Origin of the sequence: Escherichia sp. WS1368, from assembly GCF_046487485.1 — a bacterium.
GTDB lineage: Bacteria > Pseudomonadota > Gammaproteobacteria > Enterobacterales > Enterobacteriaceae > Escherichia > Escherichia coli.
Genome location: NZ_JBJQJI010000011.1, coordinates 57,672 through 115,342, shown reverse-complemented (window position 1 = coordinate 115,342; position 57,671 = coordinate 57,672). Strand labels below are relative to the sequence as shown.

The following is a 57,671-nucleotide window of genomic DNA, read 5'->3' as shown; positions in this document are numbered from 1 at the left end:
TCGCCGTCGGTAACATCTTTACGGTCGCGTTCACGCTGCCAGTAATAGATACCGCCGGTTAAGGTTGAATCGTCGATGAATCCTTCGGCGCGAGCCTCCGGCATTGCCATAAAGCCCGACATTGCTGTAACACCGGCGATAGCCAGCGCCAGCGTACTACGTTTGCCACTAAACGTACGCATGGGTTAATCCTCTTTGACGTATAAATTGCTGCACCAAAGGTGAACAGCGAAAAAAATAAAAATTAAAAAAGTAGCGTTGAGAAAAGTCTCGCTGACTACAGGAACAGACTATTTTTCGCGACGCGAATTATCAATCTCTTTCTGTAACCAGAATGTAAGAACATGAGCAACCGCACATATTTTGATGATTTTTGTTACAAGGCTTAAGTTTGCAGTTGAAAGGCTTGCAGAAGAATAAAAACGTGAAATTCCAGCAAGATGAAAGCGGTTACATTTTATTTAATTATGTTTTGTGATTTTAAATTTGTTTTATGGATAAATTGCGAAGCGGAATTAATTCGCGAAGAAAAGCAGATAAAAACGCCGCAGAGCGCGGCGTTTTGGATTGTTTGCATGTTTCATGCCGGATGCGGCGTAAAAGCCTCACCCGGCCTGGTAGAACTTAAAATTACTCGCCTACTTTCGCCCAGGTATCACGCAGCCCAACGGTGCGGTTAAATACCGGTTTTTCCGCCGTAGAATGGCGGCTGTCGAGGCAGAAATAACCTTCACGCTCAAACTGGAATGCTTTACCCGCTACCGCGTCTTTCAGAGACGGTTCAGCAAAGCCCTGTTTGATCACCAGCGATTCCGGGTTAATCACCGACAGGAAATCATCCGCAGCACCTGGGTTCGGCACGCTGAACAGACGATCATACAGGCGGATTTCAACCGGCAGCGCATGTGCCGCGCTCACCCAGTGAATAACGCCTTTCACTTTACGACCATCTGCCGGATCTTTGCTTAAGGTGTCGGCGTCATAAGTACAGAAAATGGTGGTGATATTGCCTTCGGCATCTTTCTCCACGCGTTCAGCCTTAATGACGTAAGCATTACGCAGACGCACTTCTTTACCCAGCACCAGACGTTTGTACTGCTTGTTAGCTTCTTCGCGGAAATCGGCGCGGTCGATCCAAATCTCACCGCTAAACGGCACCTGACGGCTACCCATTTCCGGTTTGTTCGGATGGTTCGGCATGGTAACCATTTCGCCTTCGCCCTGGTAGTTTTCGATAACCAGTTTCACCGGATCGATAACCGCCATTGCGCGCGGGGCGTTTTCGTTGAGATCTTCACGGATGCAGGATTCCAGCGACGCCATCTCAATGGTGTTGTCCTGCTTGGTCACGCCGATGCGTTTGCAGAACTCACGAATAGAAGCCGCAGTGTAACCACGACGACGCAGACCGGAAATGGTCGGCATACGCGGGTCATCCCAGCCTTCAACGTGCTTGTCGGTCACCAGCAGGTTCAGCTTACGCTTGGACATCACGGTGTATTCCAGATTCAGGCGCGAGAATTCGTACTGGCGCGGGTGAACAGGAATGGTGATGTTGTCCAGTACCCAGTCGTACAGACGACGGTTGTCCTGGAACTCAAGCGTACACAGAGAGTGCGTAATACCTTCCAGCGCATCGCTGATGCAATGTGTGAAGTCGTACATCGGGTAGATGCACCACTTGTTGCCAGTCTGGTGGTGTTCAGCAAATTTAATGCGGTACAGCACCGGATCGCGCATTACGATAAATGGCGACGCCATGTCGATTTTCGCACGCAGGCAGGCTTTACCTTCTTCAAAACCACCGGTACGCATTTTTTCGAACAGCGCCAGGTTCTCTTCAACGCTGCGGTCGCGGTACGGGCTGTTTTTACCCGGCTGCGTCAGGGTGCCGCGGTATTCGCGGATCTGTTCCGGTGTCAGTTCATCAACGTACGCCAGGCCTTTATTGATCAGTTCGATCGCATAGGCGTGGAGCTGATCAAAGTAATCGGAGGAGTAACGGACGTTACCAGACCAGTGAAAACCTAACCACTCTACGTCGTTTTTGATCGAATCGACATACTCGATATCTTCTTTTACCGGGTTAGTGTCGTCGAAACGCAGGTTGCACTGGCCTTTATAGTCCTGGGCGATCCCGAAGTTCAGGCAGATAGATTTCGCATGGCCAATATGCAGATAGCCATTCGGCTCCGGCGGGAAACGGGTGTGTACTGTGGTGTGCTTACCACTGGCCAGATCTTCATCGATGATCTGACGAATAAAGTTAGTCGGGCGGGCTTCTGCCTCACTCATCGTGGATTCCTCAAAGCGTAAACAACGTATAACGGCGTATGATCTTATAAGCGGGACAGGCTGACAACTGTTAGTTAGTGAAAATCGAAAATCTCACTGAGATTATGGGGATGACTGATGAAAAAAAAAGCGGCAGAGAAGATCTCCACCGCTTGTCATTGTTGGATGCGACGCTGCCGTGTCGCATCAGGTATAAAGCAGATTACTTTTTGATTTCATACAGCGGTGTTTGACCCGCCACAACATGGCCCTGAGCTTTAATGATAAGGCCGCTGAAATCGTCGATATTGCTGCAAACCACCGGGCTAATCATCGAGCGGGCGTTAGCGTTCAGGTAATCCAGATCCATTTCCAGAATCGGTTGTCCTGCGCTTACCTGCGCGCCCTCTTCCACCAGACGTTTAAAGCCTTTACCTTCCAGCGCTACGGTGTCGATACCCATATGGACGACGATCTCCGCGCCTTTTTCGGTTTCCAGGCAGAACGCGTGGTTGGTATTGAAGATTTTCACGATTGTCCCTGCGGCTGGTGATACGACGATTTTATCTGTCGGTTTCACCGCCACACCGTCACCCACCGCTTTGCTGGCGAATGCTTCGTCAGGAACCTGATCCAGTGCCACAACATCACCGGTAATCGGCGATACCAGCTCCGCGATAGATACCGCGTTTGGTACAGCCTGCGGTTTTGCTACAGGAGCGGCAGTTGCCGGAGTTGCTTCAGCTGACGCAGCGGCTACCGGACCACGGGCAACAACTTTCTTCATTGCATCGCCAATGGATTCCGCTTTCGCGCCAACAATCACCTGAATAGTCTGTTTGTTCAGTTTCACTACCCCAGAAGCACCCAGACGTTTACACATCGCATCGTTGACGCGAGCTGAGTCAACCACGGTCAGGCGCAGACGAGTAATACAGGCGTCAATTGCTTTCAGGTTGTCAGTACCGCCCACCGCAGCAATATAGTTGGTCGCCAGTTGAGTCAGACCTTCTTCTGTGTTGCTGTTGGCTTCTTCAGTAACGATCTCGTCTTCTTTATCTTCACGGCCCGGCGTTTTCAGGTTGAACATACGGATAACCAAACTGAACACCACGAAGTAGATAGCGAAGAAGACAACACCCATAACCAGCAGCATCCAGACGTTCTGGCTGGCGGCCGGCAGGTTATACATCAACGCGTAGTCGATAGCCCCCGCAGAGAAGGAGAAGCCCGCGTGGATACCCAGCAGCGTTGCCACAAACAGGCTGATACCGGTCAGCAGTGCGTGCAGGAGGTACAGCAGCGGCGCAAGGAACATGAACAGGAATTCCAGCGGCTCAGTCACACCGGTCAGGAACGCAGTAACAGCAACAGAAAGCAGCATCCCGCCAACCATCGGACGACGCTCTTTCGGTGCTGCGAAGTACATCGCCAGCGCCGCACCCGGCAGACCGAACATCATGATCGGGAAGAAGCCGGACATGAACATCCCCGCGGTGCCGTCACCAGCGTAGAAACGGTTGATGTCGCCGTGGAAAACCGTACCCGCCGCGTTGGTGAATTCACCAATCTGGAACCAGGCGATGGTGTTCAGCACCTGATGCAGACCGGTTGGGATCAGCAGACGGTTGATGAAACCAAAGATACCGGAACCCAGCGCGCCCGCAGAAACGATCCACTCGCCGCCTGCATGGATAGCGTGCTGTACCGGCGGCCAGACGTAACCAAAAATGGCCGCCAGCACCAGGCAGAAGAAGCCGGTGGCAATCGGCACAAAGCGTTTGCCGCCGAAGAAACTCAGGAAGTCCGGCAGTTTAATATCGGACCAACGGTTATAAGCTGCGCCACCAACCAGACCGGTAATGATACCCGCCAGTACACCCATGTTAATTTCTGGGTTGATGGTCACCATCGCTTTGGTTAACACAAAGTAACCTACCGCACCCGCCAGCGCCGCCGCACCTGCGCTGTCTTTCGACCAGCTGGATGCCACGCCGATGGCGAAGATTAATGCGAGGTTATCAAAAATCGCACCGCCCGCCTGGGCAATAAACGCAACGTTAAGTAAATCTGGCTGACCGAATCGCAGCAACAGCGCCGCCACCGGCAGCACCGCGATAGGGAGCTGTAACGCCCTACCGAGTCGCTGGAAAAAACCTAAAATATTCATCTTATTCCCCCTACGAGAACCCTATTTGGCTCGTTTAAAGCCGTATTTTTATTTTGCTGCAAATTGTACTGCCGATGTTCTGTAATCAGATTGTTAGATCATCTGCTACAGAGTGTGTGAAAATTTAATTCGTATCGCAAATTAAACGCGTGTCTTTTGTGAGTTTTGTCACCAAATATCGTTATCATCACTCCCTTTTACTGGCTAAACCAGAAAACTTATTTTATCATTCAAAAAATCAGGTCGGATTGACGCCTGTCTGCGCAAATCCAGGTTACGCTTAAAGATGCCTAATCCGCCAACGGCTTACATTTTACTTATTGAGGTGAATAATGAGACTGATCCCCCTGACTACCGCTGAACAGGTCGGCAAATGGGCTGCTCGCCATATCGTCAATCGTATCAATGCGTTCAAACCGACTGCTGATCGTCCGTTTGTTCTGGGCCTGCCGACTGGCGGCACGCCGATGACCACCTATAAAGCGTTAGTCGAAATGCATAAAGCAGGCCAGGTCAGCTTTAAGCACGTTGTCACCTTCAACATGGACGAATATGTCGGTCTGCCGAAAGAGCATCCGGAAAGCTACTACAGCTTTATGCACCGTAATTTCTTCGATCACGTTGATATTCCAGCAGAAAACATCAACCTTCTCAACGGCAACGCCCCGGATATCGACGCCGAGTGCCGCCAGTATGAAGAAAAAATCCGTTCTTACGGAAAAATCCATCTGTTTATGGGCGGTGTAGGTAACGACGGCCATATTGCATTTAACGAACCGGCGTCTTCTCTGGCTTCTCGTACTCGTATCAAAACACTGACTCATGACACTCGCGTCGCGAACTCTCGTTTCTTTGATAACGATGTCAATCAGGTGCCAAAATATGCCCTGACTGTCGGTGTTGGTACATTGCTGGATGCCGAAGAAGTGATGATTCTGGTGCTGGGTAGCCAGAAAGCACTGGCACTGCAGGCCGCCGTTGAAGGTTGCGTAAACCACATGTGGACCATCAGCTGTCTGCAACTGCATCCAAAAGCGATCATGGTGTGCGATGAACCTTCCACCATGGAGCTGAAAGTTAAGACTTTAAGATATTTCAATGAATTAGAAGCAGAAAATATCAAAGGTCTGTAATAGTTATCCCTGCCCTGACACCTTGCTCAGGGCAATATTTTTTAAAATCGGGGGTCAGAATGTATGCATTAACCCAGGGCCGGATCTTTACCGGCCACGAATTTCTTGATGACCACGCGGTTGTTATCGCTGATGGCCTGATTAAAAGCGTCTGTCCGGTAGCGGAACTGCCGCCAGAGATCGAACAACGTTCACTGAACGGGGCCATTCTCTCCCCCGGTTTTATCGATGTGCAGTTAAACGGCTGCGGCGGCGTGCAGTTTAACGATACTGCTGAAGCGGTCAGCGTGGAAACGCTGGAAATCATGCAGAAAGCCAATGAGAAATCAGGCTGTACTAACTATTTGCCGACGCTTATCACTACCAGCGACGAGCTGATGAAACAGGGCGTGCGCGTTATGCGCGAGTACCTGGCAAAACATCCGAATCAGGCGTTAGGTCTGCATCTGGAAGGTCCGTGGCTGAATCTGGTAAAAAAAGGCACCCATAATCCGAATTTTGTGCGTAAGCCTGATGCCGCGCTGGTCGATTTCCTGTGCGAAAATGCCGATGTCATTACCAAAGTGACCCTGGCACCGGAAATGGTTCCTGCAGAAGTCATCAGCAAACTGGCAAATGCCGGGATTGTGGTTTCTGCCGGTCACTCCAACGCGACGTTGAAAGAAGCAAAAGCCGGTTTCCGCGCGGGGATTACCTTTGCCACTCATCTGTACAACGCGATGCCGTATATTACCGGTCGTGAACCGGGCCTGGCGGGCGCGATCCTCGACGAAGCTGACATTTATTGCGGTATTATTGCTGACGGCCTGCATGTTGATTACGCCAACATTCGTAACGCTAAACGTCTGAAAGGCGACAAACTGTGTCTGGTTACCGACGCCACCGCGCCAGCAGGTGCCAACATTGAACAGTTCATTTTTGCGGGTAAAACAATATACTACCGTAACGGACTTTGTGTGGATGAGAACGGTACGTTAAGCGGTTCATCCTTAACCATGATTGAAGGCGTGCGTAATCTGGTCGAACATTGCGGTATCGCACTGGATGAAGTGCTACGTATGGCGACGCTCTATCCGGCGCGTGCGATTGGCGTTGAGAAACGTCTCGGCACACTCGCCGCAGGTAAAGTAGCCAACCTGACTGCATTCACACCTGATTTTAAAATCACCAGGACCATCGTTAACGGTAACGAGGTCGTAACTCAATAAGAGAAAGTATGACACCAGGCGGACAAGCTCAGATAGGTAATGTTGATCTCGTAAAACAGCTTAACAGCGCGGCGGTTTATCGCCTGATTGACCAGTACGGGCCAATCTCGCGGATTCAGATTGCCGAGCAAAGCCAGCTTGCCCCCGCCAGCGTAACCAAAATTACGCGTCAGCTTATCGAACGCGGGCTGATTAAAGAAGTTGATCAGCAGGCCTCCACCGGGGGCCGCCGCGCTATCTCCATCGTCACCGAAACCCGCAATTTCCACGCAATCGGCGTACGGCTTGGTCGTCACGACGCCACCATCACTCTGTTTGATCTCAGTAGCAAAGTGCTGGCAGAAGAACATTACCCGCTGCCGGAACGTACCCAGCAGACGCTGGAACATGCCCTGCTGAATGCCATTGCTCAGTTTATTGATAGCTACCAGCGCAAGCTGCGCGAGCTGATCGCCATTTCCGTGATCCTGCCAGGGCTTGTTGACCCGGACAGCGGCAAAATTCATTACATGCCGCATATTCAGGTAGAAAACTGGGGGCTGGTAGAAGCACTGGAAGAACGTTTTAAAGTGACCTGTTTCGTCGGTCACGATATCCGTAGTCTGGCGCTGGCGGAGCACTACTTCGGTGCAAGTCAGGATTGCGAAGACTCCATTCTGGTGCGTGTACATCGCGGAACCGGGGCCGGGATTATCTCTAACGGGCGCATTTTTATTGGCCGCAACGGTAACGTCGGTGAAATTGGCCATATTCAGGTCGAACCGCTGGGTGAACGCTGCCACTGCGGCAACTTTGGCTGCCTGGAAACTATCGCTGCCAACGCCGCTATTGAACAACGGGTGTTGAATCTGTTAAAGCAGGGCTACCAGAGCCGCGTGCCGCTGGACGACTGCACCATAAAAACTATCTGCAAAGCTGCGAACAAAGGCGATAGCCTGGCGTCGGAAGTGATTGAGTATGTCGGTCGTCATCTGGGCAAAACCATCGCCATTGCCATCAACCTGTTTAACCCGCAAAAAATTGTTATTGCCGGAGAAATCACCGAAGCCGATAAAGTGCTGCTCCCTGCTATTGAAAGCTGCATTAATACCCAGGCGCTGAAGGCGTTTCGCACTAATCTGCCGGTGGTACGTTCTGAGCTGGATCACCGCTCGGCAATCGGCGCTTTTGCGCTGGTAAAACGCGCCATGCTCAACGGTATTTTGCTCCAGCATTTGCTGGAAAATTAATGTGCTTTTATAGTGGCGCTTATTGTTGTCAATATTCTGGGTAGTCCATGACCATTAAAAATGTAATTTGCGATATCGACGGCGTGCTGATGCACGATAACGTCGCCGTACCGGGTGCAGCGGAATTTTTGCACGGGATTATGGATAAAGGCCTGCCGCTGGTGTTGCTGACCAACTATCCTTCGCAGACCGGACAAGATCTGGCGAACCGCTTTGCCACAGCCGGTGTCGATGTGCCGGACAGCGTGTTTTATACCTCCGCGATGGCAACCGCCGATTTCCTGCGTCGCCAGGAAGGCAAGAAAGCGTATGTGGTGGGCGAAGGCGCACTGATTCATGAACTGTACAAAGCAGGTTTCACTATTACCGATGTGAACCCTGATTTTGTGATTGTTGGCGAAACGCGTTCCTACAACTGGGACATGATGCATAAAGCAGCCTATTTCGTCGCTAACGGTGCACGCTTTATCGCCACCAACCCGGACACCCACGGACGCGGTTTTTATCCGGCCTGTGGCGCGCTATGCGCGGGGATCGAAAAAATCTCCGGACGTAAACCGTTCTATGTTGGTAAGCCGAGTCCGTGGATCATCCGCGCAGCATTAAACAAAATGCAGGCGCATTCGGAAGAAACGGTGATTGTCGGCGATAACCTGCGTACCGATATTCTGGCGGGCTTCCAGGCCGGTCTGGAGACGATTCTGGTACTCTCCGGCGTTTCGTCGCTCGACGATATCGACAGTATGCCATTCCGCCCCAGCTGGATTTACCCATCGGTCGCTGAAATCGACGTTATCTGAATAGCAACCACGCCTCAGGGCGTGGTTTCTTATTTTTACCCATCATTAAAATCATTCCATTCAATAAAACCCGTCAAAAATTATCGATCCATCAATAAATACGCCACCACACCCTATCCTTTTTCACAAATCAGCAATCGCCATTACGTTTTTTATTTTTCCACTGCCAAATAGCTTGCGCACAGTGCTGCTTTGCGGCATTTTTTTAAACAAGCAAACACAACAAGCAACAAATACCAGGTTAACGGAGAAGGTTATGTGTTCAATTTTTGGCGTATTCGATATCAAAACAGACGCAGTTGAGCTGCGTAAGAAAGCACTCGAGCTGTCACGCCTGATGCGTCATCGTGGCCCGGACTGGTCCGGTATTTATGCCAGCGATAACGCCATTCTCGCCCACGAACGTCTTTCCATTGTTGACGTTAACGCGGGGGCGCAACCTCTCTATAACCAACAAAAAACTCATGTGCTGGCGGTAAACGGTGAAATCTACAACCACCAGGCATTGCGCGCCGAATATGGCGATCGTTACCAGTTCCAGACCGGGTCTGACTGTGAAGTGATCCTCGCGCTGTATCAGGAAAAAGGGCCGGAATTTCTCGACGACTTGCAGGGCATGTTTGCCTTTGCCCTGTACGACAGCGAAAAAGATGCCTACCTGATTGGTCGCGACCATCTGGGGATCATCCCACTGTATATGGGCTATGACGAACACGGTCAGCTGTATGTGGCCTCAGAAATGAAAGCCCTGGTGCCAGTTTGCCGCACGATTAAAGAGTTCCCGGCGGGGAGCTATTTGTGGAGTCAGGACGGCGAAATCCGTTCTTATTATCACCGCGACTGGTTCGACTACGATGCAGTGAAAGATAACGTGACCGACAAAAACGAGCTGCGTCAGGCACTGGAAGATTCCGTTAAAAGCCATCTGATGTCTGATGTGCCTTACGGTGTGCTGCTTTCTGGTGGTCTGGATTCCTCAATTATTTCCGCGATCACCAAGAAATACGCCGCCCGTCGCGTGGAAGATCAGGAACGTTCTGAAGCCTGGTGGCCGCAGTTACACTCCTTTGCTGTAGGTCTGCCGGGTTCACCGGATCTGAAAGCAGCCCAGGAAGTGGCAAACCATCTGGGCACGGTGCATCACGAAATTCACTTCACTGTACAGGAAGGTCTGGATGCCATCCGCGACGTGATTTACCACATCGAAACCTATGATGTGACCACTATTCGCGCTTCAACACCGATGTATTTAATGTCGCGTAAGATCAAGGCGATGGGCATTAAAATGGTGCTGTCCGGTGAAGGTTCTGATGAAGTGTTTGGCGGTTATCTTTACTTCCACAAAGCGCCGAACGCTAAAGAACTGCATGAAGAGACGGTGCGTAAACTGCTGGCCCTGCATATGTATGACTGCGCGCGTGCCAACAAAGCGATGTCAGCCTGGGGCGTGGAAGCACGCGTTCCGTTCCTCGACAAAAAATTCCTTGATGTGGCGATGCGCATTAACCCGCAGGATAAAATGTGCGGTAACGGCAAAATGGAAAAACACATCCTGCGTGAATGTTTTGAGTCGTACTTGCCCGCAAGTGTGGCCTGGCGGCAGAAAGAGCAGTTCTCCGATGGCGTCGGTTACAGTTGGATCGACACCCTGAAAGAAGTGGCGGCACAGCAGGTTACCGATCAACAACTGGAAACCGCCCGCTTCCGCTTCCCATACAACACGCCAACCTCTAAAGAAGCGTACTTGTATCGGGAGATCTTTGAAGAACTGTTCCCGCTTCCGAGCGCCGCTGAGTGCGTGCCGGGCGGTCCTTCCGTCGCGTGTTCTTCCGCTAAAGCGATCGAATGGGATGAAGCGTTCAAAAAAATGGACGATCCATCTGGTCGTGCGGTTGGTGTTCACCAGTCGGCGTATAAGTAAGAAATGCGAAACAGCCCCGGTAAAATCCGGGGCTGTTTCAGTTATTGAGGTGCTTGTTGATTCTGATATGCAGTAAGGAAATGTTCCGGGTTTGCCACATCACTGTTTGACAATTCATCACTGTAGGCCAGTACTTCATAGATTAATTTCCCACCACTATTGTTGAATTCCGAATTTCATCCTGTATGACAAAAGAATGGCTGTAGGGTGGGGAAAAAACACAAAGTAAACAATAATTGACGAATATAGCGCCACGCTGTTCGCAACCTAACCAAACAGTCACTTTCGAGCAATTTTCCTTGAAAAAGAGGTTGACGCTGCAAGGCTCTATACGCATAATGCGCCCCGCAACGCCGATAAGGTATCGCGAAAAAAAGATGGCTACGTAGCTCAGTTGGTTAGAGCACATCACTCATAATGATGGGGTCACAGGTTCGAATCCCGTCGTAGCCACCATCTTTTTTGCGGGAGTGGCGAAATTGGTAGACGCACCAGATTTAGGTTCTGGCGCCGCAAGGTGTGCGAGTTCAAGTCTCGCCTCCCGCACCATTCACCAGAAAGCGTTGTACGGATGGGGTATCGCCAAGCGGTAAGGCACCGGTTTTTGATACCGGCATTCCCTGGTTCGAATCCAGGTACCCCAGCCATCTTCTTCGAGTAAGCGGTTCACCGCCCGGTTATTGGGGTATCGCCAAGCGGTAAGGCACCGGTTTTTGATACCGGCATTCCCTGGTTCGAATCCAGGTACCCCAGCCATCGAAGAAACAATCTGGCTACGTAGCTCAGTTGGTTAGAGCACATCACTCATAATGATGGGGTCACAGGTTCGAATCCCGTCGTAGCCACCAAATTCTGAATGTGTCGAATATGTTCGGCAAATTCAAAAACCAATTTGTTGGGGTATCGCCAAGCGGTAAGGCACCGGATTCTGATTCCGGCATTCCGAGGTTCGAATCCTCGTACCCCAGCCAATTTATTCAAGACGCTTACCTTGTAAGTGCACCCAGTTGGGGTATCGCCAAGCGGTAAGGCACCGGATTCTGATTCCGGCATTCCGAGGTTCGAATCCTCGTACCCCAGCCACATTAAAAAAGCTCGCTTCGGCGAGCTTTTTGCTTTTCTGCGTATATTCAATGTCGAATGCGATGTTGACACGTCTTATCCTTCAAAGTCGGATGCGACGCTGCCGCGTCTTATCCGACCTACGGTTGGCACGCATCCGGCAATGTTGTAAGGCTACAACCCTAACGCATATTTCAGCGCCTGACGTTTCAACATGCCAGCACGCTCCGCCGCCATCAAACCAAGATTACGCACAAAACGCAGTGGTGGCAGATTATTGCTGAATCCGGCATAGAACAGATCCATACCGCTCTGCATAATGAAGTTATCCGCCATGCGCCGCATCTGGTAACGCTTGAGGATCGGATAACTGGCCCACGCTTCGCCATAGCTGCGAGCGTTGACCAGAACGTCAATCAGGGCATCGACATCACGATAACCAAGATTCACCCCCTGCCCCGCCAGCGGATGGATGGTATGCGCGGCATCGCCCACCAGCGCAAGCCCCGGCTGCACATACTGCAACGCATGGCGGCGCGTCAGCGGAAAAGCGCCAGCGGCAAGCGGTGTTACATACCCAAGACGCGACGGGAAATGCTTCGCGATTTCCGCCTGTAACTGCGCCATATTCATATTCTGCAACTGGCGAATGCGTGCCGGAGAGTCATACCACACCAGCGATGCCCAGTTATCAAACAACGGCAGAAACGCACGAGGTCCATCCGGGGTAAATTGCTGCCAGGTGCTGTCGCCGGGATCGTTCTCACACTGTACGCTAATTAACATACACGACTGTGCATACTGCCAGGCATGAACGCCAATTCCCGCCATCTGCCGCACCTGGGAATTTGCGCCGTCGGCACCAATCACCAGCTTCGCGCGGATCGTTTCACCGCCCTTCAGTTCCAGCTCCTGAAGATCATTATGGCGATGCAGCGCAATCAGCGAGCCTGGCACACGTAACGTTACTTTCGGATGCGCTTCCAGCGCCTGCCACAGCGCCTGTTGCAGAACAGTGTTTTCCACCATGTAGCCAAGCACAGGCAGCTTTAATTCGGCTGCATCAAACACCACATGCGCCGTTTCCCACTCCCAAGTTTCCAGTCTGCGGTAAGGATGGCAACGCATAGCCTGTACCGCGTCCCAGACGCCTAAACCTTTAAGCAATGATACCGAAGCCGCACTGATCGCCGAGATCCGCACGTCCGGCTGGCTATCAACAACAAACGTCGCAGATTGGGCATGTTCGATAACCGTTACCGAAAATCCGTGCTGAGCCAGTCCCAGCGCCAGTGCGCCGCCGACCATTCCTCCGCCGACAATGGCAATTTCCGTTGGTTGATTTGTCATGGTCAATCATCCTGTTAGCAATATGCTTTAAGTTTACAGGATTTTTACCCCTAAGGGCTGATAACGCTCATACTGGTCACAACGGCAGCAAAGCATTACACTATGCGCCCTGCATTCCTGGCTACTATTTCGCAAGAGCAAGTCGATGACCAAAAAACTCCATATTAAAACCTGGGGCTGTCAGATGAACGAGTACGATTCATCGAAGATGGCCGATCTGCTGGATGCCACCCACGGCTATCAACTGACCGACGTGGCGGAAGAAGCGGATGTGCTGCTGCTGAACACCTGCTCAATCCGCGAGAAGGCTCAGGAAAAAGTCTTCCATCAGTTGGGTCGCTGGAAACTGTTAAAAGAGAAGAATCCAGACCTGATTATCGGCGTCGGCGGCTGCGTGGCATCGCAAGAAGGCGAGCACATTCGCCAGCGCGCCCACTATGTCGATATTATTTTTGGGCCGCAAACGCTGCACCGTCTGCCGGAGATGATCAACTCCGTGCGCGGCGACCGCAGCCCGGTTGTAGATATCAGCTTCCCGGAAATCGAGAAGTTTGACCGTCTGCCGGAACCGCGTGCCGAAGGGCCGACCGCGTTTGTCTCCATCATGGAAGGCTGCAATAAATATTGCACCTACTGCGTAGTGCCTTACACCCGTGGTGAAGAGGTAAGCCGTCCGTCCGACGATATTCTGTTTGAGATCGCCCAGCTTGCGGCTCAGGGCGTGCGTGAAGTCAACCTGCTCGGTCAGAACGTGAACGCCTGGCGTGGTGAAAACTACGACGGCACCACCGGATCGTTTGCCGATCTGCTGCGTCTGGTTGCTGCGATCGACGGGATCGATCGTATTCGCTTTACCACCAGCCATCCGATCGAATTCACCGACGATATCATCGAAGTGTACCGCGACACGCCGGAGCTGGTGAGCTTCCTGCATCTGCCGGTACAGAGCGGTTCCGATCGCATTCTGAACCTGATGGGACGTACCCATACAGCGCTGGAGTACAAAGCGATCATCCGTAAACTGCGTGCGGCGCGTCCGGATATTCAGATCAGTTCTGACTTCATCGTTGGCTTCCCTGGCGAAACCACCGAAGACTTCGAGAAAACGATGAAGCTGATTGCCGACGTCAATTTCGACATGAGCTACAGCTTTATCTTCTCTGCACGTCCGGGTACGCCAGCCGCCGATATGGTTGATGATGTTCCGGAAGAAGAGAAGAAGCAGCGTCTGTATATTCTACAAGAACGTATTAATCAGCAAGCGATGGCATGGAGCCGCCGGATGCTCGGCACCACCCAGCGTATTCTGGTAGAAGGTACATCGCGTAAGAGCATCATGGAGCTTTCCGGTCGCACTGAAAATAACCGCGTGGTCAACTTCGAGGGCACACCGGATATGATCGGTAAATTCGTCGATGTAGAAATTACCGACGTCTACCCGAACTCTCTGCGCGGTAAAGTGGTGCGAACTGAAGATGAAATGGGTCTGCGCGTGGCAGAAACACCGGAATCGGTCATTGCCCGTACCCGCAAAGAAAACGACCTTGGCGTGGGTTATTATCAGCCATAATTCTCAGGCCCGCCGTTCCGGTGGGCCTTGTTTTTTCTCTCTTTATCCCCATCTTTATCGCAATGCTTGCGCCTTTTTCCTGTGGCGTGAATAATTTCCTTATAGGCCGGTGAATGTTCAGCTTCCGGCGGCATACAGATAAGAGGAACGGTTTGAACATAGACACTCGCGAAATCACCCTGGAGCCAGCAGACAATGCGCGTCTGTTGAGCCTGTGCGGCCCGTTTGATGACAACATCAAACAGCTCGAACGCCGTCTCGGCATCGAGATCAATCGCCGCGATAACCACTTTAAACTGACCGGCCGTCCGATTTGCGTCACCGCTGCGGCAGACATTCTGCGTAGCCTGTATGTCGATACAGCCCCGATGCGCGGTCAGATTCAGGATATCGAACCGGAACAGATCCACCTTGCGATTAAAGAAGCGCGGGTACTGGAGCAAAGCGCGGAGAGCGTGCCGGAGTACGGCAAAGCGGTCAATATCAAAACCAAACGCGGCGTAATCAAGCCGCGCACGCCAAACCAGGCGCAGTACATTGCCAATATTCTCGACCATGACATCACCTTCGGCGTTGGCCCGGCGGGTACGGGTAAAACCTACCTGGCAGTGGCTGCGGCAGTTGATGCCCTGGAGCGTCAGGAAATTCGCCGTATTCTGCTGACTCGTCCGGCGGTCGAAGCCGGTGAGAAACTGGGCTTCCTGCCTGGCGATTTAAGCCAGAAAGTAGACCCGTATCTGCGCCCACTGTACGACGCGCTGTTTGAAATGCTGGGCTTTGAGAAAGTCGAGAAACTGATTGAGCGCAACGTTATTGAAGTCGCGCCGCTGGCCTATATGCGTGGTCGTACGCTGAACGACGCGTTTATCATTCTCGATGAGAGCCAGAACACCACCATCGAACAGATGAAGATGTTCCTGACCCGTATCGGTTTTAACTCAAAAGCGGTTATCACCGGCGACGTCACACAGATCGACCTGCCGCGTAATACCAAGTCAGGCTTGCGTCACGCCATCGAAGTGCTGGCTGACGTCGAAGAGATCAGCTTTAACTTCTTCCACAGCGAAGACGTGGTTCGTCACCCGGTGGTGGCGCGTATCGTTAACGCTTATGAAGCCTGGGAAGAAGCAGAACAAAAACGTAAAGCGGCGCTGGCAGCAGAACGCAAGCGCGAAGAACAGGAACAAAAATGAGTCAGGTGATCCTCGATTTACAACTGGCATGTGAAGATAATTCCGGGTTACCGGAAGAGAGCCAGTTTCAAACATGGCTGAATGCGGTGATCCCGCAGTTTCAGGAAGAGTCGGAAGTGACTATTCGCGTGGTCGATACCGCCGAAAGCCACAGTCTGAATCTGACCTATCGCGGTAAGGATAAGCCGACCAACGTGCTCTCCTTCCCGTTTGAAGTGCCGCCTGGAATGGAGATGTCGCTACTGGGCGATCTGGTTATCTGCCGTCAGGTGGTTGAGAAGGAAGCACAGGAGCAAGGCAAACCACTGGAGGCGCACTGGGCGCATATGGTGGTGCACGGCAGTCTGCATTTGTTAGGTTACGATCACATCGAAGATGACGAAGCAGAAGAAATGGAAGCCCTCGAAACAGAGATTATGCTTGCTCTGGGCTATGAGGATCCGTACATTGCCGAGAAAGAATAATTTGCCAGGCATTTGACTGGCAGATGTCCCCGCCGTTGGTGATTAACGACGGCGTTTTGATTAACTAACATGAGAACCCATACGACGCCATGAGCGACGACAATTCACACAGTAGTGACACGATAAGCAACAAGAAGGGATTTTTCTCCCTGTTACTCAGCCAACTTTTCCACGGTGAACCGAAAAACCGTGACGAACTGCTGGCGCTGATCCGTGATTCCGGGCAGAACGACCTTATCGACGAAGATACGCGCGATATGCTCGAAGGGGTGATGGACATCGCAGACCAACGCGTCCGCGACATCATGATCCCCCGCTCCCAGATGATTACCCTGAAACGCAACCAGACGCTGGACGAATGCCTTGATGTCATCATCGAGTCCGCCCACTCACGTTTCCCGGTGATTAGCGAAGACAAAGATCACATTGAAGGGATTCTGATGGCGAAAGACTTGCTGCCGTTTATGCGCAGCGATGCTGAAGCCTTCAGCATGGACAAAGTGTTACGTCAGGCAGTTGTCGTTCCTGAAAGTAAGCGCGTAGACCGGATGCTGAAAGAGTTTCGCTCTCAGCGTTACCACATGGCGATCGTCATTGACGAATTCGGTGGGGTTTCCGGTCTGGTGACCATTGAAGACATCCTGGAACTGATTGTTGGTGAGATTGAAGACGAGTATGACGAAGAAGATGATATCGACTTTCGTCAGCTGAGTCGCCATACCTGGACCGTGCGCGCACTGGCTTCCATTGAAGACTTCAACGAAGCGTTCGGCACCCACTTTAGCGATGAAGAGGTTGACACTATCGGTGGTCTGGTGATGCAGGCATTTGGGCATCTTCCGGCGCGTGGCGAAACCATCGACATCGACGGTTACCAGTTCAAAGTGGCGATGGCCGACAGTCGGCGTATTATTCAGGTTCATGTCAAAATCCCGGATGACTCACCCCAGCCGAAGCTGGATGAATAAAACCGAAACTGGATAGATAACTACATGGCTTTTGCCTCATTAATTGAACGCCAGCGCATTCGCCTGCTGCTGGCGTTATTATTCGGTGCCTGCGGAACGCTGGCCTTCTCTCCTTACGACGTCTGGCCTGCGGCGATTATTTCGCTGATGGGGCTTCAGGCGTTGACCTTTAACCGTCGTCCACTCCAGTCTGCCGCTATTGGCTTTTGCTGGGGATTTGGTCTCTTTGGCAGCGGTATTAACTGGGTCTATGTCAGCATCGCGACCTTTGGTGGAATGCCTGGCCCGGTTAACGTCTTCCTGGTGGTGCTGCTGGCGGCGTATTTGTCGCTGTATACCGGACTGTTTGCTGGCGTGCTGTCGCGTCTGTGGCCGAAAACCACCTGGCTGCGCGTGGCGATTGCCGCCCCTGCTCTCTGGCAAGTGACCGAGTTTCTGCGCGGTTGGGTGCTGACTGGCTTCCCGTGGTTACAGTTCGGCTATAGCCAGATTGATGGCCCGTTAAAAGGGCTGGCACCGATAATGGGCGTGGAAGCCATTAACTTCCTGCTGATGATGGTTAGCGGCCTGCTGGCACTGGCGTTGGTCAAACGCAACTGGCGTCCGCTGGCGGTGGCCGTCGTGCTGTTTGCCCTTCCCTTCCCGCTGCGTTACATCCAATGGTTTACCCCGCAACCGGAAAAAACTATTCAGGTTTCGATGGTTCAGGGCGATATTCCGCAATCGCTGAAATGGGACGGAGACCAGCTACTTAATACGCTGAAGATTTACTACAACGCAACGGCACCGCTGATGGGCAAATCATCGTTGATTATCTGGCCGGAGTCGGCGATAACCGATCTGGAAATTAATCAGCAACCGTTCCTCAAAGCACTGGACGGTGAGTTGCGCGATAAAGGGAGCTCGCTGGTAACCGGGATTGTTGACGCGCGTCTCAATAAGCAGAACCGCTACGATACTTACAACACCATCATCACGCTGGGGAAAGGTGCGCCGTACAGCTACGAATCAGCCGATCGCTATAACAAAAACCATCTGGTGCCGTTTGGCGAGTTTGTCCCGCTGGAGTCGATTCTGCGTCCGTTAGCGCCGTTCTTTGATCTGCCGATGTCGTCGTTCAGCCGTGGGCCATATATCCAGCCACCGCTGTCGGTAAACGGTATTGAGCTTACTGCGGCTATTTGCTACGAGATCATTCTCGGCGAGCAAGTGCGTGATAACTTCCGCCCGGATACCGATTATCTGCTGACTATCTCCAACGATGCATGGTTTGGTAAGTCTATTGGTCCATGGCAGCACTTCCAGATGGCGCGAATGCGTGCGCTGGAGTTGGCGCGCCCGCTACTGCGTAGCACCAACAACGGCATTACGGCGGTGATTGGTCCGCAGGGTGAGATTCAGGCGATGATCCCGCAGTTCACCCGCGAAGTGTTGACCACTAATGTGACTCCGACCACCGGACTCACACCGTACGCACGTACCGGCAACTGGCCGCTGTGGGTACTGACGGCATTGTTTGGTTTTGCTGCTGTGCTGATGAGCCTGCGTCAACGACGTAAATAATCCCTTCTTATCGTGCCGGAATACATCCCGTATTTCGGCACGCTCACCGGATGCGGCATCAGTGCGTTATCCGGATAACAAAATTCCCCTATCCAACTTTGGCACATCTATTGCTTTGTTATACAAGGCAAAGCTTGAACCAGCATCAGTACAACCCGGTTGCACCACAGCAATCCACGGGTAGCACCAAAAGAGTGCATTTTAAGAATTTTGCTTCGGAATGGTGCGGCGCATCTCGCAAAAACAAACAATAAAACAGCAATATCTTTACATTTAACCAAACTAAATGTTACCTAACAGGCACAACACTGCACAATAAAGTTGCAGACGATAACAACACAAACACTCACAACAGGTATCCATGCGTTCTTAACGCAGAAGATAAAGGAGTTGGATATGCAATTACGTAAACCTGCCACAGCAATCCTCGCCCTGGCGCTTTCCGCAGGACTGGCACAGGCAGATGACGCCGCCCCGGCAGCGGGCAGTACGCTGGACAAAATCGCCAAAAACGGTGTGATTGTCGTCGGTCACCGTGAATCTTCAGTACCTTTCTCTTATTACGACAATCAGCAAAAAGTGGTGGGTTACTCGCAGGATTACTCCAACGCCATTGTTGAAGCAGTGAAAAAGAAACTCAACAAACCGGACTTGCAGGTGAAACTGATTCCGATCACCTCACAAAACCGTATTCCACTGCTGCAAAACGGCACTTTCGATTTTGAATGTGGTTCCACCACCAATAACGTCGAACGCCAAAAACAGGCGGCTTTCTCTGACACTATTTTCGTGGTCGGTACGCGCCTGCTGACCAAAAAGGGCGGCGATATCAAAGATTTTGCCGACCTGAAAGACAAAGCCGTAGTCGTCACTTCCGGCACTACCTCTGAAGTTTTGCTCAACAAACTGAATGAAGAGCAAAAAATGAATATGCGCATCATCAGCGCCAAAGATCACGGTGACTCTTTCCGCACCCTGGAAAGCGGTCGTGCCGTTGCCTTTATGATGGATGATGCCCTGCTGGCCGGTGAACGTGCGAAAGCGAAGAAACCAGACAACTGGGAAATCGTCGGCAAGCCGCAGTCTCAGGAAGCCTACGGTTGTATGTTGCGTAAAGATGATCCGCAGTTCAAAAAGCTGATGGATGACACCATCGCTCAGGTGCAGACCTCCGGTGAAGCGGAAAAATGGTTTGATAAATGGTTCAAAAATCCAATTCCGCCGAAAAACCTGAACATGAATTTCGAACTGTCAGACGAAATGAAAGCACTGTTCAAAGAACCGAATGACAAAGCACTGAACTAATTACAAGAACCAGGGGCGGAAATTCCAGCCCTCTCGATTGTTACGTAGCACGGACAGACTATACGCCTGATGGTCGTTCCCCATCGGGCCTGAAAACCGCAATACGCTGGGTAACAATCTTCGAGGGTAGCAGTTAACGCTGCTACCCTCTTTTTTCTGGAGTAGATTTATGTCTATAGACTGGAACTGGGGTATTTTTTTACAACAAGCCCCGTTCGGCAACACCACCTATCTTGGTTGGATCTGGAGTGGTTTTCAGGTGACGATCGCTTTGTCGATCTGCGCCTGGATTATCGCTTTCCTCGTCGGTTCATTTTTCGGCATTTTACGTACCGTTCCAAACCGTTTTCTCTCCGGTCTGGGTACGTTGTATGTCGAACTGTTCCGCAACGTGCCGTTGATTGTGCAATTCTTTACCTGGTATCTGGTGATCCCGGAGCTGCTGCCGGAGAAAATCGGCATGTGGTTTAAGGCCGAGCTGGATCCCAATATTCAGTTTTTCCTTTCATCCATGCTCTGCCTGGGGCTGTTTACCGCCGCCCGTGTTTGCGAACAGGTACGCGCCGCGATCCAGTCGCTGCCGCGAGGGCAAAAAAATGCCGCGCTGGCGATGGGCCTGACGCTACCGCAGGCTTATCGATACGTACTGTTGCCTAATGCTTATCGCGTTATCGTCCCGCCGATGACCTCCGAGATGATGAACCTGGTGAAAAACTCTGCCATCGCCTCGACTATTGGTCTGGTGGATATGGCGGCGCAGGCGGGTAAATTGCTTGATTACTCAGCCCACGCCTGGGAGTCGTTTACCGCCATCACGCTGGCGTATGTATTGATTAACGCTTTTATCATGCTGGTGATGACGCTGGTTGAACGTAAAGTTCGCCTGCCTGGCAACATGGGGGGCAAATAATGTACGAGTTTGACTGGAGTTCCATTGTCCCTTCCCTGCCATATCTGCTCGACGGGCTGGTGATCACGCTGAAAATCACCGTCACAGCAGTCGTGATTGGTATTTTGTGGGGCACCATGCTGGCGGTGATGCGCTTGTCCAGCTTTGCGCCCGTAGCGTGGTTTGCCAAAGCCTACGTTAACGTATTCCGCTCGATTCCTTTAGTTATGGTTTTGCTGTGGTTTTACCTGATCGTGCCGGGTTTTCTGCAAAACGTACTGGGATTATCACCAAAAAATGACATCCGTTTAATTTCGGCGATGGTGGCGTTTTCGATGTTTGAAGCAGCCTACTATTCAGAGATTATCCGTGCCGGTATTCAAAGTATTTCCCGTGGTCAGTCGAGCGCCGCGCTGGCGTTGGGGATGACTCACTGGCAGTCGATGAAACTGATTATTCTGCCGCAGGCTTTCCGCGCGATGGTGCCGCTGCTGCTCACTCAGGGCATCGTACTGTTCCAGGATACCTCACTGGTGTATGTGTTATCTCTGGCCGATTTCTTCCGTACCGCCTCAACCATTGGTGAGCGTGATGGTACGCAGGTCGAGATGATCCTGTTTGCCGGATTTGTTTATTTCGTTATTAGCCTTAGCGCGTCGTTGTTGGTCAGCTACTTGAAAAGAAGGACAGCTTAATGATTACCCTGAAAAATGTTTCAAAATGGTATGGTCACTTTCAGGTGCTGACCGACTGCTCAACCGAAGTGAAAAAAGGCGAAGTGGTGGTGGTTTGCGGCCCGTCTGGTTCCGGCAAATCAACGCTGATTAAAACCGTCAACGGCCTCGAACCGGTGCAGCAAGGTGAAATTACCGTCGATGGCATCGTGGTTAACGATAAGAAAACCGATCTGGCAAAGCTGCGTTCCCGCGTCGGGATGGTGTTCCAGCATTTCGAGTTGTTCCCCCATTTGTCGATTATTGAAAACCTGACCCTGGCGCAGGTGAAAGTGCTTAAACGCGATAAAGCACCCGCTCGTGAAAAAGCATTGAAATTGCTGGAGCGCGTCGGGCTTTCCGCTCATGCCAATAAGTTTCCGGCGCAGCTTTCCGGCGGTCAGCAGCAGCGTGTGGCGATCGCTCGCGCATTGTGCATGGATCCTATCGCGATGCTGTTCGACGAACCGACATCGGCGCTGGATCCGGAGATGATCAACGAAGTGCTGGACGTGATGGTGGAACTGGCGAACGAAGGAATGACCATGATGGTGGTGACCCACGAAATGGGCTTTGCCCGTAAAGTGGCGAATCGGGTGATCTTTATGGACGAGGGTAAAATTGTCGAAGACTCGCCGAAAGACGCTTTCTTCGATGATCCGAAATCGGACCGCGCAAAAGACTTCCTCGCGAAAATCCTGCATTAATCACTCTGGCGCGCATACCCAAGTGCGCGCCATCTCACGCTTTATCGTTTCACTCCTCGTATCTGTTACATCCTGGCGTTACCCTTGTCGCAAAGAAGCACACAACAAGGAGCAACAATGGCACTGCCAATTCTGTTAGATTGCGACCCAGGTCATGACGACGCTATCGCAATAGTTCTTGCCCTCGCCTCACCAGAGCTTGATGTCAAAGCAATTACGTCTTCCGCCGGAAACCAGACTCCAGAAAAAACCTTACGCAATGTTCTGCGTATGCTGACCTTGCTTAATCGCACCGATATTCCGGTAGCAGGCGGCGCGGTAAAACCGTTAATGCGTGAGTTGATTATCGCGGACAATGTGCACGGCGAAAGCGGTCTCGACGGCCCGGCATTACCGGAACCGACGTTCGCACCGCAAAACTGTACGGCGGTGGAGCTGATGGCGAAAACGCTGCGTGAAAGTGCGGAACCTGTCACGATTGTGTCTACCGGACCGCAAACTAACGTTGCCTTGCTGCTCAATAGCCATCCGGAACTGCATAGCAAAATTGCCCGTATCGTGATTATGGGCGGCGCAATGGGGCTTGGTAACTGGACGCCAGCCGCCGAGTTTAATATTTATGTTGACCCGGAAGCGGCAGAAATTGTTTTCCAGTCAGGGATCCCGGTGGTGATGGCCGGTCTGGATGTTACTCACAAAGCACAAATTCACGTTGAGGACACCGAGCGTTTCCGCGCGATTGGCAACCCTGTTTCAACCATTGTTGCCGAACTGCTGGATTTCTTCCTCGAATATCATAAAGACGAAAAATGGGGCTTTGTCGGCGCACCGCTGCATGACCCATGCACCATCGCCTGGCTGTTAAACCCGGAGTTGTTTACCACTGTTGAGCGCTGGGTTGGCGTGGAAACACAAGGGAAATATACCCAGGGTATGACGGTTGTTGATTATTATTATCTGACCGGCAATAAACCGAATGCTACTGTAATGGTCGATGTTGATCGTCAGGGCCTTGTTGATTTACTGGCTGATCGTCTGAAATTTTACGCTTAATCACTCGCCGGATGACATCACGCCATCCGGCACCACTCATTTCATTAAGGCTCGAACGGGCGTCTCTGGAACTGGTCATGACCACATTTCGGGCATAGCGTCAGCACTTCCGGTGTGTAGATCGGGAGATGGAAATGACATTTCTCGCAGACCAGATTACCCAGCCCTACCACTTCTCCGCTGTGATAAACCCCGTGATGATTGAGGTCCTGGAAAACTTCGCGCCATTCAAGCTGCGTTTTATCGGTGATGTCTGCCAGCTCCTGCCACAAGCTTTCTTTAATCACCCGCATAAAGACGCTGTCAGACTCTTCTTTCAGGCTCTCTTCATAGCTCATGGCGAACTCTTCCAGGTCACGTCTGACAGCTCGCGTCAGCTCATCGACTTCGGTTCGCGTTAACTCCCCTGTTTTTATTACGCGCTCGCGCGCCTGTTCCACCAGTGCGTCGATATCACGTTCGCCATTGCGCAGGCGTTCGCTCAGTGACGCGACCAGTTCACGGTAATATTGAGCAACCTTGTTCATCGTTTCATCTCCCGGGTCGTTAACTGACTATAATAATAGACGTTCTTTGTTCCTTGCTTTGCTAATACGCCCACAAACTCTGTAAATTAATGTATGAATAATCCGGGCATCATTTCAACGTCGAATGCGCGAAAGGCTGTTTTGACGCGGACGTTTGGGCTATGCTATGCGGATCTGAAAAACCACCTCAACGCTACATTTGTAGCCGTATTGAAAACAGGACCACTGGCTGCCATGCAAGAGCAATACCGCCCGGAAGAGATAGAATCCAAAGTACAGCTTCATTGGGATGAGAAGCGCACATTTGAAGTAACCGAAGACGAGAGCAAAGAGAAGTATTACTGCCTGTCTATGCTTCCCTATCCTTCTGGTCGACTACACATGGGCCACGTACGTAACTACACCATTGGTGACGTGATCGCCCGCTACCAGCGTATGCTGGGCAAAAACGTCCTGCAGCCGATCGGCTGGGACGCGTTTGGTCTGCCTGCGGAAGGCGCGGCGGTGAAAAACAACACCGCACCGGCACCGTGGACGTACGACAACATCGCGTACATGAAAAACCAGCTCAAAATGCTGGGCTTTGGTTATGACTGGAGCCGCGAGCTGGCAACCTGTACACCGGAATACTACCGTTGGGAACAGAAATTCTTCACCGAGCTGTATAAAAAAGGCCTGGTATATAAGAAGACTTCTGCAGTCAACTGGTGCCCGAACGACCAGACCGTACTGGCGAACGAACAAGTTATCGACGGCTGCTGCTGGCGCTGCGATACCAAAGTTGAGCGTAAAGAGATCCCGCAATGGTTTATCAAAATCACCGCTTACGCTGACGAGCTGCTTAACGATCTGGATAAACTGGATCACTGGCCAGACACCGTTAAAACCATGCAGCGTAACTGGATCGGTCGTTCCGAAGGCGTGGAAATCACCTTCAACGTTAACGACTATGACAACACGCTGACCGTTTACACTACCCGCCCGGACACCTTTATGGGTTGTACCTACCTGGCGGTAGCGGCAGGTCATCCGCTGGCGCAGAAAGCGGCGGAAAATAATCCTGAACTGGCGGCCTTTATTGACGAATGCCGTAACACCAAAGTTGCCGAAGCTGAAATGGCAACGATGGAGAAAAAAGGCGTCGATACTGGCTTTAAAGCGGTTCACCCATTAACGGGCGAAGAAATTCCCGTTTGGGCAGCAAACTTCGTATTGATGGAGTACGGCACGGGCGCAGTTATGGCGGTTCCGGGTCACGACCAGCGCGACTACGAGTTTGCCTCTAAATACGGCCTGAATATCAAACCGGTTATCCTGGCAGCTGACGGCTCTGAGCCAGATCTTTCTCAGCAAGCCCTGACTGAAAAAGGCGTTCTGTTCAACTCTGGCGAGTTCAACGGTCTTGACCATGAAGCGGCCTTCAACGCTATCGCCGATAAACTGACTGCGATGGGCGTTGGCGAGCGTAAAGTGAACTACCGCCTGCGCGACTGGGGTGTTTCCCGTCAACGTTACTGGGGCGCGCCGATTCCGATGGTGACGCTGGAAGACGGTACCGTAATGCCGACCCCGGACGACCAGCTGCCGGTGATCCTGCCGGAAGATGTGGTGATGGACGGTATTACCAGCCCGATTAAAGCAGATCCGGAGTGGGCAAAAACTACCGTTAACGGTATGCCAGCGCTGCGTGAAACCGACACTTTCGACACCTTTATGGAGTCCTCCTGGTACTATGCGCGCTACACTTGCCCGGAGTACAAAGAAGGTATGCTGGATTCCAAAGCGGCTAACTACTGGCTGCCGGTGGATATCTACATTGGTGGTATCGAACACGCCATTATGCACCTGCTCTACTTCCGCTTCTTCCACAAACTGATGCGTGATGCAGGCATGGTGAACTCTGACGAACCAGCGAAACAGTTACTGTGTCAGGGTATGGTGCTGGCAGATGCCTTCTACTATGTTGGCGAAAACGGCGAACGTAACTGGGTTTCCCCGGTTGATGCTATCGTTGAACGTGACGAGAAAGGCCGTATCGTGAAAGCGAAAGATGCGGCAGGCCATGAACTGGTTTATACCGGCATGAGCAAAATGTCCAAGTCGAAGAACAACGGTATCGACCCGCAGGTGATGGTTGAACGTTACGGCGCGGACACCGTTCGTCTGTTTATGATGTTTGCTTCTCCGGCTGATATGACTCTCGAATGGCAGGAATCCGGCGTGGAAGGGGCTAACCGCTTCCTGAAACGTGTCTGGAAACTGGTTTACGAGCACACAGCGAAAGGTGATGTTGCGGCACTGAACGTTGATGCGCTGACTGAAGATCAGAAAGCGCTGCGTCGCGATGTGCATAAAACGATCGCTAAAGTGACCGATGATATCGGCCGTCGTCAGACCTTCAACACCGCAATTGCGGCGATTATGGAGCTGATGAACAAACTGGCGAAAGCACCGACCGATGGCGAGCAGGACCGCGCCCTGATGCAGGAAGCGCTGCTGGCGGTAGTCCGTATGCTTAACCCGTTCACCCCGCACATCTGCTTCACGCTGTGGCAGGAACTGAAAGGCGAAGGCGATATCGACAACGCACCGTGGCCGGTTGCTGACGAAAAAGCGATGGTGGAAGACTCCACGCTGGTCGTGGTGCAGGTTAACGGTAAAGTCCGTGCAAAAATCACCGTTCCGGTGGACGCAACGGAAGAACAGGTTCGCGAACGTGCTGGCCAGGAACATCTGGTAGCAAAATATCTTGATGGCGTTACTGTACGTAAAGTGATTTACGTACCCGGTAAACTCCTCAATCTGGTCGTTGGCTAAGCGCGGGAGGAAGCGTGCGATATCTGGCAACATTGTTGTTATCTCTGGCGGTGTTAATCACCGCCGGGTGTGGCTGGCATCTGCGTGATACCACGCAGGTTCCTTCCACTATGAAGGTCATGATCCTGGACTCAGGCGATCCGAACGGGCCATTAAGCCGTGCGGTGCGTAACCAGTTACGTCTGAATGGTGTCGAGTTGCTTGATAAAGAAACCACGCGTAAGGACGTTCCATCCCTGCGTTTGGGTAAAGTGAGCATCGCGAAAGATACCGCATCGGTATTCCGTAACGGTCAAACAGCAGAGTATCAGATGATCATGACGGTCAATGCGACCGTGTTGATCCCCGGCCGTGACATCTACCCGATTAGCGCCAAAGTCTTCCGTTCGTTCTTCGATAACCCGCAAATGGCGTTAGCGAAAGATAACGAACAAGACATGATCGTAAAAGAGATGTACGACCGTGCTGCCGAACAGCTGATTCGTAAGCTGCCAAGCATCCGTGCTGCGGATATTCGTTCCGACGAAGAACAGACGTCGACCACAACGGATACTCCGGCAACGCCTGCACGCGTCTCTACCACGCTGGGTAACTGATGATTCGGTTGTACCCGGAACAACTCCGCGCGCAGCTCAATGAAGGGCTGCGCGCGGCGTATCTTTTACTTGGTAACGATCCTCTGTTATTGCAGGAAAGCCAGGACGCTATTCGTCAGGTAGCTGCGGTACAAGGATTCGAAGAACACCACACTTTTTCCATTGATCCCAACACTGACTGGAATGCGATCTTTTCGTTATGCCAGGCCATGAGTCTGTTTGCCAGTCGACAAACGCTATTGCTGTTGTTATCAGAAAACGGACCGAATGCGGCGATTAATGAACAACTTCTCACACTCACCGGACTTCTGCATGACGACCTGCTGTTGATCGTCCGCGGCAATAAATTAAGCAAAGCGCAAGAAAATGCCGCCTGGTTTACTGCTCTTGCGAATCGCAGCGTGCAGGTGACCTGTCAGACACCGGAGCAGGCTCAGCTTCCCCGTTGGGTTGCTGCGCGTGCAAAACAGCTCAACTTAGAACTGGATGACGCGGCGAATCAGGTGCTCTGCTACTGTTATGAAGGTAACCTGCTGGCGCTGGCTCAGGCACTGGAGCGTTTATCGCTACTCTGGCCAGACGGCAAACTGACATTACCTCGCGTTGAACAGGCGGTGAATGATGCCGCGCATTTCACCCCTTTTCATTGGGTTGATGCTTTGTTGATGGGAAAAAGTAAGCGCGCGTTGCATATTCTTCAGCAACTGCGTCTGGAAGGCAGCGAACCGGTTATTTTGTTGCGCACATTACAACGTGAACTGTTGTTACTGGTTAACCTGAAACGCCAGTCTGCCCATACGCCACTGCGTGCGTTGTTTGATAAGCATCGGGTATGGCAGAACCGCCGGGGCATGATGGGCGAGGCGTTAAATCGCTTAAGCCAGCCGCAGTTACGTCAGGCCGTGCAACTCCTGACACGAACGGAACTCACCCTCAAACAAGATTACGGTCAGTCAGTGTGGGCAGAGCTGGAAGGGTTATCTCTTCTGTTGTGCCATAAACCCCTGGCGGACGTATTTATCGACGGTTGATATGAAATCTTTACAGGCTCTGTTTGGTGGCACCTTTGATCCGGTGCACTATGGTCATCTTAAACCCGTGGAAACGCTGGCGAATTTGATTGGTCTGACGCGGGTCACAATCATCCCTAATAATGTTCCTCCGCATCGTCCCCAGCCGGAAGCGAACAGCGTACAGCGTAAACACATGCTTGAACTGGCGATTGCCGACAAGCCATTATTTACTCTTGATGAACGCGAGCTAAAGCGCAATGCCCCCTCTTACACTGCGCAAACACTGAAAGAGTGGCGGCAGGAACAAGGGCCGGACGTGCCGCTGGCGTTTATTATAGGTCAGGATTCACTGCTGACCTTTCCGACCTGGTACGAATACGAAACGATACTCGACAATGCACATTTGATCGTCTGTCGGCGTCCAGGTTACCCACTTGAAATGGCGCAACCGCAATACCAGCAATGGCTGGAAGATCATTTGACACATAACCCGGAAGATCTTCACCTTCAGCCTGCCGGTAAAATTTATCTGGCTGAAACGCCGTGGTTTAACATCTCGGCGACCATTATCCGCGAACGTTTGCAAAACGGTGAATCGTGTGAGGATTTATTGCCGGAACCGGTACTGACTTACATTAACCAACAAGGCTTGTATCGCTGATACCTGTCGTTACGGAGGGCATGATGCGACTGTGGTTAATTCGTCATGGTGAAACGCAAGCGAATATCGATGGTCTGTACAGCGGTCATGCTCCCACACCCCTGACTGCGCGCGGTATTGAGCAAGCGCAAAATCTGCATACGCTGCTACATGGTGTTTCCTTTGACCTGGTTTTATGCAGTGAACTGGAACGTGCACAGCATACCGCGCGACGGGTTCTCAGTGATCGCCAGCTTCCCGTGCAAATCATCCCTGAACTCAACGAAATGTTTTTTGGCGACTGGGAGATGCGACATCATCGCGACCTCATGCAAGAAGATGCCGAAAACTATAGCGCGTGGTGCAATGACTGGCAGCATGCTATCCCCACGAACGGTGAAGGATTTCAGGCATTTTCACAACGAGTGGAACGGTTTATCGCAAGGCTTAGTGAATTTCAGCACTATCAGAATATTTTAGTCGTCAGCCATCAGGGTGTACTGAGTCTGTTAATCGCCCGTTTAATTGGTATGCCTGCCGAAGCTATGTGGCATTTTCGCGTTGACCAGGGGTGTTGGAGCGCCATTGATATCAACCAAAAATTCGCGACGCTACGCGTCCTCAATAGCCGTGCCATCGGGGTCGAGAATGCATGACTTTTCTGTTTTTTTACGGGTAAGCCGCAACGACCATTGACAGCCCCGGGCAGGCTGATATTCTCCGCAGCCAGACTTTTTTCGCCAGACACGACTTTGTAGAAATTGTTTTACAAAAATGGCGATGCAATCTGCGGCGCGGGGTGGGATGATAGCCCACTTTCGAAAGCCGATTCGGCGACAATTGTCCCGAAATCGCCTCTGGTTCAGGTATACTGACAGACCATTTTTATCTATTTGATTCACCCAGGGGGAAAACTTGCAGGGTAAAGCACTCCAGGATTTTGTTATCGACAAAATTGATGACCTCAAAGGTCAGGACATCATCGCCTTAGACGTTCAGGGCAAATCCAGCATCACCGACTGCATGATCATCTGTACGGGTACGTCCAGCCGTCATGTTATGTCCATTGCTGACCACGTTGTGCAGGAGTCTCGCGCAGCGGGCCTGTTACCGCTCGGCGTAGAAGGTGAAAACAGCGCCGACTGGATTGTCGTGGATTTGGGCGATGTGATTGTCCATGTCATGCAGGAAGAGAGCCGTCGCCTGTATGAACTGGAAAAACTCTGGAGTTAATGCGTGAAGCTGCAACTTGTCGCCGTGGGAACGAAAATGCCGGACTGGGTACAAACTGGTTTTACCGAGTACCTGCGTCGTTTTCCGAAAGATATGCCCTTCGAGCTGATTGAAATTCCGGCCGGAAAACGCGGCAAGAATGCGGACATCAAGCGCATACTCGACAAAGAGGGTGAGCAGATGTTGGCGGCCGCAGGCAAAAACCGCATTGTCACCCTCGATATTCCAGGCAAGCCCTGGGATACGCCGCAGTTAGCCGCTGAGCTGGAACGCTGGAAGCTGGATGGTCGCGACGTCAGTCTACTGATTGGCGGGCCTGAAGGGTTGTCGCCTGCCTGTAAAGCGGCGGCGGAGCAGAGCTGGTCGCTGTCGGCGCTTACCCTCCCCCATCCGTTGGTTCGCGTGCTGGTCGCAGAGAGTCTGTACCGGGCGTGGAGCATCACCACCAACCATCCTTATCACCGTGAGTGATAAGGGAGCTTTGAGTAGAAAACGCAGCGGATGAAACTACAGAACTCTTTTCGCGACTATACGGCAGAGTCCGCGCTGTTTGTGCGCCGGGCGCTGGTCGCCTTTTTGGGGATTTTGCTGCTGACCGGCGTGCTTATCGCCAACCTGTATAATCTGCAAATTGTTCGCTTTACCGACTACCAGACCCGCTCTAATGAAAACCGCATTAAGCTGGTGCCTATCGCGCCCAGCCGCGGCATTATCTACGACCGTAACGGTATCCCTCTGGCCCTCAACCGCACTATCTACCAGATAGAAATGATGCCGGAGAAAGTCGATAACGTGCAGCAAACGCTGGACGCTTTGCGCAGCGTGGTTGATCTGACCGATGACGATATTGCTGCATTCCGAAAAGAGCGCGCACGTTCACACCGTTTCACCTCCATTCCGGTGAAAACTAACCTGACCGAAGTACAAGTAGCTCGCTTTGCCGTCAATCAGTACCGTTTTCCGGGTGTTGAAGTTAAAGGCTATAAACGTCGTTACTATCCTTACGGTTCGGCGTTGACCCACGTCATCGGCTATGTGTCGAAAATCAACGATAAAGACGTCGAACGCCTGAATAATGACGGCAAACTGGCCAACTATGCGGCAACGCATGATATCGGTAAGCTGGGCATTGAGCGTTACTATGAAGACGTGCTGCACGGTCAGACCGGTTATGAAGAGGTTGAAGTTAACAACCGTGGGCGTGTTATCCGCCAGTTAAAAGAAGTGCCACCGCAAGCCGGACACGATATTTACCTGACGCTGGATCTCAAACTCCAGCAATATATTGAAACGCTGCTGGCGGGTAGCCGCGCAGCGGTGGTAGTCACCGATCCGCGTACAGGTGGGGTGCTGGCGCTGGTTTCCACGCCTAGTTATGACCCAAACCTGTTTGTTGACGGTATCTCCAGCAAAGATTATTCCGCCTTGCTGAACGACCCGAATACACCGCTGGTGAACCGCGCTACACAGGGGGTTTATCCTCCCGCGTCTACAGTTAAACCCTATGTGGCGGTTTCGGCATTGAGCGCCGGAGTGATCACGCGCAATACGACGCTGTTTGACCCAGGCTGGTGGCAACTGCCAGGTTCGGAAAAACGTTATCGTGACTGGAAAAAATGGGGCCACGGGCGTCTGAATGTCACAAGATCGCTGGAAGAATCTGCGGATACCTTCTTCTATCAGGTGGCCTACGATATGGGAATCGATCGCCTCTCCGAATGGATGGGTAAATTCGGTTATGGTCATTACACCGGTATCGACCTGGCGGAAGAACGTTCCGGCAACATGCCTACCCGCGAATGGAAACAGAAACGCTTTAAAAAACCGTGGTATCAGGGTGACACCATTCCGGTTGGTATCGGTCAGGGTTACTGGACAGCGACCCCAATCCAGATGAGTAAGGCACTGATGATCCTGATTAATGACGGTATCGTGAAGGTTCCGCATTTGCTGATGAGCACCGCCGAAGACGGCAAACAGGTGCCATGGGTACAACCGCATGAACCGCCCGTCGGCGATATTCATTCCGGTTACTGGGAGCTGGCGAAAGACGGTATGTACGGTGTTGCTAACCGCCCTAACGGTACGGCGCATAAATACTTTGCCAGCGCACCGTACAAAATTGCGGCGAAATCCGGTACCGCTCAGGTCTTCGGTCTGAAAGCGAACGAAACCTATAATGCGCACAAAATTGCCGAGCGTTTACGTGACCACAAACTGATGACCGCCTTTGCGCCATACAACAATCCGCAAGTCGCTGTCGCCATGATTCTGGAGAACGGCGGTGCGGGTCCGGCGGTTGGTACGCTGATGCGCCAGATCCTCGACCACATTATGCTGGGTGATAACAACACCGATCTGCCTGCGGAAAATCCAGCGGTTGCCGCAGCGGAGGACCATTAATCATGACGGATAATCCGAATAAAAAAACATTCTGGGATAAAGTCCATCTCGATCCCACAATGCTGCTGATCTTACTGGCATTGCTGGTTTACAGCGCCCTGGTTATCTGGAGCGCCAGCGGTCAGGATATTGGCATGATGGAGCGTAAAATCGGCCAAATCGCGATGGGTCTGGTCATCATGGTGGTGATGGCGCAAATTCCTCCACGCGTTTATGAAGGCTGGGCCCCCTATCTCTATATCATCTGTATTATTTTGCTGGTGGCGGTAGATGCTTTCGGTGCCATCTCTAAAGGCGCTCAACGCTGGCTGGACCTCGGTATTGTTCGTTTTCAGCCGTCGGAAATTGCCAAAATAGCCGTACCACTGATGGTTGCGCGCTTTATCAACCGCGACGTTTGCCCGCCATCGTTGAAGAACACAGGCATCGCGCTAGTGCTGATATTTATGCCCACGCTGCTGGTGGCTGCACAGCCTGACCTGGGGACATCAATCCTCGTTGCGCTTTCCGGTCTGTTTGTACTGTTCCTCTCTGGCCTTAGCTGGCGTCTGATTGGCGTCGCAGTAGTGCTGGTAGCGGCGTTCATTCCGATTCTGTGGTTCTTCCTGATGCATGATTACCAGCGCCAGCGCGTAATGATGCTCCTGGACCCGGAATCAGACCCACTCGGCGCGGGCTATCACATTATTCAGTCTAAAATTGCTATTGGCTCCGGCGGATTACGCGGCAAAGGCTGGCTGCATGGCACTCAGTCACAACTTGAATTTCTCCCCGAACGCCATACCGACTTTATCTTCGCGGTACTGGCGGAAGAGCTGGGATTAGTGGGCATTTTGATTCTGCTCGCTCTCTACATTCTGCTGATCATGCGCGGGCTGTGGATAGCCGCCAGAGCGCAAACCACCTTTGGTCGCGTCATGGCTGGCGGCTTAATGCTGATATTATTCGTTTATGTCTTCGTAAATATTGGTATGGTAAGCGGTATTCTGCCGGTTGTAGGGGTTCCGCTCCCACTGGTCAGTTATGGAGGATCGGCGCTAATTGTGCTGATGGCTGGGTTCGGGATTGTAATGTCAATCCACACCCACAGGAAAATGTTGTCGAAAAGCGTGTAAGAGGTGCGCAATGCGTAAGCAGTGGCTCGGGATCTGCATCGCGGCAGGAATGCTCGCGGCATGTACAAGCGATGATGGTCAGCAACAGACGGTAAGTGTACCGCAGCCTGCGGTATGTAACGGCCCCATAGTTGAAATTAGCGGGGCGGACCCGCGTTTCGAACCACTGAACGCGACGGCAAATCAGGATTACCAGCGCGACGGTAAAAGCTACAAAATCGTGCAGGATCCGTCTCGATTTAGCCAGGCGGGACTGGCGGCAATCTATGATGCCGAACCCGGCAGTAACCTGACGGCCTCTGGCGAAGCATTCGATCCGACACAGCTGACAGCGGCCCATCCAACGCTTCCGATCCCCAGCTACGCCAGAATCACTAACCTGGCTAACGGGCGAATGATCGTGGTGCGCATTAATGATCGCGGTCCTTACGGCAACGACCGCGTTATTTCGCTTTCTCGCGCGGCAGCTGACCGTCTTAACACGTCAAACAACACCAAAGTTCGTATCGATCCGATTATTGTCGCCCAGGATGGTTCGCTTTCTGGTCCTGGTATGGCCTGTACCACAGTTGCCAAACAGACTTACGCCCTGCCTGCACCTCCCGATTTAAGCGGCGGCGCGGGAACAAATTCAGTGTCTGGCCCGCAGGGTGACATTCTTCCGGTCAGTAATTCGACGCTAAAAAGCGAAGATCCGACCGGCGCGCCGGTAACCAGCAGCGGTTTCCTCGGCGCACCAACGACCTTAGCGCCTGGTGTTCTGGAAGGCAGCGAACCAACACCTGCACCACAGCCCGTTGTTACAGCTCCGGCGACAACGCCTGCAACCACGCCTGCAATGGTGACACCGCAAGCCACCTCGCAAAGCGCCAGCGGCAACTTTATGGTGCAAGTCGGAGCCGTTAGCGATCAGGCTCGTGCGCAACAGTACCAACAGCAACTGGGACAGAAGTTCGGCGTCCCCGGTCGCGTAACTCAAAATGGCGCAGTCTGGCGGATCCAGCTTGGCCCATTCGCCAGCAAAGCCGAAGCCAGTACCTTGCAGCAACGTTTGCAAACCGAAGCCCAATTACAGTCATTTATTACCACCGCGCAGTAGCGTAAAGCAGGCATCTGATGTGTCAATTTCTGTAAATGACGTTAACAAAGTCACGCGGAAAGTCAGATGCCTGCCGGTAGTGCATTTGCTATAGTAGGGCACTTTTTTTAATTCCATCACGGATGTCGTAGTTCAGACCATGAATACCATTTTTTCCGCTCGTATCATGAAGCGCCTGGCGCTCACCACGGCTCTTTGCACAGCCTTTATCTCTGCTGCACATGCCGATGACCTGAATATTAAAACTATGATCCCGGGTGTACCGCAGATCGATGCGGAGTCCTACATCCTGATTGACTATAACTCCGGCAAAGTGCTCGCCGAACAGAACGCAGATGTCCGCCGCGATCCTGCCAGCCTGACCAAAATGATGACCAGTTACGTTATCGGCCAGGCAATGAAAGCCGGTAAATTTAAAGAAACTGATTTAGTCACCATCGGTAACGACGCATGGGCTACCGGTAACCCGGTGTTTAAAGGTTCTTCGCTGATGTTCCTCAAACCGGGCATGCAGGTTCCGGTTTCTCAGCTGATCCGCGGTATTAACCTGCAATCGGGTAACGATGCTTGTGTCGCCATGGCCGATTTTGCCGCTGGTAGCCAGGACGCTTTTGTTGGCTTGATGAACAGCTACGTTAACGCACTGGGACTGAAAAATACCCACTTCCAGACGGTACATGGTCTGGATGCTGATGGTCAGTACAGCTCCGCGCGAGATATGGCGCTGATCGGCCAGGCGTTGATCCGTGACGTACCGAATGAATACTCGATCTATAAAGAAAAAGAATTTACGTTTAACGGTATTCGCCAGCTGAACCGTAACGGTCTGTTATGGGATAACAGCCTGAATGTCGACGGCATCAAAACCGGACACACTGACAAAGCAGGTTACAACCTTGTTGCTTCTGCGACTGAAGGCCAGATGCGCTTGATCTCTGCGGTGATGGGCGGACGTACTTTTAAAGGCCGTGAAGCCGAAAGTAAAAAACTGCTGACCTGGGGCTTCCGTTTCTTCGAAACCGTTAACCCACTGAAAGTAGGTAAAGAGTTCGCCTCTGAACCGGTTTGGTTTGGTGATTCTGATCGCGCTTCGTTAGGTGTTGATAAAGACGTGTATCTGACCATTCCGCGTGGCCGCATGAAAGATCTGAAAGCCAGCTATGTGCTGAACAGCAGTGAATTGCATGCGCCGCTGCAAAAGAATCAGGTCGTCGGTACTATCAACTTCCAGCTTGATGGCAAAACGATCGAACAACGCCCGCTGGTTGTGCTGCAAGAAATCCCGGAAGGCAACTTCTTCGGCAAAATCATTGATTACATTAAATTAATGTTCCATCACTGGTTTGGTTAAAAATCGAACACTTGAAAGTGTAATTTCCGTCCCCATATACTAAGCATCAGTAAAAAACTCCCGCCTTCTGGCGGGAGTTGCTATTTAATTACGTTACGCCGGAGCTGACATGAAAACCAAACTTAACGAACTGCTTGAATTCCCTACTCCTTTTACTTACAAAGTTATGGGGCAGGCGTTACCTGAGCTGGTTGATCAGGTGGTTGAAGTGGTACAGCGCCATGCGCCAGGTGACTACACCCCAACGGTAAAACCAAGCAGCAAAGGCAACTACCACTCGGTATCTATCACTATCAACGCTACTCATATCGAGCAGGTTGAAACACTGTATGAAGAACTGGGCAAAATCGATATTGTCCGCATGGTTCTGTAACTCGCTTCTCCGTTACCCGGCTCCTGGTCGGGTAACTCCCCTCTCCTCGCTGTGATATACTTTTCCCCCACTTTTACTCATTCTCCACGGAGATGCCGTTTTGTATCAGGATAAAATTCTTGTCCGCCAGCTCGGTCTTCAGCCTTACGAGCCAATCTCCCAGGCTATGCATGAATTCACCGATACCCGCGATGAAAGTACCCTTGATGAAATCTGGCTGGTCGAGCACTATCCGGTATTTACCCAAGGGCAGGCAGGAAAAGCGGAGCACATTTTAATGCCGGGTGATATTCCGGTGATTCAGAGCGATCGCGGTGGGCAGGTGACTTATCACGGGCCGGGGCAACAGGTGATGTATGTGTTGCTTAACCTGAAACGCCGTAAACTCGGTGTGCGTGAACTGGTGACCTTGCTTGAGCAAACAGTGGTGAATACCCTGGCTGAACTGGGTATAGAAGCGCATCCTCGGGCTGACGCGCCTGGTGTCTATGTCGGGGAAAAGAAAATTTGCTCACTGGGTTTACGTATTCGACGCGGTTGTTCATTCCACGGTCTGGCATTAAACGTCAATATGGATCTTTCACCATTTTTACGTATTAATCCTTGTGGGTATGCCGGAATGGAAATGGCTAAAATATCACAATGGAAACCCGAAGCGACGACTAATAATATTGCACCGCGTTTACTGGAAAATATTTTAGCGCTACTAAACAATCCTGACTTCGAATATATTACCGCTTAATTGCATACATCAATGGCCCAATTTACACTGGGTCATTACTCATAATACCTGCTAATGCTTTACATCTCCTTCGCGTTTGTATATTTTCTTTATCACTTGCAGAAATGCGATGCTACGCCTTGCTCCGTAACTCACCCCATTGATTAACTTATTGAAATAGTTGATTATGGTGAGCAAAAGCGTTCCGTTCCAATTAGACATAAGATTATTGTAATTTTTTTTAATATTATTTTTCCATGAATAAAATTGGAGTAAGTGCGTGGATAGTAATAATCAAATTGAAACCTGTTTAAGCAGAAAGTCGTCAGAAGATAAACCACAAATATTTACAACCTTACGAAATATTGATCTTAACCTTCTGACTATTTTTGAAGCTGTATATGTACATAAAGGGATCGTTAATGCAGCGAAAGTGCTTAATCTGACACCCTCGGCAATCAGTCAGTCTATTCAGAAACTGCGCGTTATATTCCCTGACCCATTGTTTATTCGCAAAGGCCAGGGTGTCACTCCTACCGCATTTGCGATGCATCTACATGAGTATATCAGTCAGGGCCTTGAGTCCATTCTTGGCGCGCTGGATATCGAAGGAAGCTATGATAAGCAACGAACGATAACCATTGCGACCACCCCCTCGGTCGGAGCCCTGGTCCTTCCTGTCATCTATCGGGCGATTAAATCTCACTATCCGCAGCTTTTACTGCGCAACCCCCCCATCAGCGACGCGGAAAACCAACTCAGTCAGTTTCAAACCGATCTCATCATCGATAACATGTTTTGCACCAATCGTACGGTGCAACATCATGTTCTGTTCACCGACAATATGGTGTTAATTTGCCGCGAGGGAAATCCACTACTCTCTTTAGAAGATGACAGGGAGACTATCGACAACGCTGCGCATATACTCCTGTTACCGGAAGGGCAAAATTTCAGCGGTCTGCGGCAGAGAGTTCAAGAGATGTTTCCGGACCGGCAAATCAGTTTCACCAGCTACAACATTTTGACAATCGCTGCACTGGTTGCCAACAGTGACATGTTAGCGATTATTCCCAGCCGTTTTTATAACCTGTTTAGCCGTTGCTGGCCGCTGGAAAAACTGCCTTTTCCGTCCTTAAATGAGGAGCAAATAGATTTCTCTATCCACTACAACAAATTCAGCCTGCGTGATCCCATCCTGCACGGGGTAATAGATGTTATCCGTAATGCATTTTGAAAAAGTATTGTTACAGCCAGATCACAGCGAAGAACGAAAAAATGGCACAATCCAACAACAATTTTACATTTTCGCGACCGCTTTGGCTGCTTTCAGGTCCGTTTCAATGATATACTGCCAGTCGTTAATTCAAAAATAGTTGATAATTACAACAATCTATTGAATTGAAACGCTTTCCTTCGTAATTCGCAACTGGAACACGCACGCTATGAGTAAACCCATTGTGATGGAACGCGGTGTTAAATACCGCGATGCCGATAAGATGGCCCTTATCCCGGTTAAAAACGTGGCAACAGAGCGCGAAGCCCTGCTGCGCAAGCCGGAATGGATGAAAATCAAGCTTCCAGCGGACTCTACACGTATCCAGGGCATCAAAGCCGCAATGCGCAAAAATGGCCTGCATTCTGTCTGCGAGGAAGCCTCCTGCCCTAACCTGGCGGAATGCTTCAACCACGGCACAGCAACGTTTATGATCCTCGGCGCTATTTGTACCCGCCGTTGTCCGTTCTGTGACGTTGCCCACGGTCGCCCGGTAGCTCCGGATGCCAATGAACCAGTGAAACTGGCGCAGACCATTGCCGATATGGCGCTGCGTTATGTGGTTATCACCTCCGTTGACCGTGATGACCTGCGCGATGGCGGTGCCCAACACTTTGCGGATTGCATTACTGCCATTCGGGAAAAAAGCCCGCAAATCAAAATTGAAACTCTGGTGCCGGATTTCCGCGGTCGTATGGATCGTGCTCTGGATATTCTGACCGCCACACCACCAGATGTATTCAACCATAACCTGGAAAACGTACCGCGTATTTACCGTCAGGTACGGCCTGGTGCGGATTACAACTGGTCGCTGAAGCTGCTGGAACGCTTTAAAGAAGCGCATCCGGAAATCCCGACCAAGTCTGGTCTGATGGTGGGTCTGGGTGAAACCAATGAAGAAATTATTGAGGTAATGCGCGACCTGCGCCGTCATGGTGTGACGATGCTAACGCTGGGGCAATATTTGCAGCCAAGCCGCCATCACCTGCCGGTTCAACGTTACGTTAGCCCGGATGAGTTCGACGAAATGAAAGCCGAAGCGCTGGCGATGGGCTTTACCCATGCTGCATGCGGTCCGTTTGTCCGCTCGTCTTACCACGCCGATTTGCAGGCGAAAGGGATGGAAGTTAAGTAATCCTGTAATAATTACTTACATCTATCTGATAAAAAACCCGCTTTTTGAAGCGGGTTTTTTTGTATCGAACAAGATATTGAGGGAGCGTCCTGCTCGCCACGTCACTCTTTATGAGAGAGCTTTTCAGCCTGAAGATCAACGTCTGCGCCTTTTTTCGCCGCAGCATCGTCATCATTCATCGCCTTCTTGAACCCTTTAATGGCCGCTCCAAGGTCTCCGCCCAGCGTACGTAACTTCTTAGTCCCAAACAGCAGAACGACCAGCGCCGCAACTACCAGCAGTTTGGTAATACTAATCTCACCCATAGATACCTTCTTGACATATAACCGGCAACAGAACGCGCCTTAAAAACCAGAGAATATTAACGGTCATTCGACGCGCGCACACAATAGCAATCTGTAACAAGGTGAATCAAGCGCCGAGTAAAAAAACATCATAATAATTGCGGCGGCGCAAAGCGACGGTTGTTTAAAACGGGAAGTTGCGCGCGCACCTGACGCACACGTTCGGGCGTCACTTCCGCCATAATGAGTGCAGGCATTTCTGACGCTGCCGCAATGGTGACGCCAAAGGGATCTATAATCCGGCTTTGCCCGATATTTTTGTTCCCGCACTCCCCCGCCGCCACCATATAACAGGTGGTATCCAGCGCACGAGCGGCAAGCAACGTTGACCAGTGATGCTCTTTGAGCGGCCCACGAACCCAGGCGGCAGGAAGTACCAGGATTTCAGCTCCCTGTAATGCCTGTGCCAGCGCCAGCTCTGGAAAGCGTAAGTCATAACAGGTCATCAGACCGACCTTCATCCCTTCCACCTCCAGTAACGGAGCTATTTCATTACCAGCATCAACATGGCGTGATTCCTGAATGGCAAATGCATCATAGAGATGCAGTTTGGCATAACGGGCGACGATGTTTCCTGCCTGTAGCGCCACCAGCATATTCCATGCGCGCCCCGGCGTTGAAGGAACATGAATCGTCAGAATTGTCGTCATCATGTTACGTTTACTTTCTCGCCGTAAACGTCCGAGGAATTCGCCTTCCAGCAGCTGTGCTGATTTAACCGATAGATCTGCATCATGATCATCGCGCGCCAGCAATGCTTCCGGCAGGACAAACAGCGATACGTCGTTTTCCGCCGCCTGCGCCATCAACGAGGCACAAATCTCAGCGTTCTTTTCCCACACAGATGTAACAGCAAACTGTCCTGCGGCAACCAGCATTGCCACCTCCTCCTGTCAGAGTCGTAAAATTCGCCAACGGCGATTATTCGGCGTTACACTTATCACTCATACAAATCAAATAGCAGGATTTTGCAGTGTTACAACTTCTTTTAGCAGTTTTTATTGGCGGTGGTACGGGAAGCGTGGCGAGATGGCTGTTAAGTATGCGATTTAACCCGCTGCATCAAGCGATTCCGTTGGGGACGCTGGCTGCAAACCTGATTGGGGCATTCATCATAGGAATGGGATTCGCCTGGTTTAGCAGGATGACGAACATTGATCCAGTGTGGAAAGTATTAATCACCACCGGATTTTGTGGCGGTCTAACAACCTTCTCAACATTTTCGGCAGAAGTGGTGTTTTTGTTACAAGAGGGCCGCTTTGGCTGGGCGTTACTGAACGTTTTCGTCAACCTTTTGGGGTCTTTTGCCATGACCGCACTGGCTTTCTGGCTGTTTTCCGCCTCAACCGCACACTAAAGACCAAAAAAAACCCGCTGATTAAGCGGGTTTTGAATTCTTGCTGACGTATCTTACAGAGCGATTACGTTTGCAGCAGAAGGGCCTTTGGCACCGTTAGTGATTTCGAACTCTACGCGCTGACCTTCAGCAAGAGTTTTAAAACCATTAGTCTGGATTGCAGAGAAGTGTACGAACACGTCTTTGCTGCCGTCTTCCGGAGTAATGAAACCGAATCCTTTGGACTCATTAAACCACTTAACGTTACCTTTAATCTTAGACATCAAAATTACCTTTACATGAAAAATAGACACAAATGCTGTGTCGGTTACCAGTACACCAATTGTGGTACGCTTTGTCCAGTGCAACTTTACTAAAAAGTGATAAAAGTCGCGTTATTTTTGATGTTACTTATTTTAGTTATTGATTTTAAAGAAGTTACTAAAACTTCATTTGTCTCAAAACTGAAAGCGCATCCAGGCAAAGTACACATTGCCATTGTTGTAGGTACCCGGAATGTAGGTCATCTGAAAAGTCACTGGGCCATAACCCACGGAGGCCAATGGCAGTAGAACCGGGAGAGGGATGTAATTCCAGTTATCGCGTGCCGTTACGCCAGCGGTGAATCCCAGACCTAAATGAAAATTTTCATCCGCCAGCGGTCGCCAGGTACTTTCCCATCCGTATCCGGCAATCGGTTCCCATTTGTTCCACGAGTCCTTAAATGCCATGGCATACAGGCCATGCCAGTTTCCTTTTTCATCCCAACGCGACTGACCAAAACCGCCACCCCACGGTCGCTCGTTATAGCGATCGGTTTTTTCTTTGTCGTAAGCGAAACGTGCATGCCAGGTGATGGCAGGAATATATAAATCATAATGTTCAGGCTGTTGCCAGGTTTGTGCAATATTTTCTCTAAACGTTGTCATCCACTCATCTGCGTTAGCAAAAACTTTACCAACGCTGATTAACTGAATAAAAACAAAGGAAAAGATAGCGACATATTGACTCACGTTCATTTGTGACCATAAAACATTTATCAAAAATCTACTACTAGCATAGCAAAGCTACAATTAACATAACCTTAATAGCCCCAACATGAAGAATAATCTGAATAGCTGCTCTATTTATTTCCGCTTGTTCAAGATAAATATTTCCGCGCATCGATTAAAGATGATTCGTCGTTTTCTGCGATGGGAATAGTCAAAAAAGAAAAACCAAGTATTTTTTGATGACAAAATGCAACCAAGGAAAAATTTCTTTATTTTTTAATTGGATACAAAAATCACCTTAACGAAGAATATAATATATATCGTCAACCCATGCTCATGGCAGATTATTTTCTGAGCACGCAACCGCAGCTAACACCATTGCTATTAACAAATTTGCATCAATCCGCCATCAATTTACACACATTATTATGTGGTAATTGCCAAACGCTAAATATGCGTTTTGTTATCTATGTATAAAAACAGCAACTTCAATGTCTTAATGGCAGTTTTTCTTGATTTTAATCAGCATTCACCGCCAATTTATTGGGCATATTTTTTCCTTAAGTTTTAGGAATTTTTTATTATTTACTTTGGGGCCTGGAGACAGGAAAAATTATGCTGACATTCATTGAACTCCTTATTGGGGTTGTGGTTATTGTGGGTGTAGCTCGCTACATCATTAAAGGGTATTCCGCCACTGGCGTGTTATTTGTCGGTGGCCTGTTATTGCTGATTATCAGTGCCATTATGGGGCACAAAGTGTTACCGTCCAGCCAGGCTTCAACAGGCTACAGCGCCACGGATATCGTTGAATACGTTAAAATATTGCTAATGAGCCGCGGCGGCGACCTCGGCATGATGATTATGATGCTGTGTGGCTTTGCCGCTTACATGACCCATATCGGCGCGAATGATATGGTGGTCAAGCTGGCGTCAAAACCATTGCAGTATATTAACTCCCCTTACCTGCTGATGATTGCCGCCTATTTTGTCGCCTGTCTGATGTCTCTGGCCGTCTCTTCCGCGACCGGTCTGGGTGTTTTGCTGATGGCAACCCTGTTTCCGGTGATGGTAAACGTTGGTATCAGCCGTGGTGCAGCTGCTGCTATTTGTGCCTCCCCGGCGGCGATTATTCTCGCACCGACTTCAGGGGATGTGGTGCTGGCGGCGCAGGCTTCCGAAATGTCGCTGATTGACTTCGCCTTCAAAACGACGCTGCCTATCTCAATTGCTGCAATTATCGGCATGGCGATCGCCCACTTCTTCTGGCAACGTTATCTGGATAAAAAAGAGCACATCTCTCATGAAATGTTAGATGTCAGTGAAATCACCACCACTGCTCCTGCGTTTTATGCCATTTTGCCGTTCACGCCGATCATCGGAGTGCTGATTTTTGACGGCAAATGGGGTCCGCAATTACACATCATCACTATTCTGGTGATTTGTATGCTGATTGCCTCCATTCTGGAGTTCATCCGCAGCTTTAATACCCAGAAAGTTTTCTCTGGTCTGGAAGTGGCTTATCGCGGGATGGCAGATGCGTTTGCTAACGTGGTGATGCTGCTGGTTGCCGCTGGGGTATTCGCTCAGGGGCTTAGCACCATCGGCTTTATTCAAAGTCTGATTTCTATCGCCACCTCGTTTGGTTCGGCGAGTATCATCCTGATGCTGGTATTAGTGATCCTGACAATGCTGGCGGCAGTCACGACCGGTTCAGGCAATGCGCCGTTTTATGCGTTTGTTGAGATGATCCCGAAACTGGCGCACTCTTCCGGCATTAACCCGGCGTATTTGACTATCCCAATGCTGCAGGCGTCAAACCTCGGTCGTACCCTGTCACCCGTTTCTGGCGTAGTCGTTGCTGTTGCCGGGATGGCGAAAATCTCACCATTTGAAGTCGTAAAACGCACCTCGGTGCCGGTGCTTGTTGGGCTGGTGATTGTTATCGTTGCTACAGAGCTGATGGTGCCAGGAACGGCAGCCGCGGTCACAGGCAAGTAAATAGTCATGCCGGAGGCAAGTTTCCTCCGGCTTTATCATGTCACCCACTGTGGTATATGCGTTGCGGTCTGCCAACTTTGCCGTGAACAATTTCAGCAATAATCAGATGGCGGCTGGCGCAATATTCAAGATAACGTCTGGCAGTGGTGCGGCTGATAGTCAGTGCCTGCGCCACCGTTTCTGCCGTATGTTGCACACCAGGCTCTTTAAACAGTTTTCGCACCGCGTTTAGCGTCAAGGGGTCAATGCCGGTCGGCAGTTCGTCTTTGGGTTCACCGCGAGCATAGGCATTAAACATCTCATCAATTTGCTTCTGGCTGGCGCTATCAATACTTTCCAGCATATGTTTACGCTGGCGGAAACGGGTTAGCGTTTGCCCCAGCCGTTCATAGGCAATTGGCTTAATGAGATAATCAAATACACCACAACGTACGGCTTCAGACACCGTTTCCATATCACTGGCTGCAGTGGTAAACACCACGTCGCCGGGATAATGCGCCTGCACCAGTTCATGCAGTAAATTAATCCCTCTACCGTCAGGAAGATAGTTATCGAGCAAGATTAGCCCCGGCTTAAAACGCTCGATCATCATTCGGGCCTGCGCCAGGTTTCCCGCCAGTAATATCTGACTGAATCCGGGAATGTGACGAATATATTCCGCATGCATCTCTGCCAGCGGCGTTTCGTCCTCAACGATCAATAGGGTTAATGGAGCTGTCATTAGGTTTCACTTTCGGAATATAGATTGAAAATAAGGTACCGCAGGGATCATTATCTTCGAGAGTGATAACACCACCGCAGCGCGTTACGTAGCTGGCAATCAAGTACAACCCAATGCCATGTTCGCCGGGCTCGTCAGCACGCGTACTGACACCCTGCTCAAATATTTTGTCTCGTAGAGACTCTGGAACGCCGCAGCCCTGATCGGCGACTTCAATCACCACATCATCGCCTTCATCGCTGAGGAATAATTCAACGATCTTGTTTCCTTCATCGCTACGCAGGCTGGCTTCGAAGGCGTTATCAAGTAAATTGCCAACAATGGCTGCAAACTCGGTGCTGTCCAGTCCTGGCGGCAGTTGCGAAAGCTGACTTCCGGGGACGATGACCATTTTTAGCCCCAGTTCGCGGGCGCGCTGCACTTTACCAAAAAGCAGCCCCGCCACCTGGCGATCGGCAAACGCCTCGCGCAGGCTATCAATAAGCTGTTGCTGGGCCTGAGACTCCCCCTGCACCATCGCCAACACGCGATCATACTCTTTCATCTGCAACAGACCATTGAGCGTCGACATCCAATTGAGATGCTCGTGTCGCAATGTGCGCAGGCTCTCGACGTATTGTTTAATTTGCGTCAGTTGCGCATTGAGGGTGGATATTTCGTCTTTACTACGAAAGCTGATAATGGCCCCCAGCAAATCATCACCAGAACGAATAGCTTCCCGGTTGGCAATAACGCTCAGACCGTTAAAGTTCGCCACCACATCCTGACGTTTTTCATCAATCTGTTCGGTAAAGAAATCGGCGGGCCTGACCACTTCAGCAATGGGTTTACCCAACCATTGCCGTCCGGGGGAACTCAGACCCAGCATCTTTCTTGCGTTACGATTGATGGCGGTAATGTAACCATGCGGATCCACCGCAATGAGCCCTTCATAAACCGAACTAAACAGCGCCTCTTGCTGACGGACCACGCGTGCGATTTGCTTTGGCTCCATGCCCATCATCTGCCGACGGATATGCGCGGCCAGGAACCACGATAGCAACATCAGAATCCCTAACAGCACGACAAACACACCTGCCATCGGTAATAAAAACTCAGCACGCCAGCTATCGATTTTACTCACCAGGTAGCCAATCGACACCACGCCGATGACTTTTCCATCGTCATCAAAGATTGGCGTTTTGGCACGCATCGCCATGCCAATTGACCCTTTCCCGGTGATGAAGTAGCTCTCCCCTTTCTCCAGCGCGCCCGGTTTGGTGAACTGCATAGGATAACCAATTTTCTCCGGATTAGGATGGTAAAGACGAATCGAGTGCCGATCGCCAATCACCACATAATCGAAATCAGTATCTCTTTGTAATTTGTCAGCGATGGTCGCCAGCCTCTTGTAGTCACGCGTTTTCACTGCGCTGATGATACTGTCATTAGAAGCAATAATTTTTGCCTGATTCATTGCCATGTCGCGCACATGAAGCGTTAAATAGTCCTCAAAACTGGCCGTAAAATATTGCGCCAGGGCTGCAATGACAAATATTGAGAACACCAGAATCAGCAAAAAGATACGCAGCGGAAATGCCAGTCTTTGGAAAAATGCAAACTGTTTATTCTCGTTAAGCTGCAACATTGTTTTCCTTGCGGGTTGTCCCGAGCCTCTTTGACAGATGTAATTAAAATGTTGAATCAAAATACATAGATATTAAACATAATCGTGGCAAATTTTATTCATTAAATCAATTAAATCACTTAAACCTGCGGGTCATTTCGTAATTACATTAATTAAAAAACTTAAAACCATTAAATAAATAAAAAACCACTAACTCTATGTGAAATAAATCAAAATTTCACGCTGCAATACTCCTTAGGATGTATAGCGAAAGGAGAAAAAGATATACCTCGATCGCCCCCTTTCTCCCAAGTGAAAATAAAAGGTTATCAGTTTGCAACATCGAACAACATTTGTTGCAAATCGATAACAACATGCACCTTCAGGATACTATTTATTATGTTCGGCAATGATATTTTCACCCGTGTAAAACGTTCAGAAAATAAAAAAATGGCGGAAATCGCCCAATTCCTGCATGAAAATGATTTGAGCGTTGACACCACAGTCGAAGTATTTATTACCGTAACCCGCGATGAAAAGCTTATCGCGTGCGGTGGAATTGCCGGAAATATTATTAAATGCGTTGCTATCAGTGAATCCGTTCGCGGTGAAGGACTGGCGCTGACATTAGCCACCGAGCTAATTAACCTCGCCTATGAGCGGCACAGCACGCATCTGTTTATTTATACCAAAACCGAATACGAGGCGCTGTTCCGCCAGTGCGGTTTTTCCACGCTGACCAGTGTACCCGGCGTGATGGTGCTGATGGAAAACAGCGCCACGCGACTGAAACGCTATGCCGAATCGCTGAAAAAATTTCGTCATCCAGGGAACAAGATTGGCTGCATTGTGATGAACGCCAATCCCTTTACGAATGGTCACCGTTATCTGATTCAACAGGCTGCAGCACAGTGCGACTGGTTACATCTGTTTTTAGTTAAAGAAGATTCTTCACGCTTTCCCTATGAAGACCGGCTGGATCTGGTGTTAAAAGGCACCGCCGATATTCCACGCCTGACTGTGCATCGCGGCTCCGAATACATCATCTCCCGCGCTACGTTCCCTTGCTACTTCATTAAAGAACAGAGCGTCATTAACCATTGTTACACCGAAATTGATCTGAAGATTTTCCGTCAGTACCTCGCTCCCGCGCTGGGTGTAACTCACCGCTTTGTCGGTACTGAACCCTTTTGTCGCGTTACCGCCCAGTACAACCAGGATATGCGCTACTGGCTGGAAACGCCGACTATCTCCGCACCGCCCATCGAACTGGTTGAAATTGAGCGGCTGCGTTACCAGGAGATGCCGATATCCGCTTCCCGGGTACGTCAACTGCTGGCGAAAAACGATCTCACGGCTATCGCGCCGCTGGTCCCTGCAGTCACGCTGCATTATTTGCAGAACCTGCTTGAGCACTCCCGCCAGGACGCGGCAGCTCGTCAAAAGACCCCCGCATGAGAAACAGGTGAAAAATGAAAATAAACCAGCCCGCCGTTGCAGGCACCCTTGAGTCTGGGGATGTGATGATACGCATCGCCCCACTCGATACGCAGGATATCGACCTGCAAATCAACAGCAGCGTTGAGAAACAGTTTGGCGATGCAATTCGCACCACCATTCTGGACGTTCTCGCCCGCTACAACGTGCGCGGCGTACAGCTGAATGTCGATGACAAAGGCGCACTGGACTGCATTTTACGTGCACGACTGGAAGCCCTGCTGGCACGCGCCAGCGGTATCCCGGCTCTGCCATGGGAGGATTGCCAATGATTTCCGCTTCGCTGCAACAACGTAAAACTCGCACCCGCCGCAGCATGTTGTTTGTGCCTGGTGCCAATGCCGCGATGGTCAGCAACTCCTTCATCTACCCGGCTGATGCCCTGATGTTTGACCTCGAAGACTCCGTGGCATTACGTGAAAAAGACACCGCCCGCCGCATGGTTTACCACGCGCTGCAACATCCGCTGTATCGCGATATTGAAACCATTGTGCGTGTAAACGCGCTGGATTCCGAATGGGGTGTTAACGACCTGGAAGCCGTCGTTCGCGGTGGTGCGGACGTTGTGCGTCTGCCGAAAACCGATACCGCTCAGGATGTTCTGGATATCGAAAAAGAGATCCTGCGTATCGAAAAAGCCTGTGGTCGTGAACCCGGCAGTACCGGCTTGCTGGCGGCGATTGAATCTCCGCTGGGCATTACCCGCGCAGTGGAAATCGCTCACGCTTCCGAGCGTTTGATCGGTATCGCCCTCGGTGCAGAAGACTATGTGCGCAACCTGCGTACAGAACGCTCCCCGGAAGGAACTGAACTGCTGTTCGCTCGCTGCTCCATTTTGCAGGCCGCGCGCTCTGCGGGTATTCAGGCGTTCGATACCGTCTATTCCGACGCTAACAACGAAGCCGGATTCCTGCAAGAAGCCGCCCACATCAAACAGCTGGGCTTTGACGGCAAATCGCTGATCAACCCGCGTCAGATTGATCTGCTGCACAACCTCTACGCACCGACCCAGAAAGAAGTGGATCACGCCCGCCGCGTCGTAGAAGCCGCTGAAGCCGCCGCTCGCGAAGGCCTCGGCGTGGTTTCCCTGAACGGCAAGATGGTGGACGGTCCGGTTATCGATCGCGCCCGTCTGGTGCTCTCCCGTGCAGAACTTTCCGGCATCCGCGAAGAATAAGGCAATCAAAATGACGCAGAAAATTGAACAATCTCAACGACAAGAACGGGTAGCGGCCTGGAATCGTCGCGCTGAATGCGATCTTGCCGCTTTCCAGAACTCGCCAAAGCAAACCTACCAGGCTGAAAAAGCGCGCGATCGCAAACTGTGCGCCAACCTGGAAGAAGCGATTCGTCGCTCTGGTTTACAGGACGGCATGACGGTTTCCTTCCATCACGCTTTCCGTGGCGGTGACCTGACCGTCAATATGGTGATGGACGTCATCGCGAAGATGGGCTTTAAAAACCTGACTCTAGCCTCCAGCTCCCTGAGTGATTGCCATGCGCCGCTGGTAGAACACATTCGCCAGGGCGTGGTTACCCGCATTTATACCTCTGGCCTGCGCGGTCCACTGGCGGAAGAAATCTCCCGCGGTCTGCTGGCGGAACCGGTGCAAATCCACTCTCACGGCGGACGTGTGCATCTGGTACAGAGCGGCGAACTGAATATTGATGTGGCTTTCCTCGGCGTCCCATCCTGTGATGAATTCGGTAATGCCAACGGCTACACCGGTAAAGCCTGCTGCGGCTCCCTCGGCTATGCAATGGTTGATGCCGACAACGCGAAACAGGTTGTGATGCTCACTGAAGAACTGCTGCCTTATCCGCATAATCCGGCAAGCATTGAGCAAGATCAGGTTGATCTGATCGTCAAAGTTGATCGCGTTGGCGATGCCGCGAAAATCGGCGCTGGCGCGACCCGTATGACCACTAACCCGCGCGAACTGCTTATTGCCCGTAGCGCTGCGGATGTGATTGTCAACTCAGGCTACTTTAAAGAAGGTTTCTCCATGCAGACCGGCACCGGCGGCGCATCGCTGGCGGTAACCCGTTTCCTGGAAGACAAAATGCGTAGCCGCGATATTCGCGCCGACTTCGCCCTTGGCGGTATTACCGCAACGATGGTTGATCTGCACGAAAAAGGGCTGATCCGCAAACTGCTGGATGTACAGAGCTTTGACAGCCACGCTGCACAATCGCTGGCCCGTAACCCCAATCACATCGAAATCAGCGCCAACCAGTACGCTAACTGGGGTTCAAAAGGCGCATCGGTTGATCGTCTCGACGTGGTGGTACTGAGCGCGCTGGAAATTGACACCCAGTTCAACGTTAACGTGCTGACCGGCTCTGACGGCGTACTGCGTGGTGCTTCCGGTGGTCACTGCGATACCGCGATTGCCTCTGCGCTTTCCATCATCGTCGCGCCGCTGGTACGCGGTCGTATTCCGACTCTGGTGGATAACGTGCTGACCTGCATCACCCCGGGCTCCAGTGTCGATATTCTGGTCACTGACCACGGTATCGCAGTTAACCCGGCACGTCCGGAGCTGGCAGAACGTCTGCAGGAAGCGGGCATTAAAGTGGTTTCCATTGAGTGGCTGCGTGAACGTGCGCGTCTGCTGACCGGTGAACCACAGCCGATTGAATTCACCGACCGCGTCGTTGCCGTTGTGCGTTACCGCGATGGCTCGGTGATCGATGTTGTGCATCAGGTGAAGGAATAAGCCATGCACCTGCTTCCTGAACTCGCCAGCCACCATGCGGTATCAATTCCCGAGCTGCTCGTCAGCCGGGATGAAAGGCAAGCACGGCAACACGTCTGGCTCAAGCGCCATCCTGTTCCACTGGTCTCCTTTACCGTGGTTGCGCCTGGGCCGATTAAAGACAGCGAGGTCACACGCCGAATTTTTAATCATGGCGTGACAGCCTTGCGTGCCTTAGCCGCAAAACAGGGCTGGCAAATTCAGGAGCAGGCTGCACTGGTTTCCGCCAGCGGGCCGGAGGGCATGTTGAGCATTGCCGCCCCGGCTCGCGACCTCAAGCTCGCCACCATTGAGCTTGAACATAGTCATCCTCTCGGGCGGTTATGGGATATCGATGTCCTGACACCCGAAGGCGAAATTCTCTCCCGCCGCGACTATTCACTGCCGCCTCGCCGCTGCCTGTTGTGCGAGCAAAGCGCAGCTGTTTGCGCGCGTGGAAAAACCCATCAACTGACCGATTTACTCAACCGCATGGAGGCGCTGCTGAACGATGTCGATGCCTGCAACGTCAACTAAAAACACAAAGCTTGCGACGTCATTAATCGATGAGTACGCCCTGCTGGGCTGGCGCGCCATGCTGACTGAAGTCAATCTGTCACCGAAACCAGGCCTCGTGGATCGCATTAACTGCGGTGCGCATAAAGATATGGCGCTGGAAGATTTCCACCGCAGCGCGCTGGCGATTCAGGGCTGGTTACCCCGTTTCATTGAATTTGGTGCCTGTAGTGCTGAAATGGCACCAGAAGAGGTACTCCACGGATTACGCCCAATAGGTATGGCTTGCGAAGGTGATATGTTCCGCGCCACTGCGGGCGTAAACACGCATAAAGGCAGCATTTTTTCTTTAGGGCTACTGTGTGCGGCAATTGGCCGTTTGCTTCAACTCAACCAGTCGATAACGCCAATAACAATTTGTGCGACGGCGGCAAGTTTCTGCCGTGGCCTGACCGATCGCGAACTGCGTACCAATAATTCACAACTGACGGCAGGTCAACGGTTGTACCAGCAGCTTGGCCTTACCGGCGCACGCGGTGAAGCCGAAGCGGGTTATCCACTGGTGATCAACCACGCCCTGCCGCATTACCTCACTCTGCTGGATCAGGGGTTAGATCCTGAACTGGCACTGCTCGATACCTTACTCCTACTGATGGCGATCAACGGCGATACCAACGTTGCATCGCGCGGTGGCGAGGGGGGCCTGCGCTGGCTACAGCGCGAGGCGCAAACATTATTGCAAAAAGGGGGCATCCGAACCCCCGCCGATCTCGATTATCTCCGGCAGTTCGACAGGGAGTGTATCGAACGAAATCTCAGTCCAGGCGGCAGTGCCGACCTGCTGATCCTTACTTGGTTTTTAGCACAGATTTAATTATTTAAGCACTTGATAAAATTGGAATATTAATTGTCGGAGAACCCGTATGTCTTTAGCAAAAGATAATATATGGAAATTATTGGCGCCCCTGGTGGTGATGGGTGTCATGTTTCTTATCCCTGTACCTGACGGTATGCCGCCGCAGGCGTGGCATTACTTTGCAGTGTTTGTGGCAATGATTGTCGGCATGATCCTCGAGCCAATTCCGGCAACGGCGATCAGTTTTATTGCGGTTACTATTTGCGTTATTGGCAGTAATTACCTGCTCTTTGATGCCAAAGAATTAGCTGACCCAGCGTTTAATGCGCAAAAACAGGCGCTGAAATGGGGTCTGGCTGGTTTTTCCAGCACCACGGTATGGCTGGTATTTGGCGCATTTATTTTTGCATTAGGGTATGAAGTTTCCGGGTTAGGTCGTCGCATTGCCCTTTTCCTGGTGAAATTCATGGGCAAACGCACGCTGACGTTGGGTTATGCGATTGTCATTATCGACATTCTGCTGGCACCGTTTACACCGTCCAACACCGCGCGTACCGGGGGTACGGTTTTTCCGGTCATTAAAAACCTGCCGCCGCTGTTTAAATCATTCCCGAACGATCCGTCCGCGCGTCGTATTGGCGGCTATTTGATGTGGATGATGGTCATTAGTACCAGTCTGAGTTCGTCCATGTTTGTCACCGGTGCGGCACCAAACGTACTGGGTCTGGAGTTCGTCAGCAAAATTGCCGGTATCCAGATTAGCTGGTTGCAGTGGTTCCTCTGCTTCCTGCCGGTTGGGGTTATCTTGCTTATCATTGCGCCGTGGCTTTCCTACGTGCTGTACAAACCGGAAATCACACACAGTGAAGAAGTGGCAACCTGGGCGGGTGATGAACTAAAAACCATGGGTGCGCTGACACGCAGAGAGTGGACGCTGATTGGTCTTGTATTGCTCAGCTTAGGTTTGTGGGTATTTGGCAGTGAAGTCATTAATGCTACTGCGGTAGGTCTGCTGGCAGTTTCGCTAATGCTGGCCCTGCACGTTGTGCCGTGGAAAGACATTACCCGCTATAACAGCGCATGGAACACACTGGTCAACCTGGCAACTCTGGTTGTGATGGCTAATGGCCTGACTCGTTCTGGTTTTATTGACTGGTTCGCCGGTACCATGAGTACGCACCTGGAAGGATTCTCACCAAACGCAACGGTGATTGTACTGGTTCTGGTGTTCTACTTTGCGCACTACCTGTTTGCCAGCCTGTCTGCGCACACCGCAACCATGCTGCCGGTTATTCTGGCCGTCGGTAAAGGTATTCCGGGCGTACCAATGGAACAACTGTGTATCCTGCTGGTGCTGTCTATCGGTATCATGGGCTGTCTGACGCCGTATGCAACCGGTCCTGGGGTGATTATTTACGGCTGTGGCTATGTGAAATCAAAAGATTACTGGCGTCTTGGCGCAATCTTCGGGGTGATTTACATCTCTATGTTGCTGTTGGTTGGCTGGCCGATTCTCGCCATGTGGAACTAATACGTTCGCCAAACGCTGAATAAATCATCACGCCCGCCAGGTAAGCCCACCTGGCGGGCTTTTTTATGATTTAATAGATAGTATTCAGTGTATGTATGAGTTCCACACCCATTATGAAAGCATTCTGGCGTAACGCCGCGTTGCTCGCGGTTTCTCTGCTTCCCTTCTCTTCTGCCAACGCCGTAGCGTTGCAGGCAAAACAGTTTGGCGATTTTGATCGCTATGTCCTGGCCCTCTCCTGGCAAACCGGATTTTGCCAGAGTCAACACGATCGAAATCGTAACGAACGAGATGAATGTCGCCTGCAAACCGAAACGACCAACAAAGCTGATTTTCTGACCGTACATGGTCTGTGGCCAGGATTGCCTAAATCGGTTGCTGCCCGTGGTGTTGATGAACGCCGCTGGATGCGCTTCGGTTGCGCTACTCGCCCAATCCCGAATCTACCAGAAGCGCACGCCAGCCGAATGTGTTCATCGCCGGAAACCGGGTTATCGCTGGAAACAGCCGCTAAACTAAGTGAAGTCATGCCAGGAGCTGGCGGACGTTCCTGCCTGGAACGCTACGAATATGCCAAACACGGTGCCTGCTTTGGTTTTGATCCAGACGCATACTTCGGCACGATGGTACGCCTGAATCAAGAAATTAAAGAGAGCGAAGCCGGAAAATTCCTTGCGGATAACTACGGTAAGACAGTGAGCCGCCGTGACTTTGACGCCGCCTTTGCCAAAAGCTGGGGAAAAGAGAACGTGAAAGCAGTTAAGCTAACGTGTCAGGGTAACCCTGCGTATTTGACTGAAATTCAGATCTCGATCAAAGCTGACGCCATCAACGCTCCGCTTTCTGCAAACTCATTCTTGCCACAACCACACCCAGGCAACTGTGGCAAAACCTTTGTGATTGATAAAGCAGGTTATTAATCCTCTGATTTACAAAAGACGCTAATTCGTCTTCCATAAACCATGACGATTAAGATTTATACATAATGCGCTACATTGAGGAATTCCCTGAATGTGACGCAAATCACTTCAAAGAGTGAGCAACAGTCAGTATCATCATGTGAGTTAAACCCTCGCCGCCTGACGGTGAGGGTTTTCTTTTGGGTATGTTTATCTGCGACACTCGCAGTACCGACGACATGGAGTAAAAATGTCCAGACCAACTATCATCATTAACGACCTGGATGCCGAACGCATCGATATTCTGCTGGAGCAACCCGCCTATGCTGGTTTGCCAATCGCCGACGCGTTAAACGCAGAGTTGGATCGCGCCCAAATGTGTTCGCCAGAAGAGATGCCACACGACGTGGTGACAATGAACAGCCGGGTTAAATTCCGCAATCTTAGCGATGGCGAAGTGCGTGTGCGCACGCTGGTGTATCCGGCAAAAATGACCGATAGCAATACTCAGCTTTCCGTTATGGCTCCGGTAGGTGCCGCACTGCTGGGGCTGCGCGTTGGCGATTCCATTCACTGGGAACTTCCGGGCGGCGTTGCAACCCACCTTGAAGTGCTGGAACTCGAATACCAGCCAGAAGCTGCTGGCGACTACCTGCTTTAATCCCATCTGCACAAGCGATAACTCGCTTTGCCCAGAGGATGCACTCGCATCCTCTTTCCGCTCAAATATCAACCAGATTTATCATTTTGCTCTTAAGCGCAGCATTCTAATCTGAACTGGTTATTCATCTGCGGAACCTCATATGAGCGAAGCTCTCGGTATCACTGCATTTTATATATTCATAGCCGCAATTATTGTTGCTGCAGTGCTATACCTTGAACAACGCTGGTAGCGCCTGGTTTTATTTATTTTCCAGCTCAATAGCAAATTCAGATCAAATCAGCCTCGCAAATTATAGATTCATAACCAATAATGTGCTGTTATGTATACATGCAAAAACAAGGAGAGAATGCTTATGTACAAAACAATCATCATGCCAGTGGATGTTTTCGAAATGGAATTGAGCGACAAAGCGGTTCGCCACGCTGAATTCCTCGCCCAGGATGACGGAGTTATTCATCTACTTCACGTACTACCGGGGTCAGCCAGCCTGAGCCTGCACCGTTTTGCCGCTGATGTGCGTCGTTTTGAAGAGCATCTGCAACATGAAGCAGAAGAACGTCTGCAAACGATGGTCAGCCACTTCACCATCGATCCTTCCCGCATTAAGCAACATGTCCGTTTTGGTAGTGTGCGGGATGAAGTTAACGAGTTAGCGAAAGAACTTGATGCAGATGTAGTAGTGATTGGTTCGCGCAACCCATCGATTTCGACCCATCTGTTAGGTTCTAACGCCTCAAGCGTTATCCGCCACGCCAATCTGCCGGTGCTGGTTGTGCGTTAATTGCCAGAATAAATATCCCGCCCTGCCCGGAGCCATCCCGGCGGGGCTTTTTATTGCCATAAAAAAGCCGCCAGGTTTGACCCCGGCGGCTAAGCAATTGCAGGTGAATCTTACTTCTTCTTATGCAGTTTTGGTGCGAATCAGGTAGTCAAAAGCACTCAGAGAGGCTTTGGCACCTTCGCCAGTGGCGATGATGATCTGCTTGTACGGAACCGTCGTACAGTCACCCGCTGCGAACACGCCTTTCACGTTGGTTTCGCATTTCGCATCAATGATAATCTCGCCCATGCGGTTACGTTCGACTGCGCCTTCGAGCCAGTTGGTGTTCGGCAGCAGACCAATCTGCACGAAAATACCGGCCAGTTCGATGTTGTGAATATCGCCGCTGACACGATCTCGATATTCCAGACCAATGACTTTGCTGCCGTCGCCTTTCACTTCCGTAGTTTGCGCATTCAGAATAATGTCGACGTTTTTCAGGCTGCGCAGTTTGTCCTGCAGAACCTGGTCGGCTTTCATTTCTGGCGCAAATTCCAGCAGCGTTACGTGCTCAACGATACCCGCCAGGTCGATTGCCGCTTCCACGCCGGAGTTACCGCCGCCGATAACCGCTACGCGTTTGCCTTTAAACAGCGGGCCGTCGCAGTGCGGGCAGTAGGTCACGCCTTTGGTGCGATACTGATCTTCGCCCGGAACGTTCATGTTGCGCCATTTTGCACCGGTCGCCACGATAATGCTGCGTGCTTTCAGTACCGCGCCAGAAGCTGTTTCAATCTGATGCAGACCACCTTCAACCGCTGCCGGGATCAGTTTGCTGGCGCTCTGGCTGTCGATCACATCAACGTCGTATTCATCAACGTGAACTTTCAGCGCTCCTGCCAGCTTCTGCCCTTCAGTCTTCGGTACAGAAATGTAGTTTTCGATATCAACGGTATCGAGGATCTGACCACCAAAACGTTCGCCCATCAGACCAGTACGGATGCCTTTACGTGCGGAGTAAATTGCTGCCGCTGCACCCGCTGGGCCGGAACCGACGATTAATACGTCATAAGCATCACGCTTGTTCAGCTCTTCTGCCGCACGTTTTTCCGCGCCAGTATCAATTTTGGCGACGATTTCAGTCAACGTCATGCGACCCTGACCAAACTCTTTCCCGTTTACGAATACTGCCGGAACGCCCATCACGTTGCGATCGGTGATTTCGTTCTGGAAGGTACCTCCGTCAATTGCAGTGTGCTTGATGCGCGGGTTCAGTACGCTCATCAGGTTCAGCGCCTGCACCACATCCGGGCAGTTGTGGCAAGAGAGCGAGTAATAGGTT

At 51.2% G+C, this 57,671-nt stretch carries 55 protein-coding genes and 7 tRNA genes (2 of these 62 cut by a window edge); 50 read left to right on the top strand and 12 right to left on the bottom strand.

Features of this window, described 5'->3' with window-relative positions; genetic code table 11:
- The 3 genes from chiP to nagE all read right to left on the bottom strand — a co-directional run.
- Nucleotides 1–182 carry the beginning of a chitoporin ChiP gene (gene chiP / locus ACJHYD_RS17970; protein WP_001258844.1) on the bottom strand. It extends 1,225 nt beyond the left edge of the window, so only the first 182 of its 1,407 coding nucleotides appear in the window; the start codon lies at nt 180–182; its stop codon lies beyond the left edge, outside the window.
- A gap of 448 nt (nt 183–630) precedes the next feature.
- Nucleotides 631–2,295 (bottom strand): glutamine--tRNA ligase, encoded by a 1,665-nt coding sequence (glnS, locus tag ACJHYD_RS17965; RefSeq protein WP_001287134.1) that lies wholly within the window; start codon nt 2,293–2,295, stop codon nt 631–633.
- 202 nt (nt 2,296–2,497) lie between these two features.
- Nucleotides 2,498–4,444, bottom strand: coding sequence for a PTS N-acetyl glucosamine transporter subunit IIABC (gene nagE / locus ACJHYD_RS17960; protein ID WP_001023126.1), 1,947 nt, complete (start codon nt 4,442–4,444; stop codon nt 2,498–2,500).
- 332 nt (nt 4,445–4,776) lie between these two features.
- On the opposite strand from nagE, the gene nagB reads away from it, so the two are divergent.
- The 12 genes from nagB (at nt 4,777) to ACJHYD_RS17900 (ending at nt 11,818) form a co-directional block, all read left to right on the top strand.
- Nucleotides 4,777–5,577 carry a glucosamine-6-phosphate deaminase gene (gene nagB, locus ACJHYD_RS17955; protein ID WP_001237072.1) on the top strand — a complete coding sequence of 267 codons (801 nt, stop codon included), beginning with the start codon at nt 4,777–4,779 and terminating at the stop codon, nt 5,575–5,577.
- A gap of 59 nt (nt 5,578–5,636) precedes the next feature.
- Nucleotides 5,637–6,785: an N-acetylglucosamine-6-phosphate deacetylase gene (gene nagA / locus ACJHYD_RS17950; RefSeq protein ID WP_000271154.1), complete on the top strand. Its 1,149-nt coding sequence runs from the start codon at nt 5,637–5,639 to the stop codon at nt 6,783–6,785.
- 8 nt (nt 6,786–6,793) lie between these two features.
- The gene (nagC, locus tag ACJHYD_RS17945) at nt 6,794–8,014 is read left to right on the top strand and encodes a DNA-binding transcriptional regulator NagC (protein WP_000187594.1); all 1,221 of its coding nucleotides are present in this window, start codon (nt 6,794–6,796) and stop codon (nt 8,012–8,014) included.
- 47 nt (nt 8,015–8,061) lie between these two features.
- Nucleotides 8,062–8,814, top strand: a complete 753-nt coding sequence (gene nagD / locus ACJHYD_RS17940; RefSeq protein WP_000153129.1) for a ribonucleotide monophosphatase NagD — start codon at nt 8,062–8,064, stop codon at nt 8,812–8,814.
- Between the two features lie 256 nt (nt 8,815–9,070).
- A complete protein-coding gene (asnB, locus tag ACJHYD_RS17935) occupies nt 9,071–10,735 on the top strand; it encodes an asparagine synthase B (protein WP_000337082.1) in 1,665 nt (554 codons plus the stop codon).
- 379 nt (nt 10,736–11,114) lie between these two features.
- Nucleotides 11,115–11,191 (top strand) — tRNA-Met (locus ACJHYD_RS17930).
- 8 nt (nt 11,192–11,199) lie between these two features.
- Nucleotides 11,200–11,284 (top strand) — tRNA-Leu (locus tag ACJHYD_RS17925).
- A 23-nt stretch (nt 11,285–11,307) separates the two neighbouring features.
- Nucleotides 11,308–11,382 (top strand) — tRNA-Gln (locus tag ACJHYD_RS17920).
- 34 nt (nt 11,383–11,416) lie between these two features.
- A tRNA-Gln gene (locus ACJHYD_RS17915) sits at nt 11,417–11,491 on the top strand.
- Nucleotides 11,492–11,506: 15 nt separating this feature from the next.
- Nucleotides 11,507–11,583: transfer RNA gene (locus ACJHYD_RS17910), tRNA-Met, on the top strand.
- 48 nt (nt 11,584–11,631) lie between these two features.
- Nucleotides 11,632–11,706, top strand: a tRNA-Gln gene (locus ACJHYD_RS17905).
- A 37-nt stretch (nt 11,707–11,743) separates the two neighbouring features.
- Nucleotides 11,744–11,818: transfer RNA gene (locus ACJHYD_RS17900), tRNA-Gln, on the top strand.
- 153 nt (nt 11,819–11,971) lie between these two features.
- Here ACJHYD_RS17900 and ubiF read toward each other — a convergent pair.
- The gene (gene ubiF, locus ACJHYD_RS17895; RefSeq protein WP_000184602.1) at nt 11,972–13,147 is read right to left on the bottom strand and encodes a 3-demethoxyubiquinol 3-hydroxylase; all 1,176 of its coding nucleotides are present in this window, start codon (nt 13,145–13,147) and stop codon (nt 11,972–11,974) included.
- 145 nt (nt 13,148–13,292) lie between these two features.
- Here ubiF and miaB point away from each other — a divergent pair, with 145 nt between their 5' ends.
- The 10 genes from miaB to rihA all read left to right on the top strand — a co-directional run bounded on the left by miaB (nt 13,293) and on the right by rihA (nt 23,572).
- Nucleotides 13,293–14,717, top strand: a complete 1,425-nt coding sequence (gene miaB / locus ACJHYD_RS17890) for a tRNA (N6-isopentenyl adenosine(37)-C2)-methylthiotransferase MiaB (RefSeq protein WP_000162740.1) — start codon at nt 13,293–13,295, stop codon at nt 14,715–14,717.
- Between the two features lie 152 nt (nt 14,718–14,869).
- The gene (locus ACJHYD_RS17885; protein WP_001018040.1) at nt 14,870–15,910 is read left to right on the top strand and encodes a PhoH family protein; all 1,041 of its coding nucleotides are present in this window, start codon (nt 14,870–14,872) and stop codon (nt 15,908–15,910) included.
- Entirely contained in the window at nt 15,907–16,374 is a 468-nt protein-coding gene (gene ybeY / locus ACJHYD_RS17880) for an rRNA maturation RNase YbeY (protein ID WP_000084469.1), read from the top strand. The genes ACJHYD_RS17885 and ybeY overlap by 4 nt, the downstream gene beginning before the upstream one ends.
- Nucleotides 16,375–16,463: 89 nt before the next feature.
- The gene (corC, locus tag ACJHYD_RS17875; protein WP_001278605.1) at nt 16,464–17,342 is read left to right on the top strand and encodes a CNNM family magnesium/cobalt transport protein CorC; all 879 of its coding nucleotides are present in this window, start codon (nt 16,464–16,466) and stop codon (nt 17,340–17,342) included.
- Between the two features lie 24 nt (nt 17,343–17,366).
- Complete coding sequence (gene lnt / locus ACJHYD_RS17870; protein ID WP_001550795.1) at nt 17,367–18,905, top strand: apolipoprotein N-acyltransferase; 1,539 nt, start codon at nt 17,367–17,369, stop codon at nt 18,903–18,905.
- A gap of 396 nt (nt 18,906–19,301) precedes the next feature.
- The gene (gltI, locus tag ACJHYD_RS17865) at nt 19,302–20,210 is read left to right on the top strand and encodes a glutamate/aspartate ABC transporter substrate-binding protein GltI (RefSeq protein WP_001309342.1); all 909 of its coding nucleotides are present in this window, start codon (nt 19,302–19,304) and stop codon (nt 20,208–20,210) included.
- A 169-nt stretch (nt 20,211–20,379) separates the two neighbouring features.
- The gene (gene gltJ / locus ACJHYD_RS17860) at nt 20,380–21,120 is read left to right on the top strand and encodes a glutamate/aspartate ABC transporter permease GltJ (RefSeq protein WP_000020941.1); all 741 of its coding nucleotides are present in this window, start codon (nt 20,380–20,382) and stop codon (nt 21,118–21,120) included.
- Entirely contained in the window at nt 21,120–21,794 is a 675-nt protein-coding gene (gltK, locus tag ACJHYD_RS17855) for a glutamate/aspartate ABC transporter permease GltK (protein ID WP_000272824.1), read from the top strand. Before gltJ ends, gltK begins: the two co-directional genes overlap by 1 nt.
- Nucleotides 21,794–22,519 carry a glutamate/aspartate ABC transporter ATP-binding protein GltL gene (gene gltL / locus ACJHYD_RS17850; protein WP_000631384.1) on the top strand — a complete coding sequence of 242 codons (726 nt, stop codon included), beginning with the start codon at nt 21,794–21,796 and terminating at the stop codon, nt 22,517–22,519. Before gltK ends, gltL begins: the two co-directional genes overlap by 1 nt.
- A gap of 117 nt (nt 22,520–22,636) precedes the next feature.
- Complete coding sequence (gene rihA, locus ACJHYD_RS17845) at nt 22,637–23,572, top strand: pyrimidine-specific ribonucleoside hydrolase RihA (protein WP_001207528.1); 936 nt, start codon at nt 22,637–22,639, stop codon at nt 23,570–23,572.
- Nucleotides 23,573–23,616: 44 nt separating this feature from the next.
- Here rihA and ACJHYD_RS17840 read toward each other — a convergent pair whose 3' ends face one another.
- Nucleotides 23,617–24,099: a zinc ribbon-containing protein gene (locus ACJHYD_RS17840; protein WP_001044880.1), complete on the bottom strand. Its 483-nt coding sequence runs from the start codon at nt 24,097–24,099 to the stop codon at nt 23,617–23,619.
- A gap of 234 nt (nt 24,100–24,333) precedes the next feature.
- Here ACJHYD_RS17840 and leuS point away from each other — a divergent pair, with 234 nt between their 5' ends.
- From leuS to lipA, 15 genes are all read left to right on the top strand, one after another.
- Nucleotides 24,334–26,916, top strand: coding sequence for a leucine--tRNA ligase (gene leuS / locus ACJHYD_RS17835; RefSeq protein ID WP_001157896.1), 2,583 nt, complete (start codon nt 24,334–24,336; stop codon nt 26,914–26,916).
- Nucleotides 26,917–26,930: 14 nt separating this feature from the next.
- The gene (lptE, locus tag ACJHYD_RS17830) at nt 26,931–27,512 is read left to right on the top strand and encodes an LPS assembly lipoprotein LptE (RefSeq protein ID WP_001269673.1); all 582 of its coding nucleotides are present in this window, start codon (nt 26,931–26,933) and stop codon (nt 27,510–27,512) included.
- The gene (gene holA, locus ACJHYD_RS17825; protein WP_000620513.1) at nt 27,512–28,543 is read left to right on the top strand and encodes a DNA polymerase III subunit delta; all 1,032 of its coding nucleotides are present in this window, start codon (nt 27,512–27,514) and stop codon (nt 28,541–28,543) included. The genes lptE and holA overlap by 1 nt, the downstream gene beginning before the upstream one ends.
- A gap of 1 nt (nt 28,544) precedes the next feature.
- Complete coding sequence (gene nadD, locus ACJHYD_RS17820) at nt 28,545–29,186, top strand: nicotinate-nucleotide adenylyltransferase (protein ID WP_000838889.1); 642 nt, start codon at nt 28,545–28,547, stop codon at nt 29,184–29,186.
- Nucleotides 29,187–29,209: 23 nt separating this feature from the next.
- Nucleotides 29,210–29,821, top strand: coding sequence for an adenosylcobalamin/alpha-ribazole phosphatase (locus ACJHYD_RS17815; protein ID WP_001241878.1), 612 nt, complete (start codon nt 29,210–29,212; stop codon nt 29,819–29,821).
- A gap of 259 nt (nt 29,822–30,080) precedes the next feature.
- Nucleotides 30,081–30,398 (top strand): ribosome silencing factor, encoded by a 318-nt coding sequence (gene rsfS, locus ACJHYD_RS17810; RefSeq protein ID WP_001161664.1) that lies wholly within the window; start codon nt 30,081–30,083, stop codon nt 30,396–30,398.
- 3 nt (nt 30,399–30,401) lie between these two features.
- Complete coding sequence (gene rlmH, locus ACJHYD_RS17805; RefSeq protein WP_000776104.1) at nt 30,402–30,869, top strand: 23S rRNA (pseudouridine(1915)-N(3))-methyltransferase RlmH; 468 nt, start codon at nt 30,402–30,404, stop codon at nt 30,867–30,869.
- A gap of 30 nt (nt 30,870–30,899) precedes the next feature.
- Nucleotides 30,900–32,801, top strand: coding sequence for a peptidoglycan DD-transpeptidase MrdA (gene mrdA / locus ACJHYD_RS17800; protein ID WP_000776191.1), 1,902 nt, complete (start codon nt 30,900–30,902; stop codon nt 32,799–32,801).
- Nucleotides 32,802–32,803: 2 nt separating this feature from the next.
- Entirely contained in the window at nt 32,804–33,916 is a 1,113-nt protein-coding gene (mrdB, locus tag ACJHYD_RS17795; RefSeq protein ID WP_000131719.1) for a peptidoglycan glycosyltransferase MrdB, read from the top strand.
- A 10-nt stretch (nt 33,917–33,926) separates the two neighbouring features.
- Nucleotides 33,927–35,015 carry an endolytic peptidoglycan transglycosylase RlpA gene (rlpA, locus tag ACJHYD_RS17790; protein WP_001231416.1) on the top strand — a complete coding sequence of 363 codons (1,089 nt, stop codon included), beginning with the start codon at nt 33,927–33,929 and terminating at the stop codon, nt 35,013–35,015.
- A gap of 139 nt (nt 35,016–35,154) precedes the next feature.
- Entirely contained in the window at nt 35,155–36,366 is a 1,212-nt protein-coding gene (gene dacA, locus ACJHYD_RS17785; protein WP_001092082.1) for a D-alanyl-D-alanine carboxypeptidase DacA, read from the top strand.
- Between the two features lie 109 nt (nt 36,367–36,475).
- The gene (ybeD, locus tag ACJHYD_RS17780; RefSeq protein WP_000850550.1) at nt 36,476–36,739 is read left to right on the top strand and encodes a DUF493 family protein YbeD; all 264 of its coding nucleotides are present in this window, start codon (nt 36,476–36,478) and stop codon (nt 36,737–36,739) included.
- A 100-nt stretch (nt 36,740–36,839) separates the two neighbouring features.
- A complete protein-coding gene (lipB, locus tag ACJHYD_RS17775; protein ID WP_000284040.1) occupies nt 36,840–37,481 on the top strand; it encodes a lipoyl(octanoyl) transferase LipB in 642 nt (213 codons plus the stop codon).
- 259 nt (nt 37,482–37,740) lie between these two features.
- Complete coding sequence (locus ACJHYD_RS17770; RefSeq protein WP_000378057.1) at nt 37,741–38,694, top strand: YbeF family transcriptional regulator; 954 nt, start codon at nt 37,741–37,743, stop codon at nt 38,692–38,694.
- A 208-nt stretch (nt 38,695–38,902) separates the two neighbouring features.
- The gene (gene lipA, locus ACJHYD_RS17765; protein WP_000042632.1) at nt 38,903–39,868 is read left to right on the top strand and encodes a lipoyl synthase; all 966 of its coding nucleotides are present in this window, start codon (nt 38,903–38,905) and stop codon (nt 39,866–39,868) included.
- A 101-nt stretch (nt 39,869–39,969) separates the two neighbouring features.
- On the opposite strand, the gene tatE is transcribed toward lipA, so the two are convergent.
- Both tatE and ACJHYD_RS17755 read right to left on the bottom strand, forming a co-directional pair.
- The gene (gene tatE / locus ACJHYD_RS17760; RefSeq protein WP_000503931.1) at nt 39,970–40,173 is read right to left on the bottom strand and encodes a twin-arginine translocase subunit TatE; all 204 of its coding nucleotides are present in this window, start codon (nt 40,171–40,173) and stop codon (nt 39,970–39,972) included.
- A gap of 128 nt (nt 40,174–40,301) precedes the next feature.
- The gene (locus ACJHYD_RS17755; protein WP_001305561.1) at nt 40,302–41,090 is read right to left on the bottom strand and encodes a deaminated glutathione amidase; all 789 of its coding nucleotides are present in this window, start codon (nt 41,088–41,090) and stop codon (nt 40,302–40,304) included.
- 95 nt (nt 41,091–41,185) lie between these two features.
- Here ACJHYD_RS17755 and crcB point away from each other — a divergent pair, with 95 nt between their 5' ends.
- Nucleotides 41,186–41,569: a fluoride efflux transporter CrcB gene (gene crcB, locus ACJHYD_RS17750; protein ID WP_000939738.1), complete on the top strand. Its 384-nt coding sequence runs from the start codon at nt 41,186–41,188 to the stop codon at nt 41,567–41,569.
- A gap of 53 nt (nt 41,570–41,622) precedes the next feature.
- On the opposite strand, the gene cspE is transcribed toward crcB, so the two are convergent.
- Nucleotides 41,623–41,832: a transcription antiterminator/RNA stability regulator CspE gene (gene cspE, locus ACJHYD_RS17745; protein WP_000034825.1), complete on the bottom strand. Its 210-nt coding sequence runs from the start codon at nt 41,830–41,832 to the stop codon at nt 41,623–41,625.
- A 174-nt stretch (nt 41,833–42,006) separates the two neighbouring features.
- Nucleotides 42,007–42,567 carry a lipid IV(A) palmitoyltransferase PagP gene (pagP, locus tag ACJHYD_RS17740; protein WP_001328705.1) on the bottom strand — a complete coding sequence of 187 codons (561 nt, stop codon included), beginning with the start codon at nt 42,565–42,567 and terminating at the stop codon, nt 42,007–42,009.
- A 588-nt stretch (nt 42,568–43,155) separates the two neighbouring features.
- Between pagP and dcuC the strand changes: the two genes are divergently transcribed.
- Nucleotides 43,156–44,541 (top strand): anaerobic C4-dicarboxylate transporter DcuC, encoded by a 1,386-nt coding sequence (gene dcuC / locus ACJHYD_RS17735; protein WP_000955057.1) that lies wholly within the window; start codon nt 43,156–43,158, stop codon nt 44,539–44,541.
- A 40-nt stretch (nt 44,542–44,581) separates the two neighbouring features.
- Here the strand turns inward: dcuC and dpiA are convergent, their stop codons facing one another.
- Both dpiA and dpiB read right to left on the bottom strand, forming a co-directional pair.
- A complete protein-coding gene (dpiA, locus tag ACJHYD_RS17730; protein ID WP_000126500.1) occupies nt 44,582–45,262 on the bottom strand; it encodes a two-component response regulator DpiA in 681 nt (226 codons plus the stop codon).
- Nucleotides 45,231–46,889: a sensor histidine kinase DpiB gene (gene dpiB / locus ACJHYD_RS17725; RefSeq protein ID WP_001305557.1), complete on the bottom strand. Its 1,659-nt coding sequence runs from the start codon at nt 46,887–46,889 to the stop codon at nt 45,231–45,233. Before dpiB ends, dpiA begins: the two co-directional genes overlap by 32 nt.
- 378 nt (nt 46,890–47,267) lie before the next feature.
- Here dpiB and citC point away from each other — a divergent pair, with 378 nt between their 5' ends.
- From citC to uspG, 11 genes are all read left to right on the top strand, one after another.
- Entirely contained in the window at nt 47,268–48,326 is a 1,059-nt protein-coding gene (gene citC, locus ACJHYD_RS17720; RefSeq protein ID WP_000467705.1) for a [citrate (pro-3S)-lyase] ligase, read from the top strand.
- Nucleotides 48,327–48,340: 14 nt separating this feature from the next.
- Nucleotides 48,341–48,637: a citrate lyase acyl carrier protein gene (gene citD, locus ACJHYD_RS17715; RefSeq protein WP_000700703.1), complete on the top strand. Its 297-nt coding sequence runs from the start codon at nt 48,341–48,343 to the stop codon at nt 48,635–48,637.
- Nucleotides 48,634–49,542: a citrate (pro-3S)-lyase subunit beta gene (gene citE / locus ACJHYD_RS17710; protein WP_000622357.1), complete on the top strand. Its 909-nt coding sequence runs from the start codon at nt 48,634–48,636 to the stop codon at nt 49,540–49,542. The genes citD and citE overlap by 4 nt, the downstream gene beginning before the upstream one ends.
- A 10-nt stretch (nt 49,543–49,552) precedes the next feature.
- A complete protein-coding gene (gene citF, locus ACJHYD_RS17705; RefSeq protein WP_000192245.1) occupies nt 49,553–51,085 on the top strand; it encodes a citrate lyase subunit alpha in 1,533 nt (510 codons plus the stop codon).
- A 3-nt stretch (nt 51,086–51,088) separates the two neighbouring features.
- Nucleotides 51,089–51,640 carry a citrate lyase holo-[acyl-carrier protein] synthase gene (gene citX / locus ACJHYD_RS17700; protein ID WP_000550422.1) on the top strand — a complete coding sequence of 184 codons (552 nt, stop codon included), beginning with the start codon at nt 51,089–51,091 and terminating at the stop codon, nt 51,638–51,640.
- Complete coding sequence (citG, locus tag ACJHYD_RS17695) at nt 51,615–52,493, top strand: triphosphoribosyl-dephospho-CoA synthase CitG (protein ID WP_001522532.1); 879 nt, start codon at nt 51,615–51,617, stop codon at nt 52,491–52,493. The genes citX and citG overlap by 26 nt, the downstream gene beginning before the upstream one ends.
- A gap of 49 nt (nt 52,494–52,542) precedes the next feature.
- On the top strand, nt 52,543–54,006 hold the full coding sequence (gene citT / locus ACJHYD_RS17690; protein WP_000050323.1) for a citrate/succinate antiporter CitT: 1,464 nt from the start codon (nt 52,543–52,545) through the stop codon (nt 54,004–54,006).
- 113 nt (nt 54,007–54,119) lie between these two features.
- Nucleotides 54,120–54,926, top strand: coding sequence for a ribonuclease I (gene rna / locus ACJHYD_RS17685; RefSeq protein WP_001550794.1), 807 nt, complete (start codon nt 54,120–54,122; stop codon nt 54,924–54,926).
- A gap of 229 nt (nt 54,927–55,155) precedes the next feature.
- The gene (rnk, locus tag ACJHYD_RS17680; protein WP_000089731.1) at nt 55,156–55,566 is read left to right on the top strand and encodes a nucleoside diphosphate kinase regulator; all 411 of its coding nucleotides are present in this window, start codon (nt 55,156–55,158) and stop codon (nt 55,564–55,566) included.
- A 142-nt stretch (nt 55,567–55,708) separates the two neighbouring features.
- Nucleotides 55,709–55,798, top strand: a complete 90-nt coding sequence (gene yldA / locus ACJHYD_RS17675) for a small membrane protein YldA (protein WP_001287361.1) — start codon at nt 55,709–55,711, stop codon at nt 55,796–55,798.
- Nucleotides 55,799–55,921: 123 nt separating this feature from the next.
- The gene (uspG, locus tag ACJHYD_RS17670; protein WP_001308472.1) at nt 55,922–56,350 is read left to right on the top strand and encodes a universal stress protein UspG; all 429 of its coding nucleotides are present in this window, start codon (nt 55,922–55,924) and stop codon (nt 56,348–56,350) included.
- 120 nt (nt 56,351–56,470) lie between these two features.
- On the opposite strand, the gene ahpF is transcribed toward uspG, so the two are convergent.
- Nucleotides 56,471–57,671, bottom strand: partial view of an alkyl hydroperoxide reductase subunit F gene (gene ahpF, locus ACJHYD_RS17665; protein ID WP_001366511.1) — the 3' portion only. Its footprint extends 365 nt past the window's final position; the window shows 1,201 of its 1,566 coding nt (coding positions 366–1,566); its start codon lies off the right edge, out of view — the gene reads right to left on this strand; it ends in the stop codon at nt 56,471–56,473.

Excerpts from the sequence above, each read along its gene's own strand:
- glnS (WP_001287134.1), bottom strand. The coding sequence starts at position 2,295 with ATGAGTGAGGCAGAAGCCCGCCCGACTAACTTTATTCGTCAGATCATC.
- nagE (WP_001023126.1), bottom strand. The coding sequence starts at position 4,444 with ATGAATATTTTAGGTTTTTTCCAGCGACTCGGTAGGGCGTTACAGCTC.
- nagB (WP_001237072.1), top strand. The coding sequence starts at position 4,777 with ATGAGACTGATCCCCCTGACTACCGCTGAACAGGTCGGCAAATGGGCT.
- nagA (WP_000271154.1), top strand. The coding sequence starts at position 5,637 with ATGTATGCATTAACCCAGGGCCGGATCTTTACCGGCCACGAATTTCTT.
- nagC (WP_000187594.1), top strand. The coding sequence starts at position 6,794 with ATGACACCAGGCGGACAAGCTCAGATAGGTAATGTTGATCTCGTAAAA.
- nagD (WP_000153129.1), top strand. The coding sequence starts at position 8,062 with ATGACCATTAAAAATGTAATTTGCGATATCGACGGCGTGCTGATGCAC.
- asnB (WP_000337082.1), top strand. The coding sequence starts at position 9,071 with ATGTGTTCAATTTTTGGCGTATTCGATATCAAAACAGACGCAGTTGAG.
- ubiF (WP_000184602.1), bottom strand. The coding sequence starts at position 13,147 with ATGACAAATCAACCAACGGAAATTGCCATTGTCGGCGGAGGAATGGTC.
- miaB (WP_000162740.1), top strand. The coding sequence starts at position 13,293 with ATGACCAAAAAACTCCATATTAAAACCTGGGGCTGTCAGATGAACGAG.
- ybeY (WP_000084469.1), top strand. The coding sequence starts at position 15,907 with ATGAGTCAGGTGATCCTCGATTTACAACTGGCATGTGAAGATAATTCC.
- corC (WP_001278605.1), top strand. The coding sequence starts at position 16,464 with ATGAGCGACGACAATTCACACAGTAGTGACACGATAAGCAACAAGAAG.
- lnt (WP_001550795.1), top strand. The coding sequence starts at position 17,367 with ATGGCTTTTGCCTCATTAATTGAACGCCAGCGCATTCGCCTGCTGCTG.
- gltI (WP_001309342.1), top strand. The coding sequence starts at position 19,302 with ATGCAATTACGTAAACCTGCCACAGCAATCCTCGCCCTGGCGCTTTCC.
- gltJ (WP_000020941.1), top strand. The coding sequence starts at position 20,380 with ATGTCTATAGACTGGAACTGGGGTATTTTTTTACAACAAGCCCCGTTC.
- gltK (WP_000272824.1), top strand. The coding sequence starts at position 21,120 with ATGTACGAGTTTGACTGGAGTTCCATTGTCCCTTCCCTGCCATATCTG.
- gltL (WP_000631384.1), top strand. The coding sequence starts at position 21,794 with ATGATTACCCTGAAAAATGTTTCAAAATGGTATGGTCACTTTCAGGTG.
- rihA (WP_001207528.1), top strand. The coding sequence starts at position 22,637 with ATGGCACTGCCAATTCTGTTAGATTGCGACCCAGGTCATGACGACGCT.
- ACJHYD_RS17840 (WP_001044880.1), bottom strand. The coding sequence starts at position 24,099 with ATGAACAAGGTTGCTCAATATTACCGTGAACTGGTCGCGTCACTGAGC.
- leuS (WP_001157896.1), top strand. The coding sequence starts at position 24,334 with ATGCAAGAGCAATACCGCCCGGAAGAGATAGAATCCAAAGTACAGCTT.
- holA (WP_000620513.1), top strand. The coding sequence starts at position 27,512 with ATGATTCGGTTGTACCCGGAACAACTCCGCGCGCAGCTCAATGAAGGG.
- nadD (WP_000838889.1), top strand. The coding sequence starts at position 28,545 with ATGAAATCTTTACAGGCTCTGTTTGGTGGCACCTTTGATCCGGTGCAC.
- ACJHYD_RS17815 (WP_001241878.1), top strand. The coding sequence starts at position 29,210 with ATGCGACTGTGGTTAATTCGTCATGGTGAAACGCAAGCGAATATCGAT.
- mrdA (WP_000776191.1), top strand. The coding sequence starts at position 30,900 with ATGAAACTACAGAACTCTTTTCGCGACTATACGGCAGAGTCCGCGCTG.
- mrdB (WP_000131719.1), top strand. The coding sequence starts at position 32,804 with ATGACGGATAATCCGAATAAAAAAACATTCTGGGATAAAGTCCATCTC.
- rlpA (WP_001231416.1), top strand. The coding sequence starts at position 33,927 with ATGCGTAAGCAGTGGCTCGGGATCTGCATCGCGGCAGGAATGCTCGCG.
- dacA (WP_001092082.1), top strand. The coding sequence starts at position 35,155 with ATGAATACCATTTTTTCCGCTCGTATCATGAAGCGCCTGGCGCTCACC.
- ybeD (WP_000850550.1), top strand. The coding sequence starts at position 36,476 with ATGAAAACCAAACTTAACGAACTGCTTGAATTCCCTACTCCTTTTACT.
- lipA (WP_000042632.1), top strand. The coding sequence starts at position 38,903 with ATGAGTAAACCCATTGTGATGGAACGCGGTGTTAAATACCGCGATGCC.
- tatE (WP_000503931.1), bottom strand. The coding sequence starts at position 40,173 with ATGGGTGAGATTAGTATTACCAAACTGCTGGTAGTTGCGGCGCTGGTC.
- ACJHYD_RS17755 (WP_001305561.1), bottom strand. The coding sequence starts at position 41,090 with ATGCTGGTTGCCGCAGGACAGTTTGCTGTTACATCTGTGTGGGAAAAG.
- cspE (WP_000034825.1), bottom strand. The coding sequence starts at position 41,832 with ATGTCTAAGATTAAAGGTAACGTTAAGTGGTTTAATGAGTCCAAAGGA.
- pagP (WP_001328705.1), bottom strand. The coding sequence starts at position 42,567 with ATGAACGTGAGTCAATATGTCGCTATCTTTTCCTTTGTTTTTATTCAG.
- dcuC (WP_000955057.1), top strand. The coding sequence starts at position 43,156 with ATGCTGACATTCATTGAACTCCTTATTGGGGTTGTGGTTATTGTGGGT.
- dpiA (WP_000126500.1), bottom strand. The coding sequence starts at position 45,262 with ATGACAGCTCCATTAACCCTATTGATCGTTGAGGACGAAACGCCGCTG.
- dpiB (WP_001305557.1), bottom strand. The coding sequence starts at position 46,889 with ATGTTGCAGCTTAACGAGAATAAACAGTTTGCATTTTTCCAAAGACTG.
- citC (WP_000467705.1), top strand. The coding sequence starts at position 47,268 with ATGTTCGGCAATGATATTTTCACCCGTGTAAAACGTTCAGAAAATAAA.
- citD (WP_000700703.1), top strand. The coding sequence starts at position 48,341 with ATGAAAATAAACCAGCCCGCCGTTGCAGGCACCCTTGAGTCTGGGGAT.
- citE (WP_000622357.1), top strand. The coding sequence starts at position 48,634 with ATGATTTCCGCTTCGCTGCAACAACGTAAAACTCGCACCCGCCGCAGC.
- citF (WP_000192245.1), top strand. The coding sequence starts at position 49,553 with ATGACGCAGAAAATTGAACAATCTCAACGACAAGAACGGGTAGCGGCC.
- citX (WP_000550422.1), top strand. The coding sequence starts at position 51,089 with ATGCACCTGCTTCCTGAACTCGCCAGCCACCATGCGGTATCAATTCCC.
- citG (WP_001522532.1), top strand. The coding sequence starts at position 51,615 with ATGTCGATGCCTGCAACGTCAACTAAAAACACAAAGCTTGCGACGTCA.
- citT (WP_000050323.1), top strand. The coding sequence starts at position 52,543 with ATGTCTTTAGCAAAAGATAATATATGGAAATTATTGGCGCCCCTGGTG.
- rna (WP_001550794.1), top strand. The coding sequence starts at position 54,120 with ATGAAAGCATTCTGGCGTAACGCCGCGTTGCTCGCGGTTTCTCTGCTT.
- rnk (WP_000089731.1), top strand. The coding sequence starts at position 55,156 with ATGTCCAGACCAACTATCATCATTAACGACCTGGATGCCGAACGCATC.
- yldA (WP_001287361.1), top strand. The coding sequence starts at position 55,709 with ATGAGCGAAGCTCTCGGTATCACTGCATTTTATATATTCATAGCCGCA.
- uspG (WP_001308472.1), top strand. The coding sequence starts at position 55,922 with ATGTACAAAACAATCATCATGCCAGTGGATGTTTTCGAAATGGAATTG.